The organism is Paenibacillus selenitireducens (assembly GCF_002021565.1).
Taxonomy (GTDB): Bacteria; Bacillota; Bacilli; order Paenibacillales; family Paenibacillaceae; genus Paenibacillus_K; species Paenibacillus_K selenitireducens.
The window spans coordinates 1-57671 of the sequence record NZ_MSZX01000011.1 but is presented as its reverse complement, the minus strand read 5'-3'; the positions used below and the strand labels follow the sequence as shown (position 1 = coordinate 57671).

The 57671-nt window shown below is 44.2% G+C and carries 53 protein-coding genes, 1 tRNA gene and 1 riboswitch (1 of these 55 running past the window's edge); of the genes, 6 read left to right on the top strand and 48 right to left on the bottom strand.

Features of this window, described 5'->3' with window-relative positions:
• From BVG16_RS24140 to BVG16_RS24030, 23 genes are all read right to left on the bottom strand, one after another.
• Window positions 1-1498: the 5' end (the start) of an S-layer homology domain-containing protein gene (locus BVG16_RS24140; protein ID WP_233147163.1), read on the bottom strand. The gene continues 2651 nt to the left of window position 1, outside the view; 1498 of the gene's 4149 nt are visible here — the first part of the coding sequence; its start codon is at window positions 1496-1498; its stop codon lies off the left edge, out of view.
• Window positions 1499-1655: 157 nt separating this feature from the next.
• Window positions 1656-1856, bottom strand: a riboswitch (cobalamin riboswitch).
• Between the two features lie 202 nt (window positions 1857-2058).
• Window positions 2059-4680, bottom strand: coding sequence for a DUF4855 domain-containing protein (locus BVG16_RS24135; RefSeq protein ID WP_078501764.1), 2622 nt, complete (start codon window positions 4678-4680; stop codon window positions 2059-2061).
• 273 nt (window positions 4681-4953) lie between these two features.
• Window positions 4954-5595, bottom strand: coding sequence for a hypothetical protein (locus tag BVG16_RS24130; RefSeq protein WP_078501763.1), 642 nt, complete (start codon window positions 5593-5595; stop codon window positions 4954-4956).
• Entirely contained in the window at window positions 5592-6191 is a 600-nt protein-coding gene (locus BVG16_RS24125; RefSeq protein ID WP_078501762.1) for a DUF2087 domain-containing protein, read from the bottom strand. Before BVG16_RS24125 ends, BVG16_RS24130 begins: the two co-directional genes overlap by 4 nt.
• Window positions 6192-6940: 749 nt before the next feature.
• Complete coding sequence (locus tag BVG16_RS24120; protein WP_078501761.1) at window positions 6941-9352, bottom strand: ABC transporter permease; 2412 nt, start codon at window positions 9350-9352, stop codon at window positions 6941-6943.
• A gap of 6 nt (window positions 9353-9358) precedes the next feature.
• Window positions 9359-10126: an ABC transporter ATP-binding protein gene (locus tag BVG16_RS24115; protein WP_078501760.1), complete on the bottom strand. Its 768-nt coding sequence runs from the start codon at window positions 10124-10126 to the stop codon at window positions 9359-9361.
• Window positions 10127-10224: 98 nt separating this feature from the next.
• Window positions 10225-11658 carry a sensor histidine kinase gene (locus BVG16_RS24110; protein ID WP_158081774.1) on the bottom strand — a complete coding sequence of 478 codons (1434 nt, stop codon included), beginning with the start codon at window positions 11656-11658 and terminating at the stop codon, window positions 10225-10227.
• Between the two features lie 20 nt (window positions 11659-11678).
• Window positions 11679-12374: a response regulator transcription factor gene (locus BVG16_RS24105; protein ID WP_078501758.1), complete on the bottom strand. Its 696-nt coding sequence runs from the start codon at window positions 12372-12374 to the stop codon at window positions 11679-11681.
• 222 nt (window positions 12375-12596) lie between these two features.
• The gene (locus BVG16_RS24100; RefSeq protein WP_078501757.1) at window positions 12597-12887 is read right to left on the bottom strand and encodes a hypothetical protein; all 291 of its coding nucleotides are present in this window, start codon (window positions 12885-12887) and stop codon (window positions 12597-12599) included.
• Between the two features lie 67 nt (window positions 12888-12954).
• Window positions 12955-13431 carry a GNAT family protein gene (locus tag BVG16_RS24095; RefSeq protein WP_078501756.1) on the bottom strand — a complete coding sequence of 159 codons (477 nt, stop codon included), beginning with the start codon at window positions 13429-13431 and terminating at the stop codon, window positions 12955-12957.
• A gap of 225 nt (window positions 13432-13656) precedes the next feature.
• Complete coding sequence (locus tag BVG16_RS24090) at window positions 13657-15009, bottom strand: HAMP domain-containing sensor histidine kinase (protein ID WP_078501755.1); 1353 nt, start codon at window positions 15007-15009, stop codon at window positions 13657-13659.
• Window positions 15006-15680, bottom strand: coding sequence for a response regulator transcription factor (locus BVG16_RS24085; RefSeq protein WP_078501908.1), 675 nt, complete (start codon window positions 15678-15680; stop codon window positions 15006-15008). The genes BVG16_RS24090 and BVG16_RS24085 overlap by 4 nt, the downstream gene beginning before the upstream one ends.
• A 56-nt stretch (window positions 15681-15736) precedes the next feature.
• Window positions 15737-17707 carry a serine hydrolase domain-containing protein gene (locus BVG16_RS24080; protein WP_198957528.1) on the bottom strand — a complete coding sequence of 657 codons (1971 nt, stop codon included), beginning with the start codon at window positions 17705-17707 and terminating at the stop codon, window positions 15737-15739.
• A 188-nt stretch (window positions 17708-17895) separates the two neighbouring features.
• Window positions 17896-18603 (bottom strand): DUF7832 domain-containing protein, encoded by a 708-nt coding sequence (locus tag BVG16_RS24075; RefSeq protein WP_078501754.1) that lies wholly within the window; start codon window positions 18601-18603, stop codon window positions 17896-17898.
• A gap of 36 nt (window positions 18604-18639) precedes the next feature.
• On the bottom strand, window positions 18640-19395 hold the full coding sequence (locus BVG16_RS24070) for a hypothetical protein (RefSeq protein WP_078501753.1): 756 nt from the start codon (window positions 19393-19395) through the stop codon (window positions 18640-18642).
• 91 nt (window positions 19396-19486) lie between these two features.
• Window positions 19487-24445: a DUF4132 domain-containing protein gene (locus BVG16_RS24065; protein WP_078501752.1), complete on the bottom strand. Its 4959-nt coding sequence runs from the start codon at window positions 24443-24445 to the stop codon at window positions 19487-19489.
• Window positions 24446-24461: 16 nt separating this feature from the next.
• Window positions 24462-24881 carry a hypothetical protein gene (locus BVG16_RS24060; RefSeq protein WP_078501751.1) on the bottom strand — a complete coding sequence of 140 codons (420 nt, stop codon included), beginning with the start codon at window positions 24879-24881 and terminating at the stop codon, window positions 24462-24464.
• A gap of 281 nt (window positions 24882-25162) precedes the next feature.
• Entirely contained in the window at window positions 25163-25999 is an 837-nt protein-coding gene (locus BVG16_RS24055; RefSeq protein ID WP_078501750.1) for a Gfo/Idh/MocA family oxidoreductase, read from the bottom strand.
• Window positions 25996-27075: a Gfo/Idh/MocA family protein gene (locus BVG16_RS24050; RefSeq protein WP_078501749.1), complete on the bottom strand. Its 1080-nt coding sequence runs from the start codon at window positions 27073-27075 to the stop codon at window positions 25996-25998. Before BVG16_RS24050 ends, BVG16_RS24055 begins: the two co-directional genes overlap by 4 nt.
• Before the next feature lie 15 nt (window positions 27076-27090).
• Window positions 27091-27921: a carbohydrate ABC transporter permease gene (locus BVG16_RS24045; RefSeq protein ID WP_078501748.1), complete on the bottom strand. Its 831-nt coding sequence runs from the start codon at window positions 27919-27921 to the stop codon at window positions 27091-27093.
• A gap of 3 nt (window positions 27922-27924) precedes the next feature.
• Window positions 27925-28875 (bottom strand): carbohydrate ABC transporter permease, encoded by a 951-nt coding sequence (locus BVG16_RS24040; protein ID WP_408635378.1) that lies wholly within the window; start codon window positions 28873-28875, stop codon window positions 27925-27927.
• Between the two features lie 98 nt (window positions 28876-28973).
• Window positions 28974-30284 (bottom strand): ABC transporter substrate-binding protein, encoded by a 1311-nt coding sequence (locus BVG16_RS24035; RefSeq protein WP_078501747.1) that lies wholly within the window; start codon window positions 30282-30284, stop codon window positions 28974-28976.
• Between the two features lie 185 nt (window positions 30285-30469).
• Window positions 30470-31393 (bottom strand): AraC family transcriptional regulator, encoded by a 924-nt coding sequence (locus BVG16_RS24030; protein ID WP_078501746.1) that lies wholly within the window; start codon window positions 31391-31393, stop codon window positions 30470-30472.
• Window positions 31394-31569: 176 nt separating this feature from the next.
• Between BVG16_RS24030 and BVG16_RS24025 the strand changes: the two genes are divergently transcribed.
• Window positions 31570-32784: an acyltransferase family protein gene (locus BVG16_RS24025; protein ID WP_078501745.1), complete on the top strand. Its 1215-nt coding sequence runs from the start codon at window positions 31570-31572 to the stop codon at window positions 32782-32784.
• Between the two features lie 149 nt (window positions 32785-32933).
• On the opposite strand, the gene BVG16_RS24020 is transcribed toward BVG16_RS24025, so the two are convergent.
• From BVG16_RS24020 to BVG16_RS24005, 4 genes are all read right to left on the bottom strand, one after another.
• Window positions 32934-33326: a GNAT family N-acetyltransferase gene (locus BVG16_RS24020; protein ID WP_078501744.1), complete on the bottom strand. Its 393-nt coding sequence runs from the start codon at window positions 33324-33326 to the stop codon at window positions 32934-32936.
• Between the two features lie 144 nt (window positions 33327-33470).
• Entirely contained in the window at window positions 33471-34040 is a 570-nt protein-coding gene (locus BVG16_RS24015) for a GNAT family N-acetyltransferase (protein WP_078501743.1), read from the bottom strand.
• 70 nt (window positions 34041-34110) lie between these two features.
• The gene (locus BVG16_RS24010; protein ID WP_269845615.1) at window positions 34111-34278 is read right to left on the bottom strand and encodes a GyrI-like domain-containing protein; all 168 of its coding nucleotides are present in this window, start codon (window positions 34276-34278) and stop codon (window positions 34111-34113) included.
• Between the two features lie 497 nt (window positions 34279-34775).
• Entirely contained in the window at window positions 34776-35426 is a 651-nt protein-coding gene (locus BVG16_RS24005) for a Vat family streptogramin A O-acetyltransferase (protein WP_078501742.1), read from the bottom strand.
• Window positions 35427-35590: 164 nt separating this feature from the next.
• Here BVG16_RS24005 and BVG16_RS24000 point away from each other — a divergent pair, with 164 nt between their 5' ends.
• The gene (locus tag BVG16_RS24000; protein WP_078501741.1) at window positions 35591-36019 is read left to right on the top strand and encodes an exosporium protein C; all 429 of its coding nucleotides are present in this window, start codon (window positions 35591-35593) and stop codon (window positions 36017-36019) included.
• A gap of 121 nt (window positions 36020-36140) precedes the next feature.
• Here the strand turns inward: BVG16_RS24000 and BVG16_RS23995 are convergent, their stop codons facing one another.
• The 9 genes from BVG16_RS23995 to pdxR form a co-directional block, all read right to left on the bottom strand.
• Window positions 36141-36581, bottom strand: a complete 441-nt coding sequence (locus BVG16_RS23995) for a hypothetical protein (RefSeq protein ID WP_078501740.1) — start codon at window positions 36579-36581, stop codon at window positions 36141-36143.
• A 359-nt stretch (window positions 36582-36940) separates the two neighbouring features.
• A tRNA-Ala gene (locus tag BVG16_RS23990) sits at window positions 36941-37019 on the bottom strand.
• Between the two features lie 64 nt (window positions 37020-37083).
• Entirely contained in the window at window positions 37084-37686 is a 603-nt protein-coding gene (locus tag BVG16_RS23985; protein WP_078501739.1) for an acyl-CoA-like ligand-binding transcription factor, read from the bottom strand.
• Window positions 37687-37782: 96 nt separating this feature from the next.
• Window positions 37783-38001, bottom strand: a complete 219-nt coding sequence (locus BVG16_RS23980) for a hypothetical protein (protein WP_078501738.1) — start codon at window positions 37999-38001, stop codon at window positions 37783-37785.
• 7 nt (window positions 38002-38008) lie between these two features.
• Complete coding sequence (locus BVG16_RS23975) at window positions 38009-39529, bottom strand: MFS transporter (RefSeq protein ID WP_078501737.1); 1521 nt, start codon at window positions 39527-39529, stop codon at window positions 38009-38011.
• 538 nt (window positions 39530-40067) lie between these two features.
• Window positions 40068-40592 carry a VOC family protein gene (locus BVG16_RS23970; RefSeq protein WP_078501736.1) on the bottom strand — a complete coding sequence of 175 codons (525 nt, stop codon included), beginning with the start codon at window positions 40590-40592 and terminating at the stop codon, window positions 40068-40070.
• 51 nt (window positions 40593-40643) lie between these two features.
• Window positions 40644-41270 carry a type 1 glutamine amidotransferase family protein gene (locus BVG16_RS23965; RefSeq protein ID WP_078501735.1) on the bottom strand — a complete coding sequence of 209 codons (627 nt, stop codon included), beginning with the start codon at window positions 41268-41270 and terminating at the stop codon, window positions 40644-40646.
• Between the two features lie 112 nt (window positions 41271-41382).
• On the bottom strand, window positions 41383-42345 hold the full coding sequence (locus BVG16_RS23960) for a helix-turn-helix transcriptional regulator (protein WP_078501734.1): 963 nt from the start codon (window positions 42343-42345) through the stop codon (window positions 41383-41385).
• Between the two features lie 36 nt (window positions 42346-42381).
• Window positions 42382-43812: a MocR-like pyridoxine biosynthesis transcription factor PdxR gene (pdxR, locus tag BVG16_RS23955; RefSeq protein WP_078501733.1), complete on the bottom strand. Its 1431-nt coding sequence runs from the start codon at window positions 43810-43812 to the stop codon at window positions 42382-42384.
• Window positions 43813-44028: 216 nt separating this feature from the next.
• Between pdxR and BVG16_RS23950 the strand changes: the two genes are divergently transcribed.
• Window positions 44029-44571 carry a pyridoxamine 5'-phosphate oxidase family protein gene (locus BVG16_RS23950; protein ID WP_078501732.1) on the top strand — a complete coding sequence of 181 codons (543 nt, stop codon included), beginning with the start codon at window positions 44029-44031 and terminating at the stop codon, window positions 44569-44571.
• Window positions 44572-44829: 258 nt separating this feature from the next.
• Here the strand turns inward: BVG16_RS23950 and nudK are convergent, their stop codons facing one another.
• The 4 genes from nudK to BVG16_RS23930 form a co-directional block, all read right to left on the bottom strand.
• Complete coding sequence (nudK, locus tag BVG16_RS23945) at window positions 44830-45780, bottom strand: GDP-mannose pyrophosphatase NudK (RefSeq protein ID WP_078501731.1); 951 nt, start codon at window positions 45778-45780, stop codon at window positions 44830-44832.
• Entirely contained in the window at window positions 45777-47000 is a 1224-nt protein-coding gene (locus BVG16_RS23940) for a MerR family transcriptional regulator (protein WP_233147158.1), read from the bottom strand. The genes nudK and BVG16_RS23940 overlap by 4 nt, the downstream gene beginning before the upstream one ends.
• A gap of 183 nt (window positions 47001-47183) precedes the next feature.
• Window positions 47184-47573 (bottom strand): iron chaperone, encoded by a 390-nt coding sequence (locus tag BVG16_RS23935; RefSeq protein ID WP_078501904.1) that lies wholly within the window; start codon window positions 47571-47573, stop codon window positions 47184-47186.
• Between the two features lie 31 nt (window positions 47574-47604).
• A complete protein-coding gene (locus BVG16_RS23930) occupies window positions 47605-48258 on the bottom strand; it encodes a M48 family metallopeptidase (protein ID WP_078501903.1) in 654 nt (217 codons plus the stop codon).
• A 152-nt stretch (window positions 48259-48410) separates the two neighbouring features.
• Here BVG16_RS23930 and BVG16_RS23925 point away from each other — a divergent pair, with 152 nt between their 5' ends.
• Window positions 48411-48923 (top strand): MepB family protein, encoded by a 513-nt coding sequence (locus BVG16_RS23925; RefSeq protein ID WP_078501730.1) that lies wholly within the window; start codon window positions 48411-48413, stop codon window positions 48921-48923.
• A gap of 33 nt (window positions 48924-48956) precedes the next feature.
• On the opposite strand, the gene BVG16_RS23920 is transcribed toward BVG16_RS23925, so the two are convergent.
• Together BVG16_RS23920 and BVG16_RS23915 are read right to left on the bottom strand one after the other, a co-directional pair.
• A complete protein-coding gene (locus tag BVG16_RS23920; RefSeq protein ID WP_078501729.1) occupies window positions 48957-50120 on the bottom strand; it encodes an SMP-30/gluconolactonase/LRE family protein in 1164 nt (387 codons plus the stop codon).
• Between the two features lie 109 nt (window positions 50121-50229).
• Window positions 50230-51072: an SDR family NAD(P)-dependent oxidoreductase gene (locus BVG16_RS23915; RefSeq protein ID WP_078501728.1), complete on the bottom strand. Its 843-nt coding sequence runs from the start codon at window positions 51070-51072 to the stop codon at window positions 50230-50232.
• 272 nt (window positions 51073-51344) lie between these two features.
• Between BVG16_RS23915 and BVG16_RS23910 the strand changes: the two genes are divergently transcribed.
• Window positions 51345-52025 carry a TetR/AcrR family transcriptional regulator gene (locus tag BVG16_RS23910; protein WP_078501727.1) on the top strand — a complete coding sequence of 227 codons (681 nt, stop codon included), beginning with the start codon at window positions 51345-51347 and terminating at the stop codon, window positions 52023-52025.
• 64 nt (window positions 52026-52089) lie between these two features.
• On the opposite strand, the gene BVG16_RS23905 is transcribed toward BVG16_RS23910, so the two are convergent.
• The 5 genes from BVG16_RS23905 to BVG16_RS23885 all read right to left on the bottom strand — a co-directional run bounded on the left by BVG16_RS23905 (window position 52090) and on the right by BVG16_RS23885 (window position 55513).
• On the bottom strand, window positions 52090-52560 hold the full coding sequence (locus BVG16_RS23905) for a GNAT family N-acetyltransferase (RefSeq protein ID WP_078501726.1): 471 nt from the start codon (window positions 52558-52560) through the stop codon (window positions 52090-52092).
• 165 nt (window positions 52561-52725) lie between these two features.
• The gene (locus BVG16_RS23900) at window positions 52726-53742 is read right to left on the bottom strand and encodes a type II TA system antitoxin MqsA family protein (RefSeq protein ID WP_078501725.1); all 1017 of its coding nucleotides are present in this window, start codon (window positions 53740-53742) and stop codon (window positions 52726-52728) included.
• Window positions 53743-53827: 85 nt separating this feature from the next.
• Window positions 53828-54151, bottom strand: a complete 324-nt coding sequence (locus BVG16_RS23895) for a type II toxin-antitoxin system MqsR family toxin (protein ID WP_078501724.1) — start codon at window positions 54149-54151, stop codon at window positions 53828-53830.
• Between the two features lie 243 nt (window positions 54152-54394).
• Entirely contained in the window at window positions 54395-54907 is a 513-nt protein-coding gene (locus tag BVG16_RS23890; protein ID WP_078501723.1) for a ferritin, read from the bottom strand.
• 336 nt (window positions 54908-55243) lie between these two features.
• A complete protein-coding gene (locus BVG16_RS23885) occupies window positions 55244-55513 on the bottom strand; it encodes a hypothetical protein (RefSeq protein ID WP_078501722.1) in 270 nt (89 codons plus the stop codon).
• Window positions 55514-55626: 113 nt separating this feature from the next.
• On the opposite strand from BVG16_RS23885, the gene BVG16_RS23880 reads away from it, so the two are divergent.
• Window positions 55627-55854, top strand: coding sequence for a helix-turn-helix domain-containing protein (locus tag BVG16_RS23880; protein WP_078501721.1), 228 nt, complete (start codon window positions 55627-55629; stop codon window positions 55852-55854).
• A gap of 45 nt (window positions 55855-55899) precedes the next feature.
• On the opposite strand, the gene BVG16_RS23875 is transcribed toward BVG16_RS23880, so the two are convergent.
• Window positions 55900-57423, bottom strand: a complete 1524-nt coding sequence (locus tag BVG16_RS23875; protein WP_233147157.1) for an extracellular solute-binding protein — start codon at window positions 57421-57423, stop codon at window positions 55900-55902.
• Window positions 57424-57671 lie beyond the last annotated feature (248 nt).

Below are 57671 nucleotides of genomic sequence, written 5' to 3'. Positions count from 1 at the left end.
TAAGCAGCGAGACCGACTTTAATTTCAACCCTGCAGTTTCTGACGTTACAGACCAACTGTCAACCTGTTCTGCCTCGGCTGAGAATGTATCACCTACAAGCTGCACTTTAATCGAAGGATCTACCGTGCCTTGCTCAATGGAAGATGCGGACGATATCACAGGCTGACGATCATAATAGAAATATAGATCATCACCGTTCTTGATCTCATAGGCTCCTACACTTACAGGAGGAGCGCTGTCATTCACTTTATAAGCCCAACCGTCGCTGCCACCCAGCGTTCCTTCATCTTGTCCCGCAATGGAAGTAACACGCGCCTGGCTACCATCACCTGTAATGTTATAGTCAATCGGTGGATTAGCTTGATCCAGCGCTTGTTTCAACGCATCCAGCGCCATCCAAGGTTGGCCATTCGCAGCCAGCGTGATTAGACTCGAATTATAAATGGGATTGTCTATACCTTGTACACTAACCTGCACATTCACCTTCGAGTTTTGATTCGCCTCGGCGATTCGATGCCACACCGACTCTCCGTGCTGAATATCAACTAATCCGAGAAGCGCCTGTTCGGTGGACATCCCGTTTTCATAAATATCCGTTACTTTCCATTTAAACGAGCCATTATCCAATTGGAATCCCGCATACGCATCAACGACGGTATTCCCGTTCATCTGCCAAGCGGGCGACATCATGTCTTCGCCTACGGCAACCAGACCGGATACCGATGTAGATAAGCTGTTTGAATTGTCGCCGGCGCCATAACTTCCATTAAAACCGCCATTATCCAACTGGCGATCCTTTAAGACTTTCTTAGCCCGTTCAATGGCAGCATCAACCTCACTCTGCCCCTTGTATTGACCCAACGCAAGCAGTGCCATGCCTGTCATGTCTGTATCGCTGTTTGTTCCTCCTGAAGCAGACAGGCCAAAACCGCCGTCTACATACTGAGCTTTGAGCAGGAATTGCAACGCTTTTTGCTTAGACGCTGCATTCCACGTGCCTACATCCTGTCCGAGCTTCTCCCCGGCATCCATAGCAAGCATTGCCCAAATATGCTTATTTACACTGCCAATGCCACCCGTCTCCTGATTTTGATGGGTAGCAAGTTCCGCCCACAGGTTTCGATCGGTCTCCCAAGCGTGAGCTGGGTCTTTCCCCATGGCGAGCAGTGAGAAAATATACCGAATATGATCAGTTTGACTTACGGCATCCGGTTTAAGCCTTGGCTCTTTCGTTTCCCAAGACGGCAGATTCCACGTTCCATCTTGTAAATTCTGACCTGCCCCCCATAGGGCAACCAGCTTCCACCAGGAATCAATGGTGGATGTAGGATCTTGCTCATAGTACTCTTTATAGTAATTAACTGTACTTTCAATCATGCTGTCTAATTGTGTATTACTTGGACCATTCGCCGCATTCATAACTTGTGGGCTCAGTAGTGAAAGCAATAATACAATACTTAATAGTGCAGATATACTCTTCTTCAACAATCTGTTCATAGGTGTCAACTCACAATCTCCTTATTGTCAAAATGGGCATAAAAAAACATCTTTCCGAAATGGAAAGATGTTCTGTGGCCACTTTTGCATAACCAAGCAAGAGCGCAGCAATAAGCAAGCTGCACAAACAAACATCTCCCTCCCATCCTCGTGAGAAATATAGAGCACTTGCATGGCAGGTCTCCTGGCTTCGCTTCATCGCTTGACAATCGTCCTTCCTGCTAAAAATCGTTAACAGTGGACTACTACTTTGATTGTCAGCTCTGCGTTACAGTGGCGGGACCGCGTCGAACTCTCATCGACCTTCCCTATTAAGCCGCATACTTTATGCATCGGCACCATATAAGTTGTTTCTATTTAATTTTCATAGGCTAATGGCCATTGTAGCAAAGATTGGTAGATTTCACAAAGATGTTTCTCATAGACAGTGCGACAAAAACAGCCTGAAGAAGCAACAAGACCCTCATGGATTAACATCAAATCCACACCAAAAACCTCTTTATGCTCGACTTGAGCCTCAGAGGTTTTTGGCTAACGTACGTTTTAAATCATTTTAACATTCAACGATTTTCAGCGTAGAAATCATAGCTTCCCTGCCATGCGAACTTCTCTCCTTGCTTCAGTTCCGGCGTCGTTCCTTTGATCTGTAAGAAATAGGTTTTGCCGTATTCCTGGGTAAAGATGACAGGCAAATTATCGGCGAGGTTCGATAGTTGCCCTAGACCGTATTGCCGATCCAGCTGTACGCGCAGCATATGCTGAAACCCGCCCTGATCACCGGAGCTGAGCACATAGCTGTCGACATTCGGGTTCACGGATTTCGTCCCTGAATCGCTGTACGTATTCGCTGGGCTTGAAGCGACTTCCTGATCGCCTGCGAAGTAGCGAACCGTATCGTTCCATGCGCCATTCACCGACTGAAGTCCGTAATACGTATCGAACGTGATGTCTTCCAGCGCCTCGATTTCATTATGGACCTGGACATGACCGCCTGAGATCTCATACGTGACCGTTTCTTTCAGTACAGGTCTGCCCGAGCCATCCGCTACCTTCGTGTTATAAGCTTGGATCAGATTGACCACTTCCATCTTCGTGTAGACGCTCGCCGTCACACTGCCATCAGCTACTTCCACGCCGTCCGCCCACACGCGGAACGATTCCGTTGTTCCCGTATGCGAGCTGGTGCTGCCGCCATCGTAGTTGTGGTTGCCCCCCGTGAAATCCCACGGATTGCCGTTGCCGTTCGCATTCGCTCTCACCACGTAAGGCCCGATCCAGTCCGATACATCCGCCTGGAGAAGCGTCGATGGTCGAGACATATCCGGATTCACAGTCGTTCCCGTGTTCTCGGCCAGGCGCCATTCCTTGAGGCCCTCCAGCTTATTCGCGCCAAAACGATCGAATACGATCCACATATCACTTTGATCATTGTATTTGTGAGCAATCGTAATTTCGGTGCCGCATTTCACGACGTACTGCGCCGCATCAGGAGCCACGGGACCTTCCGGCTGCTTCGTGCAAGGTTTTGGCTTCGCATAAGTCCCCGCCAAGAACTGATACATGAGGTCATAATTCTGCCGTGCCATCGGGTCCGAGCTCTTGGCACTGCTAAGTAATGTCGTCTTGCCTTGATCATAGGCCTTAAAAGCGTTACGCATATAGCCGTAGTCGATACCGCCATTCAGTGTATTGATATACCGCTCACGTTTATCGGTGTCCGTATTGATCTGCTCATCGAACGCCAGCTCAATCCCCATCTGATACTGCTTCGCTAGACCGGTGGCATCCTCTATACGTTGTGTAACCGATGAAGCGTTGTAAGCACTCGGCTCTAGCAGCGCAGCATCGAAGCCAAGCGCCTCCCAATCGTAATTCCGATTGCCTTGGAAGTCCGGAATCCAGTAGAAGTTCATATCCTTCTTATGCGCTTGCTTACTCGTCGCTTGGATCAGATTCGGTTCGAGCGGGTCGGTCATGCTAATGCTTTTGCCGGTCCAATAGATGCCGTTCAGCTTTAATTTCGAATACTTCTCCTCTTTCCATCTTTGCTTGATCTGCTGGATCCACCATGTGACTGCTTTTTGCTTGTTGGCATAAGCCGCCTCCGCGCCGACCACTGCGGAGTTGAAGTTTTCCGTTACGCCATCGCCGTCTACATCGCCGAAATCCGTCACGGTATTGCCCGGATTCGGAATCATCAGCACAACATTCACCTTATGGCCTTTATCACCCAGCCTTCTGCCCGCTTCCACGACGGCTTCGTTCAGCTGCAGCAGATCGCCTTGATCCGCGAATATCTTGTCTAGATACCCTTTCCAATCGCTAAGGGTAGCGGTTCCGTTCGTGAAATCTTGCCCACTCGGCGACTGCACGCCGTGGAACAGAACCCCGTCGAACAACCAATCCTGCGGTTCTCCTTGTTCATTCACGTAGCTGATATACGGCATCAGGTTATCTTTCGTCCAGCTGGCGGGGCTACCCGGACCATTCCCGTTGTTCAGCAGCACGAGATTACGCATGCCGCCTGTTGCTTTTCCTGGTTCTTGAAATTCAAGCCGATCCGCAGAAACCTGCTTGGCTTTGTTCATTTTGCCGTCGGTTCCCCATATTTCGATCTCATCCACAAAAACAAACACGTCGGTGGTGAACGTTACTTTGACATATTGGGCATAGGCCATCGTCGCATTCGGATGATGCTGACCTAATCCATCCTTGCTGCCATCCCAGATATAATCTTGGGTGCTCGCCGGAACATCTGCCCATCTCACTTCACGGCTTGGGATATGCGCGAGGTTGCCCCACTGTAAGCCATCATTCGACGCGTACATGGACACCGTATTCGGGTAGGCGATGCCGACGGATGAATCTTGGAGAAAATGCGCCCCAATGCGCGCGATCGATTTCTTCTCCCCTAGATCGAATACGACGCTGCGCGTTGACTTACGCAAATGCCCTACCCAGGCCGGATCCGAGAAGACCGTCGTTCCGTACTTCCCGTCCGTTAGTTTATTGCCGACATCGCTATAGCTTGGCTCCGGCTGCTCTGACCAGGTGTAACTGATTCCTGCTGCAAGATTACGCAATTCAGGCGTTTCCTTGGCCGCTTCGGCTGTCGGTAACCATAACAGCACCATCAATAGTGCAACTGCTGCGGCAACCCCTTGTCTCCTGTTTCGCTTCATTCATTTCCCTCCCGATTTGGATGAAATACGACATTCATGAATCCGTTTACATGAATGTGGCTTGGTATTACTTTGCCACACAAGGCGGTATCCTCACATCGGCTCATGGACCCAGCTCAGACAAGCTGCGATGAATATTTTTGCCGTCGAACCTTGTAACATGATGCGGAGATTTGGCATATCAAAAAGGACACCTTCTCGGGTGCCCTACGTTAGTCCTAATTGAGAATTATGATGCATGGTCATGAACTTCGATGCAGTTGTTAGCTCTATCTATTGTCTCAGAGGATATACTAGTTCGATATTCTTGTCTGTCATAAGTCCTTCGTACAACACATGATTATGGTCTGCGCCAACAATGCACAAAATTCGTTTACCTGCATGCTTTTTCATGGCATTTTTGATCCGCTGAATCATGATCAGGTGTCTGCATATCCATCTAAAGACATGGGCTTCCGGGTTAACTTGCTCTAGCCATTCGTACTTCTGTTTCGTAACCGTATCGTATGCTAATGAATTAAACGGGATAACGCTAGAATCGCATGTTGAGAACTGTCTCTGAGTCCATCGTTCCAACTCGACATTCAGCGCTTGCTTCTGATGCTCGTCATATCCATGAAAGGGGTCGAAATCCGTCCATACATCCAGTTCAACCCAATCAATGGGTACAAATTCAAATTTCTTTTCTTCATATAGCGGAAAGATCAACTCCCAATATTCACTCGCAGGCTCTCCCCAATAACCTCGATGAGCGCTGTCCTTCCTATATTGTTCCCAACTATGAGGCAGCACCTCGCCACAAACCACATCTGGATTGAATTCTACAATTAACTCCTTTATTAGCTCCAAGGGTAAATGGTATTTCTCCCGGAGTTCAGGATCATGCGTCACGCCAAGGATTCCGACCGTAGTCATGCAAGAGCCTCCCAACTTGCCCACATTTCCGGCGGGTTTAATTCGTAGATTTCATTCTCCCTGAACATGTATTGGTGCATAATGAATTCCCTACGGATCGTTGCGAAATCATCGTGATAACTTTTTATAAATTCATTGATTTCCTTCTCGCTATACTTCCGTCCCTTATCTAACTTCGAGATCAATTGTTCGAATACAATGAGCTTCTTCTTCAGCTGAACAGGGATACTTCTCAATCTCCCTTCGGCTGTAAAGAAATTTTTGAGGACGGACTCCTTCAATCGCTTATGGTTATCACCTAAGTCACTCATTCCTGCATCGGCCGATCTGTAGATTAGATTTGCTGTAGCGTTGGCATTATTTTTGATAAAGTAGTCATTTAATGAAAAATAAATCGTATTCTTATCTCTTCGCTCATTGATTAGACTAGCTTCGCGCAGTTTTGTAGCATGGTGAGTTATCGTTGCAGGTGTTACATACAGCTTTTCTGCCAATACTTGACCATTCAGCTCTCCGTCAGCAAGCAGTATTAACATCTTGATTCTCGTAGGGTCTGCAAGTGCCTTATGATAGTTGACCACCTTATCCAATTGCAAATTCATACGCCCCCTTCAAACCACAAATTTAACAACATTTAAATTAGATATTTATTAAATTAGATACTACAGCAATAGGGATAAATTGTAAACCATTATTCTATGCTTAGTTCGAACGGGTAGCAGCCCTAAAATTGTCATAAAAAAAGGCCAACCAGATGAAGGAGTTCTTGAATGAGAAAACCCGGCTAAAACAATTTTGAGAATCTATCAGCTAAAAGTCTTTCTTCAAGTATGGGACAAGCTGGAAATCATGCCCATGTGAGGATAGACTGGATATGGGGTGATAGACGGTTATTTAACATTATTAAATATTCAATAAATGATGAAACGCCTATGCTATCAAACGTCGTTGTCCAATACAATGATCAGTCTGGCAATATAAATCGTATTCAATTGTTCAATCGCATAGATCCAGACACTTACGGTTATGAGATTTATAAAAAAATACAATATTACACAAATGATAGATAAATTCTTTCAGGAGATTCAATACTTCGATAAAGACAAAATCCCTCTTATTGTTCTATGTCACGCATTTCGTCTCAAAAAAAAGAAGCAGGGTGTCCATTCGTTCCCTACTTCTCCAATTGATTGTATATGGATTATTGACTCGATTTCCCCCATACGTGAAGCACCCATCAATACAGCTTCAGGATCAAATCGTGACGACATGCTTCCATAAAGCTCTACGAATGCTCTATGGAAATTCTCCTCTGCTAAGCTCTACAACATGTTGAATAGCCGCTTTACTCAATCACCAATATACGGGGGGATGTTTTGGCGATGACTCTGGATGATAGCCAAGAACCTATTCCAGTCGATACGATGCTTGCGAAGGCAGCTGCCATAATACCGCCCCAATGCATAATAAGAGGCACTTCCAAGATCCCATAATAGGATAGTATATTCTCCAGCAGCATAGGCAGGACGTATACTCCGACGCCTATGCCTAGTAACGCGCCGATAACGGATAAGGCAACGATCCCTTGGGTTAAGGAGGCTCTAATCCTATTCGATGTCAAGCCGAGCGATTTGTAAATGCCATAGGTTTTGCTTTCTTTTCTTATCGTAATGCGACAAGTGATGTAAATAATGATGCAGGTGACCACAATAAATAATAATCCCATGATGCTCATTGGCATGATAAGCAGGTCGACGGCCTCCTTATATACGGAATCCAATAGGGCTTTCTGTGTTACTGCAGAGAGTGCCTCTTTATATTTCCTATTGATATCCTTTGCCACTTGATCAGATAGACCACTATCATGCAGGTTGATAAGACATATTGCTGCATTACTGTAATCCAGATGATCCTCCTTGAACACATCGGCCGTTATTCTTGCGGAATAGGACATGTTGGCGATGGCTTGATAAATGCCCGTAACGAGGAGCGAATGCTTTTTTCCATTGATGTATACCGTGATCATATCACCAACATCTTTGTTAAGCTTCTTGGATACGTTGACACCAATAGCGATTTCGTTCGCAAGACGGGGGTTGTTCCCTTTTAATGTGGTATACCCCAAATCATCATAGCTCCCATCAGCAACACCGAGATGTACATTCATGGATGGCGTATCCGAAATGCCGGGACGCTCGGATGGTTCTGACGGAATCACGCCCGTCGCCTCCCCAATCCATCCAAAATTTTTGATTCTTGGATCGGACAGCATATCTTCTTCAAAATGAGTGTGTGATAAAGCTGCTTTATTAAAGACATCTACCGCAATATGTGAATTGTCATATCCCCATGATGGCGCCGTTTGTTGAATCGAATGAATGCTAAATAAAAACACAAATCCGAATACAAGCACGGCAGATGTTATCACGGTAAGAAGCAACGTGAGAATAGAACCTTTCACATTTTTCAGCAGGTTACGCAGACCAATGACGAACGTAACGGGAAGACGATCGAATCCAACCGGGTGATGCCCATTCCAACGTAAACGCCTTGTCGATTTGTTGCTGTCCAATTCAGACATGCCATATCGGATCGCTTGCACGGGCTGTACGGAACGGGCTTTATTGGCATAGAACAACACACATAGAATGACTAGGGCGAGTACAGAAACTCCCACTATGATAGCCGTAAAATCCCCTTGCACCGATAGCTCTGAACGGTTTGTTTTCAACGATGACAACGAGCTCTCCACAATTACTTTAGATAAAAATTGGCTGGAAATTAACCCGGGGATGATCCCGATGATCGAAAGAAATGCATATTGCGCTATGTAGGTTCCAATGATTCCGAAGGAAGATAACCCACAAGATTTCAGCACCCCAATCGTTCGGTAATTAGCTAGTATGGCGTCGGAAATCGTGAACCCAATCGTGAATAGAGCCACAAGCAGCATAACAGCTCCGAGGAAAATCATAACGAATCCGATCACTTTATTCATGATCAAATAGAATGAGGATATCGATTCGAACTCCATTTTAGATTCAAGGTATGGGGTTCTGAGCTGCTGCTCGAAGCGCTCCCAATATTGTGTGTTTGTATCGTAATTATCAAACCGAAGCCCCATCATGTACTTGTCTTTACCCTGTAATGGTTGAAGCAGCTCCTTATAATCCTGCGTATTCATCCAGATGCGAGCGTTTCTTGTAAAAGGAGCTCCAAAAGGCATATCTACGACAACAGCCGCTACCTTCAACTCAAATGTGCTCTTGCCTGTTTTAAAGCCTACTGTATCGCCTACTGCAATTCCATTGGAATACGAAAGCGAAGTTGGTATCCAGATGGTTCCGGCCTCGGGCGCGCTTCCGACATTCCCCTGCGCCCCGATCAGCTTATCAACCGTAATGGGAAGCTGGGGCGTGTCCATCATGAACATATAAATATTATTCATTTCCTTGCCGTGATGGGTGATTCCGGATAAATTACGATACGGTATCATCTCGGATGCCGTAACCCCCTGCTGCACATCCCACCACTGCTTAACTGATTTCGGATCATGCAAGCCATTTTCTAACATCAACATTTGATGAGAACCGTTGGTTTGGCTATGCATGTCTGAGAACAAATTTTGCGTATTTGAGATGACAATCATGGCGGTTGCCAGCAGTAACGTAGATAACAGAATGAGCACCGTTGTAAGTACGTTTTGTACCTTCTTTGTTCTTAGGTTCGATCGAAAAAGAGTCCACACCGCATTCATCGCGTGTTACTCCTTTCCTGAAACATACGAAAATATAATATTTTCTCTGTTCTGAATATCGTCATTGTCTGATTGGTATTTATCAAATTCTAGAATGCCGCCAATTTTGCCGTCTCGAATAAAAATGAGCCGATCGGCTCGGCAAGCCGCTTTGATATCATGCGTAACCATAACGACGGATTGCCCCTGCCGATTCATGGTCGTCAAAATATCCAATATCGCGACGCCTTGGTCATAATTCAAACTGCCTGTCGGCTCATCGGCAAAAATGATCTCCGGCGCATTAATCAGCGCTCTTGCAATGGCTGCCCGCTGCTGCTGTCCCCCTGAAGCTTGCGCTGGCAAGCGATTGTATAGGTTCTCGATTTTCACAGCTTCCATCAGCGAAAGTGCCTTTTCCTTTACTTCATTTTTCTTATTGCCGGCGATATAGCCTGGCAATGCGATATTTTCCAAAAAAGTGAGATCAGGCACCAAATTGATACCTTGATAAATAAATCCAATTCGCCGTGCCCTGAAGTCTGCCATTTCCTTTTCGCTATACGTATCAATGCGTTGTTCTTGATAATACACCTCTCCTGCCGTCACGCTGTCCAGTCCGCTAAGAAGATAGAGCAATGTAGATTTTCCGGAACCGGAATTCCCCATGATGACCGTAAAGTCCCCTTGGTAAATTTCGATATCCAGATTTCGAATGGCATGGTATTGTTCGCTACTGGTAGAATAGGTTTTACAGAGGTTTGTTGCATGGATCTCCGTTTTTTTGGCTGTCATTCACTAATGCCCTCCTGCAATTTCAGTATATTCGTCATTGTAAAGGGCATTTCTTGCAGGCTGCTTATCAATTTATTAATAAAGTATTACAGCGTGGATTAGCATAGTGGAATGGAAAAATAAAAAGTGGTTCCCCGCCCTGGTATACTTTTGAATGAAATCGAGCCCTCGTGCGCTTCAATGATATATTTGCATATGGACAAGCCCAATCCTGAGCCCCCATTTTGTTGTTTACCGGAATGGTTGTTCACCTGTCCTTTAAAATAACGTTCAAAAATAAACGGCATATCCTGCGGAAGAATCCCTTTCCCTGTATCTGCGATCGTGACGGTTAACTGATCCAGCTCCTGTTCCATGCCAATTCGGATGGAATCTCCTGGGGACGTATGCTTCAAGGCATTCGCAATCAAATTGGAGATGACCTGTTCCAGTCTGTTGGCGTCCACGTTGATTAGCACATTCGGGATCACTGCAGGCGCGATAAATGTAATCCCAGCCGTACGAACGGAATGACCTATCGGCATAATCATCTGTGACAGGATATCTTTACTATACTGCTCTGTTAGGCAGACTGAAATTTGCTCCAATTCTCTTAATGCATGCAGGAGCAGATCATCCACTAGCACGGTCATTTTGTGTGTGTTGGTCTGCATCACTTGAACATATTCCATCACCGAATTCATATCCGGACAAATGCCTGCACGTATGGCTTCTAGATAGGCTTGTACCGTTGTAAGAGGCGTCTTGAGTTCATGGGATAGATTCGAAATCAGCTCTTTCTGCGCTTTATCCTGCTCATCTCTTCGTTTGCTCAGATGCATAATTTCCAGCCTCATTTGGTCGAACATGGCGTAGACTTCTCCGATTTCATCCATGCGCCCATACTCCGCTTTATGCTCATAATCCCCTTTCAAGATGGCTTCCGAATAGTCTTTTAATTTATGTATAGGCCGGATGGTATCCTTGTTGATTTTATTTCTAAGAAGCCATAGCAGGAGAAGGAACATCAGTACACATAATATCATCAGGACAAAAGGAAAGAAGGGGATATCATGCGATTGTTCATGAATGACCCGTGCTGCCGGCACTGTAAAAATAGCATTTCCGATTTGTGCTTGCGTTTCTTGGCTGATGACAGGAAAGGCCATTTTGAAAAAATCGTGATCTAAGCTAGATCGATATACATCATAATGAAGCGAAGTCTTCACATCGATGGTCTGAATTGACTTCTTAGGGGAAGAATGAAAAATAACCTTGCCGTCTAACTCTGAAAACAAAAGGCTTACACCCTTATTTTCGCTCATTTTCCGCAAGGTCTCCCGCATCGACGCATCGCTAGCCATCGCTCTATGATTTTCTTCAAGAAATAACAACATATCGTTAACCTGGATACGCACTTGATTCATGACATCATTCGTGTAGACCTGTGCCTCTTTCCCGCTCCACAGCATGTACGCACCACACCCGATCACGATGACTAGACATATTCCTATTGCGCTAATCCACTTTTTTAACCAACTGCTTACATACATGGAATTCTCCATCCCCAGACTTAATCTAAGCTGAATTTATAGCCAACGCCCCATACCGTTTTGATATACGTTGGATTGGAGGGGTCGGACTCCAGCTTCTCTCGTAATCTTCGAATATAGACGGTTATAGTACTTTCATCTCCATACGTGTCGTATCCCCATATCGCATCTAATAGTTGGCTTTTCGAGAACACTTGATTTTTATGCTTGGATAAGTAATACAACAGTTCAAATTCTTTCGCCGATAACGATATTTCTTCACCTTCTATAGTTACCTTGTAGGCTTTCTTATCAATGATCAGGCTCCCAAACTGCAGCAATTCATCGTGCTTGGGTCTACTATCCATGCTCTCTCTCCGCAAATGGGCGTTGATTCTAGCAACGAGCTCACTGAGAGAAAACGGCTTCGTCATATAGTCATCAGCCCCAAATCCGAGTCCAAGCACCTTATCCGTATCGCTGCCTCTAGCGCTTAATATAAGAATCGGCGTGTTGTATGCCTCGCGAGTTTGGCGACAAAGCTCAATCCCGTCCATATCCGGAAGCATGATATCCAGAATAATAAAATCGGGAGACAAGGTATCTATTAGTTTCAAGCCTTCCTGGCCGTTCTCTGCCACAAAAACCTCATATCCGTTATTTGTTAAGTAATCTTTTAAAACACGCGAAATATCTTTTTCATCCTCAATCACGAGTATTTTCCTTGGTCGATTCATTGGTTATTCTCCACTATGTTTCTATATTTTTACTTAATTATCATCATAGCATGGTACAACGGAGATAAAAAGATCATAGGAGTAGCGTAGAAATCGGTATTTTTCTAAACTTATCATACAAAAAGGCCAACCAGAATGATCTGGCTGACCTCATCTACGAAAGCACGGAGTGTTGTTAACCCCAGGCCCTCTTCATATTCTTACACTGCATTCAAATTCGCCTTACGCTCTGCCGTTATGTGCCGAAGTCGCTGTATTCAGCATGGATGTCCAATTCGGGAAATCCGTCTCTCTTGCAACATGGCGATCGAACAGCTCTTCAGGCAGGTTATCGATATCTTCCCGCGTGCTTACTTGAAAGTTCCCCTTCGCAAGAAACTCCTCAAAACTTTGACAACGAGAATGTTCGCGCATGAACGATTCTTTGAACAATGCTTCAAGCGACGCCTCTCTTTGCTCTTCTTCTACCGACTTTTGTCCTTGTAATTCTTTCAACAGATCGTCAAATGACATGGGCTTTTGCTTTCTCAGATGATCACTCCTAGATTTAATTTATTTGTTTGTGATTCCTATCTTTACTCTAATTATAGGTCATCCACGGTGTACTTCCCAAAACCTCAAAATTTTGCTTAAACCAAAAATTCCGCGATTTATCCAGGGTATAGACATACATTTTTTTGCTTGGATACTTCGCTTTGAGCCAGTTCACGAAGGAAGCTGCGTACCCTTTGTTTTCAAATTCTTTGAGCACATCCAGGGCTTCGATAAAGACAAAGTCCTTCTTATTTTTGATATCAATATAGAAGTCCTTCTCTAAATACTTCTCATCGGCGCTAAAATAATCTTGCTCCGCCTTCTGGATGAGCTGCTTCCCATTATCGTATTCCCACACGACGCCGTATCCAACCATCGTATCCTCAGCCTCAATGATATAGATCTCCGCCGGTAATTCCGATGGTTCCTTCGTACTCAATTCCCCTGCATGATAAGCAGATGTGATTTCACTTAAACATCTCTGCATTTCATGATCGAACGGCTTTGCAATAATCGTTGGCATTCCTGATCTCCTTATGGTTATATCTTGCACCTAACAACTCCAAATTAAAAAGAAGCAGGGCTTTCATACGTTCCCTACTTCTCCAATTGTTTGTGTATGGGTTATTGTCCTTCGCTATTTTACCACAGATCCGGCAGATAGTAACCGTATTTTCATGATTGAATTCAAAAATCTATATTTAACGGATCTCATATTTCAACAAAGGTAACGTCAACCGCCTTACCGCTATCGAATAGGCAAACGAACAACCACAGTCGTACCTTGGCCCACCTGACTTTTCATCTCGATACTTCCCTGATGAAGCGTCACGATTTTCTTCGCGATGGCAAGCCCTAGGCCATTTCCTCCGATGCTGCGGTTCCGCGATCGGTCCGTTTTGTAAAACCGCTCGAACACATATTCGAGCTGCTCCGGTGCAATTCCAACCCCCGAATCGGTTATGGAGACGATGATTTCATGCTCCGAACGGGTCATGCGTATTTCGATATGCCCGCCCTCGGGGGTAAACTTGATGCTGTTGCCGAGTAAATTCATCCATACTTGGTTAAGCTGGTCCTGATCTGCCGTTATGTTGACAGCGTCCGTAAGTTCTAACTCGACGCGAATGCCCTTGGCCGACCATTGGGGCTCGCAAGTCACGACGATTTGCCTGATCTGTTCATCGATGTTATACGTCATCGCTTCGAATGGATGATGTTCCGAATCAAGGGACGCGAGCTTCAGCAAATTATCACTAAGTCTGGATAATCGCCCGCTCTCCGCGATAATAATATCGAGGTAATAACTCCGATCGCCTTCTGCGACCAAATGGCTATGCTTCATCGCCATAGCAAAACCTGAAATCGACGTAAGCGGGGTTTGAATTTCATGAGAGACATTCGAGACGAAATCCTGCCTCATCTGCTCCAATTGTTTCAGCTCGCACGCCATCTCATTAAAGCTTTGCGTCAAAGCTCCCATCTCGTCCGCTCGTTTCGTTATAATTTCCACGTTGAAATCGCCCTTCGCAAGTCTTTTGGTCGCTTGTGTCAAGGCTTGGATCGGTTTCACCAAATACCTGGCCGCAATGAGAATGCATAGGCTGCCAATTAACAGGCCGAGCAGCAATACAAGCAGCATCATCCGGTTCACGAGGTTTTCGTTCTGTGGGGAAAACTGCATAAACATCGCATGCGTCTCCCCTTCGAATGGAAAGGGAAGGCCGATGAACGTTTGATCTACCTCACCGGGAGAACGATAATATTGTCCCTGAAGCACCTGCCGAACCGCTTCCGGTGGGATTTCGAGTTTATCCGTATCGTCTAAACCATAGAAAGTTACGTTGCCGGATGCGTCATACATATGAATCGGATAGGCGGATATCTTCACCATGTGCTGGATGAACGCATCCCGATCATCGGGTCTTGTTTGTTCATAGAGACGTATCATTTCCTCTCCGACGGCAATCATATCGTTCTGTCCTGTATGGTCTATTTCTTTCTGGAATAGAAAGAGCCCTATAAAGATAGAAGACAGCAGGCTGAAGATAATGACGGCCAGAAATGTGCAAATGATACGAACGTATAGGGTTTTGATCATGTAATCACTAACCGGTATCCCAGACTGCGGGCCGTTTCAATTTGGAAATGCTGCGTATCGCCGACAAACCTCTCCCTTAGACGCTTAATGTGAACATCAACGGTTCGGTCAACGCCATCATAATTTTTGCCCCAGATATGCAAGATCAGCTGGTCCCGGGTAAAGATCTGCCCTGGATGGCTAGCCAGCTTGAACAGAAGCTCGAACTCTTTTAACGGCAGATTGAGTGTCTCATCTCCCCGAATCACTTGATAGTTACGGCGATTCAGCACAATGCCGCCAAGCTGTATAGTCTGTGAAGCGACAATCATATAACGTTTCAGCAATGCTTTGACTCGCATCACAAGCTCCACCGGATTGAACGGCTTGGTTAAGTAATCGTCCGTTCCGAGTTGAAACCCTTTCACCTTATGCCCCGCTTCTCCCTTGGCCGTGACCATCAAGATCGGAATATTCGAATCGATACGCCTGATCTCCGAGCACAATTCCCAACCGTCGATGTGGGGCATCATAATGTCCAGGATCACTAGATCGATTTGCGCATTTTCCACGATCGCCAACGCTTCCGCACCGTCCTTTGCTTCCAATAGCTCGAATCCTTCATTCCGTAAAAATAACGTGATCAGCTCGCGAATATGCGTATCGTCATCCGCGATAAGGATTTTAGCCATGCGCATGTACGCCTCCAATCTCTATCGTATTCCACCCGAATGGGCGGATTGTTGCTTCAACCGAACTGCCATCCCAATAGATTCCAGTGATAGAAGAACAGACTCATGACCACCGCCGATAACGCCACAAGCGTGTAATGCACGCGCTTCAGCACCGTCCAGTACTTGTTTTTCCATACCATTACGCTATAAGCAACTAGGGCAGCAGTCAATCCTACAAGTATAATCGGCATGAAAAGATATAAATTTAGCGATTGCGGAATGCGGCTAAGTCGATCCAGCAAATCCATGTTCAACACCACGACGAACGTTGCGAAACAGGTCGCTAGCGCCCATGCGGCAGTAACCGCCGACAGCCGGACAGCCCACTTCTGCGCTTTCGGCATCGCTTTAATTGCACGCCGGCGATACGCGAACCCCGTCAATGCCGTAATGAACAGAACAGCCGAGATGCCGAGCAAGGGAAACCAAAACGTGGATTGATCGGTCAGCGGCGTGGGTTCTAGCGGCATATCTGGGAGAATATCCAGCAGCAGATGGGTGACCTTTCCCGACGCATCGGTGCGGAATCCGATCTGGTGCATGCCTCCGACTTCTTGGAACAAATCCGGTCCGATCGGAGCGAATACTTGCTGTTCTGCCCCGCTCCCAATGGAAAGTTTATTATCCGAAGCCGTAATGCTGATCTGGGACAGGAAACTGAAAAACTTATCGATATCCGTGTGGTTACGGCGTGTGAATTGATAGGAACCGGCGTATTTCTGCACGGCATGCTCAAGTTCGGCGGACACCGGAGGTCGCTCCACTGCTTGCGCCGGAAAGTAACGATCGAAAAAGGCTTGCAATAACCCTGCCGCTGCGGCTCCTCCGTCTCCTCCGCTATGGGATACGAAAATGCCGATTTGTTTATCGGGTACAAGATAAAGCTCCGTCGTGAACAGCGTGTCGGCGCCTCCATGGGAAATCACGCGCAGTCCATTCATCCTTTTCTCAATAAAGCCAAGGTCCATGGCGGGTAAACGCTTGTCAAACTGGAACGCTGGCGAATGCATCCATCTGGTCGTCTCTGCCTTGAGAATGTGTTGGTCACCATAACGTCCATCCTGAAGATGGGCGATCATGAAATGAGCCATATCGTTCGCTGATACGGCCCCTGATCCAGCAGGGCGGAAACCGCCCTCGAACGTAGGTGGTTTGGCTACGAATGTACCGTTCTCCCTGGCATAGCCTAGCATTGCATAGGGCTCTAGAGAGGCCGGAATCGGCTCCTGAACCGTAGCATATTTCATTCCGAGCGGATTGAAGATGTTCTTCTGTATATAGTCATTGTAAGAGACGCCGCTAACTTCCTCGACGATGAGTCCCGCGAGCGCGGTGCCATAGTTGGAATAAGACATCATCTCGCCCGGGGGCCGAACAATCGCCGGCATATGCTTGGCAAGCGTCTCTGAAATCGACACCGGCAGCTTCTTCGGATCCGTGGTGATTTGATACCCGACGCCCCCCTCTTCAAACCCAGCGGTATGGGTCATCAGGTGGCGCATCGTAACCGGTTGCGGATAGGTTTTTGGTATTTTCACGGTTTTTAAATAGGTATTAACATCTGCGTCGAGATCGATCTTGCCCTGCTCAACCAATTGTATGACGGCCGTCCAAGTGAACAGCTTTGTAGTCGAAGCAATCCGAAACAGGCTGGTCTCAGGATCGACTAGCGTGCCCTTTTCGATGTTGGAATGGCCGTACCCTTTACCGAATAGGATTTTTCCATCCTTGACGATCGAGATGATCGCGCCTGGAATTTTGAAATTGTCCATTTGCACTTTCATGATACCATCCATGAATGCGGTTAGCCCAGCTGCATCGTTCAAGTCCGCCGCCGCTCCCTCGGTATGCGCAGATTGCAATGTAGAAGTGGGAGCCGATGCCGATGCGGGCGTCTGAGCCCCTAACCAATTCGCCCCAACCGAAACGACCACTAACGCCAGTAAAATCATTTTGCAAGATATCTTCCTTATAGACGATGACATGATAAGCCTCCACCATTCAGCATATTTGTGAGAACTAACTCTCGACTTTCATGGGAGAGCGTATCACAAGCATGTGAACGGAGAATGAACCTGGCAGGCATGAACAAAAGTGGAGAGCCTGACGTTCGAAAAACATATCGACTCATATTCCTCATCCTTCTACAAAAGAGCTTTTCTATTGAATCATCCTATATCTTTAATGTTCTCTCCCAAAATTCTTGAAAACGTTGTTCAATCACAGGTTCAATCAAGTCATAATTTTCCCACGTATTAGCAACATGATAAAATAGTCCAACGCCTTGAAAGGTACGGACATAGTCTTCGGCTGTATAAATATCCTTTTGAATATTCAAATATTCATTCACGAATGGTTTAATCTCATCCGCAAGTTCTTGGGTTGAAAACACGCCATCCAGACATTTCCGATAGAATTCAGCACCAGTAAGCTGCTTCTTCTTTACTTTCTCTATTTCAGTAGCGAAATGTTGCTCTATTTCCTCTGTAAACCCATTATTTTTAATTAACCAAGTGATGAACATACCCGTAGCTGTGTACGCAGCATCTTTTGTTACATCCTTCGGGAAATCCCCTTCATAATGCCACTTCGCTTTATCTAACACATTATCCTCAGGAATAATAATCGTATCTAGAATCGATTCAGGCTCTTCGATATATCCTTTCGCTTGGTATTCCAACGACAACTGCTCAAGCTGATGAACCGCTTCTTCCATTGGATATTGTTTATACACCGCATTCGTGGTTTTCTTACGTAATGTTAACCGGCCTTTCACGATATTTAAAATATGTAGATCTGACGAAGTCTCTGTGATCATCAAATGAATATAATTTTTATAATTTTTGCTCGGTTTTGTAAGCAATATTCTTTTCGGATTCAATTCTCTTTCCTCCTTATAATAAACGGGATCGGCAAATTACAAGTTCCCTTCAATCGCAATTTCGTCCACTTGCTCTAGCGTTGCAATCACCCACCGACTTACATAATCTATAAATTCAGCGCTCGATGGGTTATGGATTGCAAGTTGCGTCCAATGCTTCAGGATCATTTGCCATTCCGGCTTACGAATAAAATTCATGCCCGTGTCATCAAAATCCTCAAAGTCTGCCCCCTTACGCGGATATACCGCCTTGATTCCTTCATATAAAAGATGAAAATCCTCACGATAAATCCATAAGCCAACACCCAAATTTTCACGCCAACGTCCCTGCTCATCTTCTGCATAAGGAAGCAAAGCATAGCCAATTTTCCCATCAGCACGATGATGAAATTGCCGTACATCGATGTATTTTTCTCTTTGATCGATATGAAGTGTTAAGGTGGGATGCCCCATATGTTCTTTCATTTGCAAAACTATTTTCTCGAATTGCTTCCGCCTGCTATTATCTTCCAAACGATTGAAAAAGCTGCATTTCAATAGGAAATGCCCACTCCCTCTCTCTTGCTCCGCCCATTCAAAAAGAAACAATTCTTTCGTCGTTCGATCCGGTCTGCCTGTATTCATCCACTCCAAAAAAGCAGTTTCCTCTTGTACGGCTGTTATAGAAAAGCCCGTTTCAACAAGAAAGAAGTGAGCTGTGCCAAAATAATCTATTAAAAACGACTTGATCCGTAGCTTTTGTTCGTGAAGTGTCAAATAAGATGCGCACGCAATTTCAATGTCATAACGCAATAATAGAACTCCCTTCTGAATGTCAACTCATGAAAAAGGATAACCCATAAACAGGCTATCCCCTTAAAATGAACAACTAGCTTTCTCTCCCTCACGCTTGTAATTGCATTAGAATTTGCGGATCTTTAATCTTCTTATCCTCGGCCAACATCACGATCTTCGACAGAATTTCTGCTGTCTTCGGATCTTCATCAATAAAGGGTAAGAATATACGACCCCTATGCTGTGAATGTACAGGAATGATATGCATAGCTCCTGTAGCTTGTCTGTAAACCATGCCACTGCCTAAATGTACTCCATACTCGCCAAGGGCACCTTCAATTCGAGCATAATTACCCTCTAAGCGAACATTATCAATCTTCAATAGACGCAGTGACTCTTGGACAATCACGCTCCGCATCTCAATCGTTGTCAGACTGGCTTCTGGATCGACGCCGCCAACATGAGCGACACTCACGACTAAATCGATGTCGCGCATCACTTCTGAGAATAAAATGGGAGGAACCTTATCCAAGGTGACGCTCTTATACGTGTTCCGATCCAAGAATTGAACGGTTTCCAGCGTAGGTGCTTCCATCTCCGAAGGAGAGAACCAATCCGCCATCGCATAGAGGTTCGCAATCAAATTCTCAGCGTAGTACACCTTCTGCAGACCCTCTTCATAACTAACTGTCCACTGCCTGCCTTTAAGCAAGGAGACCGTTTTTCTTGGCTGCACTTGGTGCCCAGCATATCTGCGAGAAACCGTACCCTGAGCCTGCTCATCTGCATTCGGAACATACAACTCACGGAACACCTGCTTAAATGGTTGCCGAAGTTGACGATCGAACAAGTCCTTCTGATACTGACTCCAATGACCGCTTTCGTATAAATGTAGGGGGTGCGCAATAAGGAGTTCTTCTGCATCCCCTATAAGCATGAAGTTACCCGCTGGATCGATTAGCCCACCTGCAGCTGCATCGAAGTATCCCAATACCTCTCCCGACTTAAATACCAACGTCCGCAATAGAGGTGTGATTACTGGATTCCCTGATAACCCCTTCAATTCCTGTAAAGTGAATATATTCCCTGCTTCCATGGAGCGTTCTAGCTCCTTGCGGGCTCTCCGGTACTGATCTGTTAGTTCTGACTTCATTTCTTTCAATGCGGAAATATATTCATCCTTCTTATACTTAGCCGGGATGGCTTTCAGCTCTTTACCTTTTCGGGTAATGCCAATCTCTGATTGTCCTTCTTCATCAATAAGAAGCTGTACCGACGTCTCCTCATCTAGCTTATATGGCTGGAAATATGATTGCATATCGTCCAGCTTTCGTGCTTCCATATCCCACATCAGCCGAATTACATCTCCATATCCGGCATTTCTCGCCAAGTTGCCTAGTGCAATTTGCGAAGTCATTCCTTCACTCGCCCGACGCTGAGCGCCAAATTTCTTACTCTGCGCTAGAAAACGCTGGATGAAATCATAGCGTTCACGAATATCTTGCTCACGATGGTTAGCTAGTGGAATAAGGCTATAGCTGAGCAAGTGATCCTTATTTCGTTTCTCTTCTACAGACTTCTGTATTTCGATGATATCAAGCTTCCCCAATGTCGCATCTGCGAACAGCTGTGATCTTCGGTGATTAGCTCCAGCCGATATATATTTAGCACAATCGTACAATAAGTCGAATCGCTTCTCTCCGAGCGTATCATAAGCTTCTTTAAACCACCTTATATCAAAGGCACCATCATTAAAGTCCTGTGCTGAAATCGGTGAATAATGCGCGACAACCGTTTCTTTCTCGGCGGAGAAGCCTTCGTTAATATGCGCATGGAAATACCAAGCTGCACTGCGCAGCCCATCCCAATTCAAATACTTTGATACTATATCTAACCACTGAGGGGCATACATAGCTGCCTCTAGCAGCCTTTTCTCCGAAATATCAAAACCTTCTAACATTTGTTTCAAGCGTGTCTCGTCTTCACCTTTACGTGGATAACTGATCTTAAGCAGATGACTGAAAGATTCCTTCTTCGTAATACTATCCCCATATCCATAGATATAGCCACGGATGAAGGTTTCCTGCTGCAGCCCGGATAATATATGAATAAAATGCTCCATACCCTCGATCCGCTCCAGCCCCATGGCCAGAGGTGTTACTTCAGTTGCTAGGTCACCACGTTCGAGCTCCACATCTAGAATTCGCTCTACAACCGTCTCCCGAATCGCAACTAACTCAGGCTTATGATCGATCCAATCATATCGTTTAGATGTAATATTGCGCATATGATTGCGACTGTCTTGACTGCCTACTAATTCCCGATATACTTCCCCTGTACCGATCATCCCCGCTTCAAAAGCACGTAAGTAATCCTTAAGGTCAAGTACCGAAGCTTTCTCATTCGGATTCATGATATTAAATGTGTAGAAAGTATGGAACATTCGCTTAAAGCTGTCATCATCATACATTCGACTACGCGCCATGGAGAACCATGGATTCACTAAGAGCTTCAATATTCCCCACTCTTTGGATACTTTCTCTTTAGGCATCGCTTGCATCACAGCAATTAAGGCATTTATCGATAAATCAAATGTTGAGCTTTTATCACTATCCATAAAATAAGCAAAAAGCAGGTTACGGATCTGACTACTATACTTAAATCCTTTGAGCGCATCTTTAATCTCTTGAATTTGAGTAATAGGATACACCTGCTCCGCAAACTCCTTACGCGAACCTTCTAGCAGCGTATGCTTCTCGAGCTCATAGTAATCCCTCTCATCAGAGAAATATCGATAATAATGGTTCAACGTCTGATCAAGCGGGTCTAGTATCGAATAGAAATAGATCTGAAGTAATTCAGATGCTCTTAGATTGCTGCGCTCTAAGTAATCTCTCCAAACCTCATGCAGCGGATATTTCGTAAGCTCAGCTGAACCGTCCTCATCCTCTTGAAATGGAAGAATCCTTCTTAAATCTATACCCAACAGCAGCGTATCCTTGTAACCAGAGTAATACTCTACCTCATACTCATAATCACGATGATTATGAATTTCTTGCTCCAGCCCAGAGAGAAAACGGATCACATCTTCCGTCGACATACTGAAAATATGCCTCCATTCGAACTCTCCTATTATCGGAGTTTCTGTAAGCCAAGGCTCGATCACCTTCGGATCGAATAGACCGAAGCCATTTGCTGCTGTATATTCACTTTTTTGACTAAGCCTCCCTATCAACTGCTGTTCCTTATGTGTGGGATTCTCAATTAATTTAGGCAGCGAACTCAAGACTTCATACTGCTCCGCACGTTCATTATCCTCAAAAATCTCAACAATCGTCTCCAGCGCCGCCAGTCTCTGCAATTCACTCTTACCTTGCAATAGCCTAGTTAGTGAGACTGTCAGACTGTCCTTGGGCTGACGCAACAGCAGCTCGATAGCACTTTGGCGTAAGGAGCCTGTCTTCAACTTCAACAAACCTTCCACCAGCATCAACTCTTCGTCCGATAACGTCAATTTTTTCGCCTTCTCGAGTGCCTTCTCGCGGTTACTCATGCTCTTGTCTGATAAAGAGGCAAATATGAATTCACGCTGTATGGAATGATCCATATCCTGCATGAAATGAGATAACAGCTCTCCACGCATATCCGCACTTAACCGATCCTTCAAGGCAATGATTTGGGCGACCCATTCGCTATCCATGTCATACGCTGTAAGGTAAAGCATTTTGCGAATAGGGAGGTCTGGCGTGTAATGAACATGTGCAAAATCCAACACTTTGGAAGGAGCAGATATCTCTTTGTGCGTACCGGCAAAGAACATCGCCTTGAGCTGTTCAAATTCACGTTGACGCTCCTCCTTCTTCTCTAGAAGAGGGATACGTTCAAACGTAATACTTGGCGCATTATCATTCTCTCTTTGCCATACACGTGTGTAATCATAACTATAGTTGGATAAAATCCAATACTGTAATTCTGAGTCCGCAGCATCTAAGTATTGTCGTGCAATTCCATAACGAACATCTTTATTCTCACTGTTCGCGAGTACATACTGTGCAATAATCTTCTGATACAGCTCTCCGTGCTCCATCAAATACTCAATTCTACTAAATAAATCACGTTCTTCAATTACCGATGTGGCCCATAAGCTTAAATAGACATGATTCGCATGATTACTAGACAACCAGGACTCACGTACGGATTCATCATTCAGAGATTGATAAGCTCCTTCAATAAGCTGCCCGGCTACACGCTGATTTGCTGATTCTAGTCCCATACCTGTCCATACGCCAAGCGCTCTCACGACAGAACTATAGCGAATAAATCCTTGGTCAACGATAACCTTCAGCATGTACAGGTTCGCTGTCAACGTCCCCTCGTCCATTCGTTCCACAATGGATTGTCGAAGCCCCTCTTGCAACCGTGAAGCAGCCAATAGCTCGCCCATCATGACGTACAATTCCTCATGATGACTCATAAATATCCCTTTGATCATACCGTGAGTAAGTAACGCCGTTTGGTTATCTCCATATACAATTTCCTTGAGTGCCGCAAGTACTTCTGTATTGTTACGATCTAACTCATAAGCAATAACGTCACTGATCGTCTGTGCCAACTCATAATCCTGCTTCAACGGATAGTCCGATAACGTCAAATAATCGATAATAGCAAATTCATAACAATCCATAGAAATGAGCGAACTCATCTTGTTAATCACTTGGCCCATGTGGGCACTCCATTCCGATGTACGAAAAGGTCTGCGTGCGTATCCTGTACTATATGGATATTCCGTTGCATGAGCAGCAATATATGCCAAGACTTCTCCCGTGTACTCATTCGTAAGTTGCTTCACAACGTTCACCAGTGGCTCGAATAATTGATCGTTATTCCCCGCAGCGAGTGAATGCAATATCTCTTCGCATTTCAAAAAAATATGATGATCCTGATCCACACGTATCATTTGACCCAACTCAACCACTAACTTCGCTAATGGAGAAAGCTGAGGATCTATCCTCTCAGCTCTCTCTTGTAATGATGCATAATAACGCTTCTTTCGTTCCTGCTTGTCCATCATTCCTTGTCTCCCTTCACCATTGGCTTCCAGCTAACATTGTGAATCTTATAAATACAATCTCATCCTCTTCCGTAAGCTTAAGCGGCGATTCCAAATGACTATTCTCTTCTTCACGAATAAATACTTTATATAGCCCATCTTCAAAAGCTAATAATGCGGTCTCGATTGCTTGGGTAAGATCAGGACTTTGTTCGTTATACACCGAGCCGAATCCTACCTTTCCACTCTCTACGCGCTCCTCAATCTCCGTTCCCGTTAAGAATGGAATCAGCGCAGTACTCTGCTGCTTCTCGGTTAGCTTTTGCACATTCAAGATAACAACTTCGGTAATGAGCTCTCTCAGCGTTCTCGGAATGACCGGAAGCTCTATTCCAAGCCTTGTCAGTACATTTTTACGTTTACCCAAGCTTTTAACCGTTATGTACAATTTCATAGACGATTCCTCCATCTCTAATTTCAGGAGCATCTAACCCATCAGTCTTCCAAATATTTCATTTATACCACTCATAATAACAGAAACACACGTTCTTATCTTGAGACTTAACACCCAAAACGGCGATTCTACTATATATCATACCGCTGTTTTCAGTGGATAACACTGTTGCTTCATAACGAAAAAAAGGAAGATTGAAAGCCTCTCCAGACTTTCAATCTCCCTTTTTTATTTTCGATATTTCGAATATCCCCCTGCAGATACCTCTCAACTCCAAGGAATCACGGTAAATCAATCCACTGATAAGGGCGTTGTGCTGCGATGCGGCCATATTCAATGATTGTAATAATAGAAATTGTCTCTGCCGTAGGGACAGTCACGCGTCCCGTCTCGAAGAAAGCGACCAGATCACGTATGAACAATTGAAAAAAATCCGATTCCGGCCGTAGTACGCTGCAATCCCCCGAATCGTAATTTACAGCCATCGTAAATGGACATCCTGGACCTGGATGCTGTATGGTTGCCTGTCTGCCATCTGAGAATTCGATCATCAAGGCTGGAGCAACCTCAGTTCCGATGAACATCACTCGCTTCGCTTCCGTTCCCATCAGAGACACGATGGGCTCAAGCTGGTGGATCGAATAGTTGTCGAAGGACCCTGGTCCCCAGCTGGAGACAACACGGACTCCCTTGCGTTCTGCCTCGACATACTCCGTCGCAAAGCGAAGCGCTGATGAAGAATATAGCGGCGTGTCATGCTGCGCAGCCCGCTCGAACAATCGTAACGCCGTTGCCCGATCCGGGGCAAAGGTCTTATCGATATACGTCGGTTTCCCAGAAGCTAACGGAAGCTCAGCTAGTGCTTCATGCTGCTCCGGGTGATCGGGAGATAACACAATCAAGTAATCGCTCTGCTCCACAACGGCTTCAACCGTAGGTAACAACGTGACGCCATGGCGCTCACACCATGCTGCGTTACTCATTCCTTGCTCGGCATCCTTCATGCCGTATGCGTAAGCAACCTCCATGCTTCCGCCGGACGCGCTCCGAATCCAGTCCGGATACTGATTCGCATGCCATTCATCTAGATAATAATCGATAAAGCCAATCTTCTTCATTGGACGGCTCCTTGCTTCATGAATGATATTTCCTCCCCATGGTCGGAAGATTGATAGATGGCCTCAATGATCTTGGAGGATAAAATGACGTAGTCAATGTGTGACGGCATTTTTTCACCTGACTTGATACAAGCGAGAAAACTGTCGATTTCGTTCTGGAACATATCGCTCTTCGTGAACTTCGGCGTACTCTCCAGCAACGCGCCATGCTTCGCGCTATAGACCGTAAAATCTGAACCGTACTGCAGCCGGATGCCTGCTTTGTCGCCCAGAAAATCAATATACATCTCATCGACGCCGATATTTTGCGCCCATGCGCCGTTCATCGTAATCGAAGGTCCTTCCGTTCGAATCATCGCGGTGACGAAATCATCGACATCGTACGTACCCTCATAATTCGGAGGACCTGCCCACATATTGAGATAGGCGTAATTCTGCATATCCTGGCCCAGCTTGGAATACGTCTGTCCCGTAACCGTCTTCGGTTCTGGATCACCTGCACAATACATGACGATATCGAGAAAATGCACACCCCAATCAATCAGCGCTCCGCCGCCTGCGACAGCTTTGGTCGTGAAATCTCCGCCAAGCCCCGGAATCGAACGATGCGAACGGAAGCTAACGTACACATGATACAGTTCTCCCAATTCACCATCGTCGATCATCTTCTTTATGATATTGACCCCTTTATTGAAGCGATTCACGACGCCGATATTTAGCGTCTTCCCGCTCTCATGCTGTACCTTCTGCATCTCTAGCGCTTCCGCATACGTTCTCGCAGCCGGCTTCTCGCACAGCACATGCTTTCCTGCGCGTAAGCAATCGATTGTGATGGAAGCATGGACATGGTTCGGCGTACAGATCGAGACCGCTTCAACTTCCGGGTCTTCCAGAATGACATGATAATCTTCGATTGCTTCCCCGCAGCCATACTGGTCGACCGCCTTCTCTGCCTTTTCTTTGCGGATATCGCAGAAATACTTGATCTCGGCATCTGGATTAGCAATGTATGCCGGGATGTGCGCGTTATTCGCAATGGTTCCACAGCCGATGATAGCTACAATTGTCTTACTCATGAGTCGTCCCTCCAATTATTTGAACCCAGTAAACGCAGAACCGGATTGCATGAAATATTTCTGTCCGAAAAAATACAATAGAATCATCGGTATCGCCATAATCGTCGACGCTGCCATCAGCTGCTCCCACTGTGCCCCGTGATCCTGTTGAAAGCCCTGTAGGCCGACCGTTATCGTCCATTTTGCAGCATCATTCAGGTAGATGAGCGGTCCCATGAAATCGGTATACGATCCGACGAACGTAAACAGTGCTACCGTGGCCAATGCAGGCTTTAATGTTGGGAGGATGATCTGCGTGTAGATGCGGAATTCCGATGCCCCGTCAATTTTGGCCGCCTCAGACAGCTCTTTAGGAACGCCTAACAGAAATTGGCGCAGCAGAAAAATATAGAACGGCGCCCCGAAAAAAGCCCCGATCGTCAGCGGCAGGATCGTATTAACCCAGCCCAGCTTCGTAAAAATAATGTACTGCGGAATCATTTGCACTTGAGATGGCAGGATCATCGTCGCGAGAACGATGGCAAAAATAATCTTGCTCCCTACCCAAGGAATCCGTGAGATGGAATAGGCCACAAGCGGTGCAGCGAACAACTGTCCTATAATGCATATCACACAGATAACCAGCGTATTCCACATATAGCGCGGAAACGGAACCGTCTCCAAGGCCGCTTTATAATTCTCCCAATGAAACGCTTCAGGTAGAATACGCGGAGGCAGCGCAAAGATCTCATTCGACGTCTTGAGCGAAGTAAATAGGAGCCATACGAATGGAAACAGAAAGAACACCGAAAATACGATAAGCACCGTATGCGGCAGGATCTTGGTTCGCAGAATCTTAAGCGTCATCCGCTATTCACCTCCATAGTAGACCCATCGCCTGGACGTTTTCAGAAGCACGAGGGTAATGGCCATCACGATAATAAATAGAATCCAAGCCAGTGCTGAAGCGTAGCCCATCTTCAGATTCATGAACGCTTCCTGATACAGATTGACGGCATAGAACAGCAGCGATTGATCCGGTCCACCGATGGACCCGCTCACTGACTTGCCTCCGGCAAGAATATAGGACTCCGTAAAAATCTGAAACGCACCGATGAGACCCATGATGAGCTGGAATAAGATGATCGGCGATAGCGCCGGGATCGTAATCTTCCAGAAGCGGTGCCACCCGTTCGCGCCATCTACCTGAGCGGCTTCGTAATACTGCTGCGGCACCCCCTGAAGGGCTGCGAGAAAAATCAACGCACCCGCTCCAGAACCCCATAAGCCCATGAGAATGAGCGATGGCTTGGTGTATCGCGGATCCATTAACCACGCAGGATCCGGAAGACCGACCGCGCGAAGGAACATGTTGATCAGACCAAAGTCTGGATTCAGCATCCACGTCCAGAGCAGCGCACTCGCAACGATGGGAATAACGGCGGGAAGGTAGAAAATCGTGCGGTAATAATTGATGCCTTTTACCTTGAAGTTCAGCATGATCGCAATGATTAAAGAGCTGGCAAGCGAAATCGGCACCGAAATAAAGGCCATAAATAAAGTGTTGTTGATCGATTTATAGAACCTTTCGTCGGTCATAATTTGCTTGTAATTATCCAGCCCCACCCACTGTGGCGGATTGAACAAATCATACGCGGTCAAGCTGAAGTACAAGGAGCTGAAGAAGGGATACACCGTAAAGACCAGAAATCCGATAATCCATGGGGAAGCAAAAAGGAGTCCCAGCCAGAAATAGTGCCATTCCCTTCTCGTCCAACCCTTTCGCTTAACGGATAGCTTCATGGATGCAGAGTCTTTCATCGACTCGTACTCCTTTCATGGGTCTGGATCTAATTCTGCTCCCCCTAGCCAACATGGATAGGATCGCGCTGAATTAGACCCACCTTTTTCACAAGAACCTATTTGACGAGAGGCTGTATCTTATCCTTCACCTTCTTGAGCCCTTCATCGATACCGATCTTCCCTCTGAGGATTGCGTTATATTGGTCCGTGAACTCTGTCATATATTCATTCGCAAATGATGTTGCAGGGAATGAATGCAGGTTTGGACTTTGCGAATAGGCCAGGAACTCTTTGAACCCAGGTACATCGGCGTAGATCGCGTTGTTCAATAGCGATGTTCTCGTCGGCAGGTTCCCAAGTGCTGCGGTGAATTCTCCCATTTGCTCCGGTTCGGTAATCCACTTGAGGAATTTCCAAGACGCATCGGGGTTCTTCACGCCTTTCGGAATGTAGAATACGCTTGTCGTGACGTTGCCCGGATTTTTGAGACTTGGGTTATTATCATCATATGGAATCGGAGCGATGCCATAATTCAAGTTCGGTGCGAACTGCTTGATGAAGGTTGGCAGCCATTCCCCGTCGATCGTCATCGCATACTTGCCTGTGAAGAACGGATTCTGGGCGGACATATACTGACCAAGCCCAGATGAGAAGCGATCCAGCTCTTCCGATCCGAATTGATCCCATATGCCTTTGGCCAGCTGGATTGCGGATTTCACACCTGCATTGTCAGGCGTAATCTGCTTGGCATTGGCATCATAATAAGATCCGCCGAAGGCATTGGTGAAGGTATACGCATCCACCCCTGGCCACAAGCCTAACTGCTGCAGACGCCCTCCATTCTCCTTGATGCTTAGCTTCGTAATATATTCCTTCAGCTGGCTGATCGTTTCCGGAGGACCGTTGAATCCTGCTTTTGCTAAGACATCTTTGTTATAGAACAGCATGGTTGTATGCATGGCAATCGGGATCGCATACGTCTTACCGTTCGCTTGGGAAGTACTTAGAGCTGCCTTGATATAATCCTTAAGATCCACACCGTCTTTCTTGATGTAATCATCCAGCGGCATCATGGCGCCACGTTCCCCCCATGGCACGACATCCTGCCCGAAATTCGAAGCGATGTCCGGCGGATTGCCTCCCGTTATCGCGGTGAGCTGCTTCTGATAATCACTCTGCGACAGGCCTTTCACCTTGATGTCCGGATTCGCTGCATTCCACTTCGCAATGATTTTCTCAAGTGCTGCTGCTTCAGGCCCCGTCCAGCCATACCAGAAGTTGAGCTCTACAGACCCCTTGGTTGATTCACTGCCCTTTGAACCGTCTGTCTGATTGTTCGCATTTTGAGTTTCTTTTCCGGTACAGCCTGCTACGATCGAAATCATAAGAATAAGAACAAGACCCCATATCCATGGTTTTCTTTGCATGCCCGCTCCTCCTTTGATTCTTGCTAATTTCGTGCAAAACCGTAGAACCCTTACTCCCTCTTCCGCTGATAGCGACCCTCTGACTCGTATCCGCTAATGGCTATCAATTAAACACATGTTATCATGTAAGCGTTTTACTTCATTTCACTATCGTATTAGAAAATAGGATTATCGTATGATTTCCACTATTTTTGAATCGCTTGTTTGCGAAAGTGATTGGGGGATATCCCCGTGTACTTTTTGAATATTCTGCAAAAATAAGATAACTCATTAAATCCCGTCGCATAACACACATCCGTTACCGATAATACCGGACGCTGCAACAGCGTCATGGCATTGAGAATGCGCAGATCAATCAGATAGCGGTTGAAGGTCTTGCCTGTCCACTCTTTGAACAAGCTGCAGAAGGTCGACTTCGACATATTTGACATGGCACATACATGCTCCAACTTGATAGCCTCATGAACGTTTTTATGAATATGATCCACGACTCGGGTCATGATGTCCCGATACTTCTCTGATTTCTCAAAGCCGGCTCTGACTACGTCTCCATTCACTTGACGAATGATGATTGATAACATGACCATCAGATTAGCTTTCAATACCATTTGAAAGAACGGCGTACGTCGCTCATACTCACTTAGCATTTCTAGCATCAGATTTCGAATTCTTCCTTCCGTTACACCATCTAAAGCAATCTGCGATTGCGCGGTACAGTCGGTGTGCAAGAAGTGTTCTAAATAGCCGACATCGAAAAACGTTGGATCCATCGACTTATCGTCAAATCGCTCGTTAATGAAAGCAGGCATAAATTCGCAACCCATGATCTCTAGCTCTTGATCACTCAGGACATTTATGCTGTGTAATGTAAAAGGGGCTACAACGAACAGACTGCCTTTCGTGATGGTATATTGTCTGCTGTTCACCGTATGCTTGAATTCACCTTTGGACACATACCATATCTGAAAGTAATCATGAAAATGGGTCCACAAGCTATGAAGGCTGTTCAATTTGTACATCTTGCAATGCAAATCCTCCAGCATCTCGAGCTTCGAGTTAAAATAAATGACCCCTGAACGCGTTAATTTCTCTATATCTAACGGTCTCATATTGGATGCGAACCCCCTTATCGTCATTTCAAGCTAAAAAGATCCCCTCTCAAATCACATCAGAGCAGTACTTCTTTTCAGTCTCTCTCCATAATTATCCTATACAACACTTGCAATTTGAACTATCATATTTGAAACCCTATCATTCCTTATTAAATAAAGGAGTTGAGCTTGCTATGACATCCAAAATCGGTTATTTAGACGGTTTACGCGGATTGGCGGCATGTGTCGTGGTTGTATCTCACTTTTTTCAAGTGTTTGCCCCGTCTGTCTTTGAAGGCAGGCCGGAGATTGAACACTTCGCCTTCGAGAGCTTCGCTGCGCGCACACCGGTCAACTTGTTGTTTAACGGTAATTTTTCGGTCTGCTTGTTTTTTGTCTTGAGCGGGTACGTGCTAAGCTATCGCTATTTTCGAACAAAAGATCCTCTCCCTGTGTACTCCTCAGCCCTGCGAAGATATTTTCGATTGGCCATGCCTGCCGTGCTGTCCGTTTTAATTGCCTACCTCATCATGATCTTCGGGTTCGGGTACTACGATGATATTCGCAGCACAACCTTATCTTCGATGCCTGATCCTTTTATAGCAAGTACCAGCTTCCTCCTCATGGCCAAAGAGGCCTTGTTCCATACCTTCTTCACTTATGGCTCCGCTTATAACCCCGTGCTATGGACCATGACGTATGAGTTGTTCGGTTCCTTCCTGATCTTCGGATTTCTGCTGCTTGTGGGGAGACTTAAGCTTCGGTTCTTCATCTATGCGATTCTCGTCTGGGTGTTCATTGATTCGTACTATCTGGGGTTTGTGCTCGGCATGCTGCTCAGTGACTTGATGTATAGCGGCCGGAATTGGCTCGCCTCCATCCAGCGCCCGTGGGTAAACCTCTTGCTACTCACCGTAGGGCTTTACTTGGGTTCCTATCCCTATGTGGGTATTGAGGGGACGATCTATTCCGTTCTCGTGTGGAAGTCATCGGCAGGGTTTTCGTTCTTTGTGTTTTATCATATATTAGGTTCCTTCCTAATTCTAATCGCCTTGCTGAATTCATCCCGTATGAAGGCGCTATTCAGCCGCAGGCTGTTCTCGTACCTAGGAAGAGTATCCTTCTCGCTCTATCTCGTACATTTTACGATCATCTGCTCCTTAGGCAGCTTTATTTTTTACCAGCTTGATACACTGCTCCCGTATTCTATTAGCGTAGCCCTTACGGTGCTGATCACGACACCCATCATATTCGCGATAGCCCATCTGTTCTATCGATTTGTGGATGCCACTACACTCGCTGTACTCGCGCGATGGAGCAAGCGAATGTTCGAACCTATATCGAACCGAAGAAAGGGACGCGCTTTACAGGAAGAAGAAGTTAAGAAACATATACAAGTGAAAGGATAATTAGTTTCAAGAGGAACGAACCCCTTCCTTCGCAAAAGAAAAAAATTTCCAAAGAGCTTTAACAGAGCATTTTAAAAAAATAAAAGCCCAAGCGTTATGTCCGCTTGGGTACGAATAGATATTTCAGTATTGACGAAAAGATAATGGATTTAAGCCATTTTCATTCCAACTGCAAAAACTTTAAAGTTCATATTTTCATAGTACGACACTAACTCTTCTTCACAAAAAAATTGTAGATGCAAGTTGTCTCTTTTACAATGCTCCACCAGTAACCGGGTAATTTCAGTTCCAATCCCTTTACTTCTATAATCAGAGTGAATCCCTAGGCCGCATAAGTAAGCATTGATGATCCCATCCGATACTATTCTTCCAGTACCGATTAGGCGGTTTCCATGATATGCATAAATAACGTACCAGCTTTGTTTCATGGCGGTCAGCAGCTGATCTTTATCTAGTCCTAAATATTTATTCCAATCAAGATTCTCGTACAGCTCATATATGCTATCATTTGTCGGTAGTTCTGTAACATATTGTATTTCCATAAGAATCCCCTTAATCCAATGATATGGTTTATTCGAGCTTAAATGAGTAGTGGATATGACTCCACAGCGGGAATACGATGTTATTAAAATTGGTTGTTCATTTTCTCTTCCAATGTCATTTTTGCTCCATGATCTCTTTCTCGATTATTTTATATAATCTTCTCTTAATATACTGTACATTTCTAAATCGACAATTCCTTTACCTGCCCATAGTGCTGCTTGTCTTAACATTCCTTCTTTGATGAAGCCATTCTTCAGCAATACCTTCTTTGAATTCTCATTCAAAGGCATCACTGCTGCCTGAATTCTGTTTATATTGACATCCATAAGCAAAAATTCGAGCAATATTTTCACCGCTTCAGTAGCAACACCTTTTCCCCAATGGGATTCCGCCAAAAAGTAGCCTATGGTCACCATATTCACTTTTTGATTGAAATCGAAGGCTTCAATAATTCCAAGTAACTGATCGACATCATTATTGGCGAATATCCCCCACTTAACCCTTGACCTTTTATTATAATCTCTCTCGAAATGCCCTATCATGTTTTTCACAGTATCTTTATTATGTTTGGGTATAATGCCGCAGTATTCAAACACGTTGTCATTGTTATAGATTTCAAAAATGCCGTCAAGATGATGATCTTCAATCTTTTTCAATACGAAATCATCTGACTTTAAGTTAGGAAACCGCTCAAAAGCTGCTTCTAAGTTCATTCCACATCGCTCCATATTTTCTTTTTTATTGGAATATCTTTAAGCTAAATGATTTTCCTTCGTCATTTTTTTATATTCTCTTCTTGATCGGTATGTATAAATCGACTTTGCATTTCCCTTCCTTATCAGTAAATGGATCATTCATGCAGAATTCGAGGCATGGTCTATCATCGGCATCATACTCACTATTAGGCAGCCATAAGCCGAATAAAGTCCAGAGGACTTTTCGGCACTTTATTTTTTTGGGTGATCTCGTTTCGTAGAAGAAAAATCAATTTAAAACGATCTATTTCAATGATGAAGATGAATGCAGTTTACTATGTTATTAAAATCCAGTACAGGTGGGGAAAAAGTACTTGTGGTGGTGCTATATTGGATAAATCCACTAACTTCGCCGTCTTCAGTGCGATTTCGCACGCTATACTGGATAAATCCAATAGAATGTGCTGAAAATGCCTCTAAAATGCTGATTTCCCCCCTCTATATTGGAAACGTCCAGTATAGGTGCGCGTTTTAGTGTTGGTAGTGAAGCTATGTTGGATAAATCCATTTTAGGTACGTGAATTCCCATGATAGATGAATAACAAGACTCATCTGTGATGAAAAAAATCGAGGAAAACTTGCTTGTTTAGAATGAAGGCACTTTTTTACGTGCTCTCCAAAAAAACGGGGATTTCTCGACAGCCTGAGAGTTCGAGAATCTTTTATAGATTCTCGAACCCTTTTGCTTATTCTTTACTCTTCATTCAATAGCTTCTTGAGTGTGGCCATATCGTTAACCGATACTAATTGCTCAAGATTTTCAAATATCTTTTTCTCATCCCAGTTCCACCATTGAAGCTCCAACAATAACGTAATCATCTCATCACTGAAACGCTTCTTAATCACATTTGCAGGATTACCGCCAACAATCGTATAGGGTTCAACGTTTTTTACAACCGTTGAGTTCGAAGCAACAATTGCACCGTCACCAATTTGTACTCCCGGCATAATCGTGACATTTTGGCCCAGCCATACATCATTGCCAATCAAAGTATCACCTTTGAAAGGCAACTCCTCTTTCGTTGGCGTGACCTTTTCCCAACCTCCAGCGAAAATATTGAAAGGATATGTGGTAAAACCATCCATCCGATGATTAGCACCATTCATAATAAAAGTAACCCCTTCAGCTATAGCACAGAACTTTCCGATAATCAGCTTATCACCTAAAAATTCATAATGATGCTGAATATGGTCATAGAAATTCTCTGGTGAGTTTGTATTATCGCTGTAATATGTATAATCGCCAATCTCAACATTTGGCCTGCTTGGTAGATTTTTAATGTAACAAACGGTTCTTATGTTTTCATTTGGATATAGCTTATTTTTATCCGGAGCTATCGTCATGCTTACACTTCCTCTCTAAACCATTATGGACCTTACCCAATTATACCAATTTTGAAAAATTTACTCGAGAATTAATTGACACATCTCATTTATTGATCAATCGTCCAATCACTCTCCTTTTGCCCAACATACTTTGAGAATATCAAACAAGAGGAGATGATTTTTTGGTACGTATTCTCGATAAAGCTGCCGTTCAGCCACGTCGTAAATTCAACTTAGCGACGTCATTCATTATCAGACGTTCACCGGCTAGGTCTCGCCTAGCAACCATTCGAATAAGAATACCCGCTGTGAATGCTCAACCTAATCGGGTTGAACTAGTAGCAACTATTGGTGTCCAGGGAGTTACCGCTATTGCTCAAATCCTCTTCAGAATCTTCCGTGACGGAATAGAGATTTTCAATACACAACAAGGTATTGAATCAGCTGCTTCTGAACAAAACTACGCTATCACATTTCAAGCGATCGATAGTAATGTAAAATCAGGTAATCATGTCTACACCGTAACCGCAGAAAACCTAACCGCAAATGCCAGAGCTGATGTTGTTGGTCCGATTTCTTTTAGTGGGCTAGCCGTTCAAACGAGAACCTAAATTAGAATTTTCCCCACCTGAATAAGGTACTTTTTTAACCTGATAGTCATCAATACAAAAAACCCCCACAAATAGGATGTGGGGGTATTACTAATTCATTATAAATTAAAGCACAACCAAATCAATCTGAGGCTCTATTCAGTGACCTGTTTACCCACCAATAATTAAACTCGAATATGGCAAATACACCAACTACGAGTGCCACAAGACTAACAGCCCATATTCCCATCAACGTCATCATAAACAAGGTTCCATCCGTCACAATCAGATAAACGCTCCCAATTACCCAGAGAAAGTCCACCACAGAAAAGATAAGCACAAACCTAGGTGGAATGAATTTCAGTTTTACCGTCCAAAAAACAAAGACTACAAAAACTACAAGAAAAATCCCCACTTCGACTAGCGCAGATGAATGATCCAGGCCCGTTAAGGTTGCCACGAAATGTGAGAAGAAGATCAAAATGAGCCCCAATGCCCCCGTAGAGAAACCATTCGCTAACAAAACATAGCGTATAATTCTCTCATTCTTCACGCTTTCTTCTGCGTGTAACTTTTGATTCATGGATTGACACCTCAATTTTCGTAAGGATAAATGTCTGAAGCCGATCATTACGCTGAAAAAGAAAATCGCTCTCTAACCCAAGTCGACCTCCCGCAATAAGGGCGACGGCAAAAGCCAATGTGTAGCCTGTGATGATCAACTGAGCGGGCTGGATTGCTTGCTATTGCTGATGGACGCTGGAAAAGCCAGATTTGATTACAGGGGACATCGAATCACACTCCATTTCTTGACACCGTAGCTGATTGACAACAACCAAGATGTTTCTTTAAAATGTGAGAGACAGATCTGTCTCTTTGTTTATTATGATACAGACAGATCTGTCTCATGTCAAAGAATATTTTCCATATTTTGAATACCTGGGGGGCCAAGGGGGTTTGAACCCCTGACCTCATTGCTGCCAGCGATGCGCTCTCCCACACTTGTCGATTACGCTGCCCCATTCGATCGAGAAGTACACATCACACATTAAGAGAGCAAGACGAAGAATTGAGCTTCACGGGTTTTATCCTATGAGCAGGCCTTTCTCCACTACTTCTAAAGCTTCATCCAATAATTTAGAAAACTCTGATTTGGTAACCTCAGCACTATATTCCATTAACGATATATTTACCCCAACGATCACCCCGGCAAAGGTTCGTACTGCCAGATCCTCAGAATGGCTACCTACTCGTTTGGCGACAATCTGTGTTAACAGTTGCATAAACTTAGTGTAATTATTCAGCGCTGCCGCGCGCAGCTCCGGGACCGTCATGATCAGTTGATTTCGCTGACGTGTTGTTTCCCACTCATCGTCAGTCATCTCGATAATTTCCGATATCATTGCATTCCGAACGGCCTGTAGTGGACTCAACTCCGCCGGTTGGTTTTCAAGTGCAGCGACAAGAAGAGGATCATAATTGTCGGTTAATACCACGTCCTCTTTTGTTGCAAAATAACGAAAAAATGTACTCGGAGAGATTTCTGCAGCTTCAGCAATTTGATCAACCGTTGTTGCATGATAACCTTTTTCTCTAAAAAGGCTTAATGCATGCATCTGAACATTGGCCATCGTTTTCGCTTTTTTTCTCTCACGCAATCCGACTTTTTGTTTCGTACCTTCAGACATTCTATCACACTCCTAACCAAGTCCAATCAAACTCGAAACTGTGACTTCAAGGTTATTTTCATCTAAATTAGAGTCAATGTCAACTTACACTCAAGTTCATAAACCATCAACTCTCACTGATCTCAGATCAAAAATGAGAAACAAAATTCCGATTCCTTGCGATATCGCACCGCGTTCGGAAGTAAGCCAAGACGTTAGCGCGTAACCTATTCCCATAAATCCGAGAATAATCAACAGACCAGCTGCCATAACGCTGCTTACAGCTACAACGTTATTCATCATGTATAAACTTTTGGTCCGCAATTGATATGACACAACTAAACTATTCCTTAGCTTCAAGACTCGTCCTGGAGTTTTCACTATCTACTGGACGTACTTTTAAAAAACTTAAGGTAAAAACAATACCAACAACCACAGCTCCTACACATCCCCATAACATATTGTCCATGCCGCCGACAAAAGATGTTTTAACGGAATGAACAAGAGAATCTGAACCGATTTGACGCGCAGCCATCATACCAGCAGACACATTTCGCTGCGCAATTTCAGTTGCTTCTACAGGCCAGTCTTCCATGTTTAGATGATTGCGATAACCAGCGTTCAAAATAGCCCCTAGAAGTGCAACCCCCAACGTTCCTCCAACCTGTCTCATAGCCATAAGAAGTGCCGATCCTACACCGCTTCTTTCGGGTGTAAGTGCCGAAATCGCTTCATCCATCGCAGCCGGAAGTGCTAATCCAATGCCAAGTCCAACTGCAGAAATCCAAATGGAAGCAAAGCCATATCCGGTCGATATATCTGTGGCACTCCCAATTGCCAACCCAATTCCAAGCAGTACGGATCCGAAGATAATCGCCGTCCTGGTCCCGAAGCGCGACTGCAGAGCATCGGATATTGGCGTTCCAATCAATAGCCCGATCACTAGCGGCAAAAGTCTCAAACCGGCGCTCAACGCGTCTACTTCTAACACGACCTGAAGATATTGAGGCAAAGCGAACAATACGCCGAATAGTGCAAAAGAGATGATAGAACCAATTAGTGTTCCGCCTGTAAAACTTCGAGATCGAAATAACGATGGATCAACCAAAGGATGAGTGGTTCGGGTCTGATAGACAACAAAGCACATTAAAAGAAGCAAGCCCGCAAGTACTCCAATTATTGAAAATGCATTGGCCCAACCTCTTTCACCCGCTTCAATAACACCATACGTTAAAACTATCAACCCCGTGCTAGAAATCAACACCCCCCGTAAATCGATAGGGCGATGTTCCTCGCTCCGTGTTTCAGGCAAAAGGAAGGATACTGCCAATATTGCTGCAATAACTAGTGGAAGATTGATGATAAACACAGAACCCCACCAATAGTGGTTAAGGAGCCAACCCCCAAGTATAGGACCAAGCGGTATTCCGACCGCATTGGCCATCATCCAAACTGCAATTGCTTTTGGCCTTTCCTTTTCCGAAAACATCACTGGAATAATAGCCATGGACAAAGGCACGATCAAGGAGGCACCTAAGCCAAGAAAGACACGCGCTGTTATGAGTTCCCATGGCGATGCGGCATACGCGCACGCAAGAGAGGCTGCACCAAAAAGGAGCAATCCGACAAGAAGCATCTTCTTGCGCCCTATTCTATCCCCCAGCATCCCCATCGGTAGCAGCATTGCAGCAAAAACAAGATTATAACCGTTGGCAAACCATTGAAGCTCGGCATTTGTTGCTTGAATATCTTTGGCTAAAATCGGCAAAGCCAAATTTAAAATCGTCATGTCCAGTCCGACAGCAAGAATCCCAAACGCAAGCGAAGCCAGTACCCACCATCTTTGTCGAAATTGCGATTTCATTAATAAAGCACCCTTTCCCATTTTGGTATTAACTTTCATTTAGTAGTATATGCATTTTGAATGTAACTGTCAATATTTTAGTTTCAAGTATTCAATGATGCAGATGACTTTGAAAATGTGATGATTGACGCGACGTAGGTGCAACGTTCTTGTGATTGGTGGCTTTATAATATAATGCTTTTTTATCTTTAGTCTCCATCATGCTATGAGTGACTTAGGTTTGAACTATGGAGAGCGCAAGAAAACTCGCGAGATTGCCAAGAACATGCTCTCAATGGGGTTTAAACTGACCGCTTTATAAAGAGGAGTTGGACCGAAGCATAATAATCGCCTTGCCCTTTTGTTTAAGGACAAGGCGATTACTTTTTTTATCGTGTAACGCGATGCTCTGGAGTTCTATCAAGACACTAGAAATTATAGATTTTTCTCCAAAAAAAAATCGCCAAACACTCGAAATTCTGAATGGAGTCATGCATATCCGTTGGCATACCATTTCCATTAGAATGGCTCCAGCCTTCGTTCTGAACAGTTATTGCATTTATTCCCCACTAAAACTTTTGGCCCATTCAGCAACCCTCCGACTACTCTCTTCTTCTGACAAATCCTCAATCCTAGTCATAATAGACCATCTTACTCCAAAAGGATCCAATATACTTCCGAATCGATCACCTGAAACAAAACTTATAACCGGTTCCCTTACTTTTGCTCCTCTTGCTACCGCATTTTCAATTACCTGATCAACATGAATTACATAAATTCCTAAAGAATAACACGCATTGTCTTCATCTGGCGGCAAGACCAAGTTATATGCCGGATTCGCTGCTCCCAGCTGCAAAAAACCATTTCCAAAATCTAATTCCGCATGAGCAATTATTTTATCCCCATTTCCATCAGGATACTCAGTAATATCCTTAACCCTTGCATTGAAAACAGTTTTATAGAACTCTATTGCCTCAGAAGGATTCTTCACTGTTATAAATGGGGTAATAGATGTACAGCCGTTGGGTGTTCCATTCTTTGTATATTTACCTGACACTCCCATATATTCTCTGCTTTCATTCATTGTTACTCCTCCTTTAAATGATCATAACCTATCAATTTTATGCTTATACCTTCATTGGATTGAATTCATCAACTCATAGAAATACTTGGATTCATGCGTCTTATGAAGACCATACCAGGCATCTAATGTTTTTGAAGAAAACACACCCAGAGCTTTCAAGACGTGTACAGAAAATTCCAACGGAGCTATTCCAGATGCAGTGATCAGTTTTCCATCAGTTACAGCAGACTCCATTTTGTAATACTTTTCGCCCGTGTACGTGGGACAGGTCATTTTAAGGTATTCCAGATCATTGCTTGTATGCCAACGTGAATCCAGCAATCCTGTCTGGGCAAGTGCCATTGTAGCACCACAAATCGCTGCAACCAATATCCCTTCCTTTACACACCTCTGGGCGATTTTTAAGATGGGTTGGTGAATTGTTTCTGTCCATGTATCTCCACCGGGTAAAATCAATGTATCTGTGCTTGCAATGCTGCACTCATCCAGTTTGATGTCAGGCAATATTTTCAATCCGCCCATTGTAGTTACAGGAGTCTTTTCAATTCCCACGGTCACTATTTTTGATGGGGCCAGCCCCTTTTTATAATATCTTCCCGAGTTCAGTTCGGCCGTTAAGCAACCTATTTCCCAGTCTGCCATCGTGTCAAACACATAAAGATATACCGTATTACTCATTTGCAAGTTCTCCTTATTTTCAATTCATCAAGTGATACCAACCATCCATCGGTAATCCATGATTATCATCATTATAAAATAGCTTCACTGACATCTACTGTCAGTGAAGCTATTAAAGTTGATAATATTCCATTAACTCCGACGCAACAGCAACAAGTTTTTCCTTCAAACTCTGTGGTTCGATGACTTGAATGGATTTCCCGTAGGATAGGAGAAAATAAGGGACATATATATGAATTGATTTTTCCTCAAGTAAAAAGATGGCTTGATTGGATGTCCGCTCTTTCAGATGATGCCCCAAAAACCAATGCAGGCATAAGTCATCCAATGCCTCTGACCTGCCTCCGATAATTAAAGAAATTAACCCGTCCTTGCCCACTAAATTAGGTAACAGATTTTGCATAAAAAATTCACGGGCCGAAAAAGCTTCGGGACGCTTAAATAGAATTTGAGTACGCTTGATTTGTAGAATCCGATCTGTCCGAAAGCTGCGGATCTCATTCCTTAGGTGGCAAAATGCAACAACATACCATTTATTGTTCCAATAAACGATTCCATAGGGGTCTATCACCCTATTCTTAGGTTGTTCTTCACGGCTTGTGCGATAATCAATTTCTACAGAGAATTCGTGTGCTACAGCCTGCTCCAATTCCGCCAATTCCGGCTGAACAGAAGGGTCGCCCATGCGGTTTATAACTTCAAATCCGGCTAATTGACGGCTAAGTATACTTTCCTGCTCTTGATTCGAATACATTTTCAATTTTGAAGTCGCATTGTCTAATGCCTCACTCAAAGGGTATCCGGCTTCTTTTGCAAAAACAGCAGCATGAAGGAGTGCCTTTTTTTCTTCCATATCAAATAGCAGAGGTGCTCTGATAAAATTATTCAGCAAGCTATATCCGCCATGATGACCTGTGTCGGATATTATAGGCACTCCACTGGCACATAGTGCATCAATATACCGATAAACTGTCCTTATATTTATTTCTAACTTTTCGGATATTTGTTTTGCAGTCATTTTCCCGCCCGAATTCAGCATCCATAGAATGGCCAGCATATTATCGTTTTTTGGCATAACACGCCCCCTCATCTTTTATTAAACCTCAATATTTTATAAGATCAACTCCGCGAGACGATGAATCCCCTGCTCAATCGATGCTTCATCTACTTTTGCAAACCCCAGCACCCATCCCTTTCTTTTGCTTTCCAAACAATAAGGTCCTAGAGGATACACACGTATTCCCTTTTGAAGGGCTAACTCTGTCACCGTTTCTTCGTCGTATGACTCTTCAGCTTCAAGTAACATATGCAATCCCGTTTCTACTCCACTTAGCGTGAATCGCTCCCCTAAGCCACTAGCCATAATAGCCTTTGTCATGGCTTCGTGTCTTCGTCGGTACACATTTCTGACTCTTCTCATATGGCGCATAAAATGCCCATTCTTGATGAAGTGAGTTAGTGTTAGCTGATCCATAATCGGAAGATGACGGTAAGTCAGCTCCTGTACCCTAGCTAATTGAGCAATTGCCTCGACAGATCCAACGATAGCCGAAATACGAATGCCTGGAGCTATCATTTTCGAAAAACTCATGAGGTACAAGGTATTATTAGGTTCCTGGCTAATCAGCGTTGGAAGCGGCTCCCCACGATATCGAAATTCACTATCATAATCGTCCTCAATGATCCAAGATTGTTCTTGAACGGCCTTATGCAGCAATTGTTGCCTACGCGGCTCCGACATAACGACCCCGACCGCGCACTGGTGCGAAGGGGTCACAAAGGTCAGTTTGGATTGTGGGTGAATACACTCAACCACAAGACCATACTCGTCGACGGGAACGGGCACCACGTTCATACGCCGATATTTCATCGCCATCCAGGCAGCTGGAAAACCGGGATCTTCTACAGAGACAGTGTCCCCATCAGATAAAAGCGATTGTGCGATTAAGTCAATGCTGTGCTGCGCTCCCGAGGTCAACAGAATCTGATTTGTTTGGATATGAATACCTCGTTCAAGTGATAAGTAACGCTGAATTTGCTCCCGTAATGGTGTGAAACCATAGGGATTCCCGTAAGCCCAGCTTGATAAATCCATTTCAGCGGATGCGCGAAGAAGCGATTGTCGCCAGTTCTTTTGAAATTGTCCATCCAAATAGGGTTCATGGGGACTAAAATCAATTTCCACTTTTCGCTGTTCTTTGCCTCTGAACCAGTCATGTAATTGATCGACTGCCGAGTTCAACAAGGGAAGTGACGGGGGGATGGGGCCATCTGTTATGATTTCCTTCGTTGACTCAGTGACTTGCTTCCATTTACTAACTCGCGTTCCTCCTCGGCGAGATGTAACCGTATAACCTCGACTTAGCAATTCCTCATAGACGATCTGTATTGTTGACCGAGAGACGCCTACCATGTGAGCAAGTTCGCGGGAAGGAATCAGCAATTCTCCTGGCGCCCAGATTCCGCTAGTAATATTATGAATCGCCTGATCAAGCAATTGCTGCCAGATCGGTCTCTTATCATTACGATTTACTTTCATCATCGTGCACACCTCCAAATAGAAGCTTCAACCAAATATGAATTATGGATTGCCCGAAACCGTGATGTTTGGATATTTATGCACAATCCATTCACTGCTATACTACCTTAATAATGCTGGCATTTGCAACAAGGTCGTTGCCGCATTCTAGAAGAGTATTGGGATTAAGAGCATGTGGAATGGATGAATATCTTATGTGTGAAAAGGAGAGATTTTGAAATGGATTCAGTTCGTTACAAGATCAGGGAATGCCAGGATCAAGAGAAAATCGAAAGTTTCCTGCACCAAGCCAGAATTGGGTATCTTGGGTTGGTTGATGGGAACCTGCCTTATGTTGTACCGCTTAATTATGTATGGACTGAGGGGAAGCTCTATTTTCACGGGGCTGGAGATGGTAGACGTAATCAGGTCATGAGTAATAATCCAGAGGTATGTTTTACGGTATGTGAGGAATACGGAACCATTACGGATCCGGTTCCTGCCAGAACGGATACGGCTTATATGAGCGTCATGATATTTGGAAAAGCAGAGCCGATCACAGATTTGGATGAAGCCACCCATGTACTTCAGGAAATGATCAATAAATATGTACCTGGCTATTATAACCGGCCCTTGCCCAAGCAGCATGTGGAAAAGTATAGGTCGGCTGTATTCGGTGGGCCGGTTCAAGTTTGCCGGGTAATTCCGCACCATGTGACGGCAAAAGAAAGTCCTATTGAAGCAGAAAAAATGTATAGAACGGGCATGAATAAAGTTGATTGATGTTGCCTTGGGTGAGGGAGGATTTCCGGAACCTCTATTGGAAAAATTGTAATAGAGGGTTTCTGATCATTAAGCGGTAGATTCAAAGCAGAAAAGCAGCCCCAAACTGTATTGTTCTAGTTTGGGGCTACTTTTGTTGATGTTTCCACCAAGAATACATAGAAACAAGTGAACAATGTAGAGGGCCTTTATTTTCAAGAGGTTTTCACATTTTCACAAGCCGTTCAGATCATCGCGTTTTGTTGGCGCGACGACTGCCTAAGCTAGAACTGGAATTTCATCGAAATCGCGGTATACCCTTTTCCCCTTAGCCTCCGCAGTACTTACCATTTCATCGGCACCCTTGGACGGTCCTCCTACTCTAAGAACCGCGTCGCAATGGGATAACAGCCGAACGGCCGATGGGTGAAACATACGCTCGAATATCTCATCTCCGATCCGGCGCGATCCGGCCGTTTCCATGAGCGGCAGGGCGTACCATTCGCCGAGAACCGGCAGATGCCCCATCTCATACACGCGTAGGGCCGCTTCATTCATCAGCCGCATATTGGCCTCGATTCGCACCGGATCATCTCCCGTATTGGAACGATAAGGCCCCGCTATGAGGATATGCTGAGGCTTGCTCACAGGATGAAGCAACCCGTTCAGCTGGGCATATTGCAGCAGCATAATCGTTTTCGCATCCCGGATTTCACCGTTCTCCACCATGTTCAGCGCTTGCCCGAAGGGCAGCTCCAGCACTTCGATCTCTTCCTGTTCTTTGTCTACACCTCCGCCCTCGCCCGTATGCATATGTGGCGTATATTCTGCTACGAAGAAATATAATATTTCCGTAACCGATCCCGGGGACATATAAGCCTCCCCAACCTTGTGAACGTTGGTTACTCGGTATCCGGTTTCCTCTTCCGTCTCACGGCGAATGCAATCCTCCGGCGAGTCCTGGTCCAGCAGCCCTGCGCAAGCCTCGATAAGCAGCCCGGTTTCATTTCCGTTCATATAAGTCGGCATTCGAAATTGCCGGGTCAGAATTACGGTTTGCTTTTCCCGGTTATACAATAGAATCACAGCGCCGTTGCCGCGGTCATACGCTTCTCTAGCTTGCGTTTCCCAGCTGCCGTCGCGCTTTTGATACTTGAAGGTCATTTTTTTTAACACGTACCAATTGTTCGATAAAATCTCTTCATTCACGATTTCAATGTTCGGTCTCATAAGTATTTCTCCTTATCCTCTTGCATTTTTCTAGCCAAAAAGAATCCCGAATCCTTCGTGATGTAGAGACTCCCTTGTTCCGCTATCTTGCCCCGCAAATACGTTGTGAATTGGTCGAGCTTCTCGCCAACAAGAATCTTCCTCGCGTTCATCGGCGTTGACGTCATGTATTGGATGAGCGGCTGCACCTCGTCAATCAGCATGTAATCCTCATACCGGATCTGTTCGATCTCCGTGAACGAAGCCTGCAGTATTTCTCTCCCGTTATCGAGTTGGAAGCGTTCCATCACAGGGTCAAGCACCTGAATATGCGGATCGAAAGCTTGGGTCAGCTGCTCGATTTCTTGCAAATGACTTGTGCTCATCGTTGAAGCGTACACGCAGCCGTCCGGCTTCAGCACACGGTGCATCTCTGATACAGCCCGGTTAATATCGAGCACATGATACAGCATGTGATTAGCTATCACGATATCGAACTCGTTGTCGTGGAAAGGAATCGCCTGCGCGTCTGCAACGAGGAATTTGAACCGCTCGCTGTTCGCACCCAAACTCATCCGCGCCTGCTCAAGCATCCCTGCCGACAGATCCGTAAGCGTAATGCTCCAGGTTTCTGGAATGAGATTCGCATTCCTCCTCCATAAGGCCGCATCACCGCAGCCGAGCTCCAGTACCTTTAGATGGGGAAGCGAGCCCAGATGCTCAAAGAACCACGGGTGCCATCCGATCTTATTCCAACTAAACTGATCGTACAGCCGTATTCTCGCCTGCAGCCGAACCGCATTATGGTACTGCTCACTCCAGTCCTTTTCCTTATGTATCGTTTGCATCATGTCCACTAAACCTTCCCAATCTACTTCCTGTCCCTGTTCATCCACCATCCCCAGCGCTTCTTCAATGGCTTTGGATACGTACTGCATTTGAGCGATTTTGTATTGGATGATTTCTTTTTGCATCTTCAATGAACTTCCCAGGTCTTGTTCGGGAGTGCTGTCGTCTTGGATGAATTGTCTGATCTCATCCAGGGATAACCCGATGAACTTAAGCATTTGGATCTTTTGCAGCCGTGCCACATCTTCTTTACTGTAGAGGCGGACGGAATGGTCGTATTGTGACGGCTTTAGCAAACCGATCTTGTCATAGTAGCGAAGCGTTCTCAGCGTCATCCCCGTTCGCTGCGCGAGTTGGCCCGTTGTTACGTAGTGGTGTTCCTCCGGCTTCAAGCACTCGTCCTCCTCTCGTGATTTCTATTATATTCGGTGACGTTACGTCACCTGCAAGCTTTATTTAAGAGCTCAAACGCAACCCTCTGCCCATGCTGGTACAACGTATCCAAATAAAAAAGACGATGATGTAAATTTTATTTACAAGTTCACCGTCTACGTTTGAAGGCAATCACATGCTAATCACTTCTTCTTTTTCAATTTCCGTTCTGCTTTTTCGATATTCTCTGCCACTCGATATTTCACGATCCTGATTATTAATTCATAAGGCATTGGCTTGTCTATAGGAAATTGAACGGCCCCTTTTGAGCTTTTATATCCCGATATTTCATGTTCAAATGCTTGGATTCCACTTGACGTTGGGTAAAAGCCAATATGATGCTTAAAAGCTGCAAAATGCACCAAATTTCCATGCAGCGCAAAAGTCGGCATTTGATAGCTTATCTTTTCCGTCGCTTCGGGTGCCGCCTCTCGGATGACAGCTCTAATCGATTCAAGGATTTCCTGGATTTCCGGTGGAAAGGTTGAAATATAATGATCTATGGATTCATACGTGATTTTGTTTCCGTCCATAATTGCTCCTTTCATAACCGCCTTCTAAGTATTATAATGTCATCGCCTGCCCATACCTAGCCAAGAATTCTTCCTTTGCTTTATAATCCGGCATCACGCTGCCTACCCGTCTCCAGAAGGAACGATCATGATTCATATGCGTAAGATGACACAATTCATGGATGATCACATAATCAATCACTTCGATTGGGGCCATCGCTAGACGATAGTTAAAGGTTAGATGTTTATCCGAGCTGCAGCTTCCCCACTTCGTTCTAGACTCCACGATTTCAATGGTTTTGGGTTTTACTTTTAATTGCTTCTGATAGATTTGGATTCGTTCCCCAACAACCTTCTTACAGCTGGAGAAATAAAACTTTTTCAGATCACGCTTCAGTTCTTCTTCCGTCAACTCTTTCGTCTCGATTAACTCCTGAAGAAAATGATATTTTCCCAGATGAAGGAACTTGCCTTGATCTTCATATTCTCTTACCTTTGGGGTTTCACGAGATTTCGCAATCGCATGTAATTGGTTTAAGATCTTTTCCCCCTGCTGCTTCACAGCGCTTATCACGACTTCGTCAATCGTATTATTCGGAGCTTTCACCGTAATCAGACCCGTCGGATCGATATGAATCGAAATCTTTTTTCGAGGTCCGTATTCAACATGAAATTCGATACTCTCTTGTCCAAATTCAATTTTCATCATCAACATCGTTTCTATATGGTTTATTTCTTATTGTATCAAAAGTCTGGAGCCTGATTCATATTTTTCAATGTTTTGACGACATTTTAAGATTAGCCTATTCTATTTAAGAAGGTATTGTATTTCGTAGTATAAAAATGAGGGGTACAACAATGAATAATTTTAATAAGGCGTTAACCTATGTAAATGAAATTTTTTATGAACCTAATCACTTAACCATAAAAACCATTCGAGAGGAACCTCAAAATTCAGATTATGGAGCCGGGATATTTCAGCTAAATTCGAAATCGGTTAGATTTAGAGTTGCAAAAATAACACCTACCAAGATGGGACAGTTTGTTGCCTTTTGGGAAAAAGATTTAGATCATAAAAATCAAGCATTTTCATATGAAAATGCTACTGATTTATTGGTTATTCATACCTTTACGAATAATACTCATGATTTTGGACAATTCGTTTTCCCAAAAGAAGTTCTTGTACAACAAAATATCCTTAAAACAGCTACTGCAAAAGGAAAAATGGCAATCCGAGTTTACCCTAGTTGGGATACCCCGACTAGTAAACAAGCTATAGCAACACAAAAATGGCAATTACCCTACTTTGTTCATGTGAACAATAAAAATAGCTTACAAATGCAAGAACTATTAAAACTATATTCCAATTAAATGTTCCATTACGTAGCCTCCTTGATTCCAACATTATTTTGTTAAAGCCACGCGATGCACGCCTTGGCTGCCGCCCGGCGCCGTTCCAATATATAAATATTCATTATGGCTTACAGCCGTGGTTATGCCATACAATGAACCGTCGGGATCATGCCAGCTGTCCATCAGTTCCCCCTGCGGGCTGTATTCCGCCACAAGCCCGTGCTTCACCGGTGCGCTCGCCCCGTTTAGCAACGCCTGCGGTATTTTGGCCATGTTGCCGGCTAGCCAAGGATTACTATGCATCTGATCTACAAAAGCAAGACGAGTCGTGAAGATCCCAACCCAGAAATGGCCTTGCTCGTCACGTGTAATATTGTCCGGAAAGCCTGCAATGTTGTCCGCAAAAATATCAGATGTCCCCTTCTTTGGACCCTTGAGCCAGTATCTTGTCAACTGGTAATGATACGATTCCGCCACAAGTACAAAATCTTCATCCGCAGACAAGGCTACCCCGTTGGCAAAATAAAGATGATCTAACAGTACTGTCGTCTGTTTGGTCTTTGGATCATACTTCAGCAGTCGTCCATGCGGCTTGTTCTCCGCCATTTCTTTGAACATCACGCGACCATAGTTAGAGGTGTCGGAGAAATAAATCGAGCCGTCCTGAGCAATATCATGCTCGTTGGCCAAGTAAATCGGTCCGCCGTTAACATGATCGGCCAGGACCTCTATGTTCCCGGATGGATCTATAGACAGCAGCCCTCTCTGAATATCCGTAACGATCAAATTTCCACTTGCGTCAAATTTAAGCCCATTAGGCGTTCCTTTGGTGTCTGCAAATATTTGGGCCTGTTGCGGATTGCCTGCTGCATCAAAAGGAACCTTGTAGATCTTCCCATCGGAATCTCCTGCATATAGCTGGCCTTCCTTATCAAAGGTAATAAATTCCGGGAAATGGGCGGCATCCGTAACAAGCTCAGCCGAGCTGAGTTTGTTGTTCTGTTTCCACGGACCAGCTTCTTGGAACGAGGGTGCTGCTGGTGCGATCCATTTAGCCGGTGCGACGGGAGAAGGCACAAGCAAGAACACAAGCACGCCAAGGAGGAGTACTGCAAGCAGCGACAAACCCAATCTGCGTACTATTTTACGTACTGAGCGTTTCGGGTGATTCAGACCTTTAGAAGCTTTATCGGGATTTACAGTTGTATTGGGCATTAGAGCGCCTCCTTTGTAATGTAAGCGAGAATTTTAGATTTGTACGACGATTTTACCGAAATGACGGGATGTAAATGATGATGGGCAATCGCTCGATTCATTTTAGCTTTCATCGTATTGTTCTCCCCGCAAGATCAGATTGATTACCCGGATTATTATTTTTACTGGACCCGTTGCGCGGACGAAGCATGCCTCCAACAAGCTTAAGACCTTGCTTTCGTGTAATGAACCGCGCTAACTGCGCCCCCATATAGTTCTGCATACCGGGAACAACATACAGTTTCCCTTCCTTCAATGCACGAAGTGCAACTTCTACGACTCTTTCCGGTGTGTCTTTCTTTCCGACGGAGGCTTCTTCCGTTCCTACGACATCAAAGAAACTGGTATCCGTCGCACCGGGACAAAGTGCAAAGAATTGTATGCCGCGGTCGCGGTTTTCCCACCATAATGCTTGAGTAAACGACAAGACGAAAGCTTTTGTCGCCCCATATACGGCCATATAGGGAAGCGGTTGAAATCCGGCGGTTGAAGCAACATTGATAACTGCACCTGAGCTATTGCGCAACATGCCCGGCAAGAATAAGTGGGTCATATCTACAACAGCGGCGACATTGAGCATCACTTCTTCATGTTGACGTTCACCTGACACTTGTTCAAACAAACCATGTGTAGCAAAGCCCGCATTGTTGACCAGCAGTTCGATATCCACTTTCAAAAGTTGACATTGCTGATATAACTCGCTGGGAGCACCCTCTTTCGAAAGATCCATAGAGATAACCTCGGCTTGGATTCCATACATCTTTCTAAGTTCTGATGCCAGGCTCTCAAGCTTGCCCTTCGATCGGGCCACGAGTACCAGATGGCTGCCTTGTTTAGCCAATTGTCTCGCGAATTGCTCTCCAATACCGGAAGAAGCTCCCGTGATAAGCGCCCATTTTCCTTGAATATTCATAATGATACTCTCCTTTTAGGTACTGTGTTTTGTTATAGAAACACTGTTGCCATGTGCTTAGAAGAATCCGAAATCCTCAAGAAATTAAGAATCATCGTATTGTTTGGTAACAGTGTTTCTGATAAATTTCATTGTAACCACGCTTTTCTAGAAAGTCAATATGAACTTTGAACATCCAACGTCACATTTGACAACTGCCGGACAACTGAATAAAATTCCTATAAGAGAGTCAGAAACTTTGTTTCCTGACGAAAACAACGAAGGTGATGACGATGAGCGGCCAAGATATTTCCTCCAATGTGAACTCACGAAATTTGAAAACCTACCAAGAAGTTCGCTTGCAAAATACTGAAAATCTCCGGAAGCTCGTTGTTGATGCTGCGGCAACACTCTTGCAAGATGAGGGCCCGGAAGCCGTTACGGTGCGTAAAGTAGCGCAGAAAATGGATTGCTCGACAAAAATTATTTATAGCTTGTTTGTCAATAAAGAGGGTTTGGCTCAGCAGTTGTATCTGGAGGGTTGTAAGCTTCTCGCTAACGAATTTGAGGAGACGCCGCAAGCTTCTGATCCGGCACAGTGCTTGCTGAATTTAGGCGAAACCTTTTGGCAATTCAGTCAACGTTACTCTAGTTATTTTAAACTGATGTTCGGAGGCGCTTTCGCAGATTTCAAACCGGATGAGGAAAGCCTAAATGGTACCGAAACTGCCATGCTGCAATTAACGACGGTGATCAGCAATGCTCAGAAGCAAGGTCTCATTCCCGGCCAGTATGACACTGTTTCAGTTATCCGCATATTCTGGGCCTCGCTCCATGGCGTCATTCATCTTTACATGGGAGGACACTTAGGAGACGTACAATCAGCGCATGCAACATACAGGCAAACGTTGTCTTTGATTGTCGGCTCGTTGTTGCCGGATCATAGTCAACCCTGTACAGAAAATAAAGCATAATAAAATACAAAAAAGAGGGGTTCGCCCCTCTTTACTATTTTCCGCCAATACATCTCTAATTTCATTATAACGTTTTAATGTACCATACATCACAAGCAAAATGTTCTGTTGCATTTAATGGCTTGTCTAATGGAATGAACCCATTCTTAAGGTAAAACTTATTGGCTGCGACCATATTGCTAAGCGTTTCAAGATAACATTTTTCATAATGCTTTTTTGCAAAATCTAGGGCAATTCGCAGCAACTCGCTTGAAAATCCTGTGCCTCGTATTTCTTTTAAGGCATACATCTTTTGCAATTCACAAATATGCGGCCAGCCTTGAATCGGTCCAACACCACAACCAGCTACTATTTTTTTATTATCCTCAACAACCCAATATTTAGAACCTTCATTTCTATACAAATTATAAAAATCTCCTAATGTCGGATCAGCCCAAGCCGTCCCTGGCTTATTCGCCCCAAATTCCACCAAACAAGTTCGAATAAGGAACTCTACTTGTTCATTATCTTTTTCCTCGATCTCTCTTATTAACATGCGGTAAACCTCCCTCATGATGTTGTCATTGTATGGCCGCGAGTTCACCGTTACGTGGTGAATTGGCTCTTACCTCTACCGGACTTTCACCGTCTAGTTGTGCCTTGCTAGGCGTGCTATTATGAAAAAACAGACCACTTATCGTGATCTGCTCTCCATAAATTTTTAATTGAGCTCTCGCAATTCTTCGGCATATTTATAACTAATGGGTTGTTTTTCTTCTGTTTTTAACCATCCCAATTCATTATGTGCATATTCACTAATTTTTCGGGAACCATAATGTTTAAAATGTTCTTCAATTTCCCGCATTGTCTCTAATTCATCTTCAGTAAAATTGGTTGAATCAAAGGGCTCAGAAGCTTTAATCATCATCATAGTCCAGCCATCGTCATTCGTACGTTCATCAACTTCTATCACATTCATATGTTGTAAATGAGCTAAAGCTATATCATGATCCTTTAGTACCGGACCATAAGGATACTTAATATAAGCTGCACCCGTTATCGATATTGTTTGTCGTTTGAAATACAAAAAATCACTATACCACAATAATTTCATAAGCTTTGTCTTCAAAACACCATTTGTCGTAAAATATAAAATCATATTAATGAACTTTTCTAAGGAAAAATCATTATAGCCCGCCAAATCTGTTGCTTCATAAGGTTTATATATGGATTCAATAATTTGTTCATCTGTTTGAATTGAGTTTTCAGCTATTGTCCCTGCATCAAGTGCTGTTTCGACCATTTTTAATTCTCTACTAGATAGTGAACCTTTATTTCTGTTGAAGAATTCTAATATAACATGTGGATGTTGCTGCAGTCGCCTATAAATCTCTAAATGGCTCGCTTGCGGTAGACTTCCGGATTCATATCTAGTTACACTCGCAGGCCCAATATTCAACAACTTAGCAAAGGGCCTTACACCTATTTTAAATTGTTGCCTAACGTTCTGGATCTCAAGTGATGTCATACCATACTTTTCGGAATAAATTCGTGCTACATTAGCCATTGTTTCGTTTTCCAATTCTTCAACATCAATTAGTGAACCACAATTGTTACAAAAAGCTATTCTTCGTTCAAACTCAATATCCTGTCCCCTAAATCTCAATACCTGAAGTTCCTTTTTTATGGTATACGTATGCTCTGCACGACAAGATTCACAATAGTTCATTATATTCATAACTATTTCCTCCTACTAAGGATCGGAATTTATTTATATAAAGTGGGGGACGAGACTTCCGAGAAATCCCGTCTTCCTTATGTATTTAATTTTGTGTATATCCTTCTGGATGAAACGAGATACACATACACATATTTTGATCTATGGTTAATTTTATGTATGCGATCTTTCCGTTAAGTTCTTTCCTAAAGAACCAGACCAATTCCCCGGACCCTCTACGATCAAGTTCAGGCGGTTTGTATAGGTCAGTTGGCTTTAACTTCATGATCTCCCTCCAAGCTCCTTTCCTGTCTTCAATACCTAAATCAAAAAGAGCTTGAACAGTATCATAATCGTTACGCTTGGAAAAATAAGTACGTCCACCAGAAACGAGTGCTTTCGCTTGCCGTAGAAATTCCGCCGTCGTCATCTATATCATTCACCCCCACAAATAAATTATACTATCCGCATTAAAAAAGTGCAATCAACTGATTACACTTTCACGTCCGTATTCGCCCCAAATTCCACCAAACAAGTTCGAATAAGGAACTCTACTTGTTCATTATCTTTTTCCTCGATCTCTCTTATTAACATGAAGTAACCTCCCCTGTGATGCCATTCGCAAAAAAAAAGCTGCCTTCCCTCGGGAAAACAGCTTCTTGATCGTGTACGCTTAAGCTTCGCTTGATGGTGGCGTGAACGTGCGCTTACCCAACTCGGAATCGAGCATATAGAACGCATTGCTGTCATTATCGATGCGGCGCAGCTTCTGAATAATGCTATCGAAGGTTGCTTCCTCTTCCACTTGCTCATCAATAAACCACTTGAGGAAATTAATTGTTGCATGCTCCCGCTCATCCCACGCGATATCCGACAATTCATAGATTCGTTTGGTCACCGTTTTCTCATGCTCGAAGGAATGCTCAAATGCGTCCAACAAGGAACTGTATTCATTCTGAGGATGCTCCATGCCGCTAACAATAGCGCGTTTGCCTAATGCATTTATAAAATGGAATATTTTCATTCCATGGAACTTCTCTTCTTCCGACTGCATGATGAAAAAATTCGCAAATCCATCAAAGCTCTCTGACGAACAATACGCCGCCATGGCCAAATACACCTGAGAAGAATAAAATTCATAATTCATTTGATCGTTCAACTTCGCGAGCAGCTTCTCACTTAACATTCGGATCACTCTCCCTTATTCGCTAGTCTATATACATGGTAAGCTTGTTTAATTGTACCATTTTTGCTTCAAGCTCTACAACAACATCACAGCATCATGCGACACGATTCAACAGTATTGTTGTTATCCTGCACTGTCCCGCTTCTTTCTATTCTTAGCGGCAAGCATTTTTATGTATTTTCAACAATAAACGCTTGGATCGAATCTTTATACTTCTGATAGTCTACTATATAGAGTTCCAACAAGGTTTAAACAAAATAAGCCCATCCTCTATTGGGGTGGGCTTCAACCTTGACGGATTCCAGTCTCTTATTTAGAACTCCTTGGAAATCCCCTCTAGAGGCACTCCTGTGCCCTTACACTTTTAATCTCACATTCGAGGAATCCCATCTCTAACTGCAAATGAAGTAATTCGGTATCTAGATCTTGCCCTATCCTATGGATGGCAGTAACAATATCCTCTGCCGTATGCATGTGAATAGAAACTGCATTTTTGGAGATATACTCTAGAATAAAGTCAATAATTTCTTTGCAGAGTCCGATTCTTTGAATGAGAATGTTCTCTTCTTGGACAGCTTCTTCGTATTTGGTAAAGATATCTTCCATATCTACCACCCCACTCTTGGTACGTATATGCGTACCATATATAAAAATATTATATGGTACGTTATTGCGTATAGTCAATAACTTAGCATAATTGCTCGAAAGGTAAACTGAAGATGTCCAAAAAAGTAGTCGTTAAAATATCTGAGCTCACGAAACAACATCAAATTTCCTTGCGGGAGTTATCCAGATTATCCGATGTAAGGCATGCTGCATTAAGTGAATTATCCAACGGCAAGCGGGAGAATATTAATTTCAGTCATATTGTGAGAATTGCAGAGGCTCTAAATATCCAAGATATTCGGGATATTATTGATCTTGTTGACGATGATCCTAAACCCTAGAAGCACTTCGCTTTTAGGGTTTTGGGATATATAAATACATATGATTTATTTATTTTGATTCTTATACCATTCGTTTACTTCTTTTGTCAGTTCGGCCCCGCCTTTGGCTTTCCATTCTTCAACGAACTTATCAAATGCTTCAATCGGCTCTGTGCCGATTATGAGTTTAACCGCTATTTCTCTTTGAATTTTATCAAGTTCACCCAATTTCTCTGAGACGGCGTCGGAAGGAATATAGGTAACCGCAGGGCTTACCACATCCAGTTCTTTAAGACCCGTCATATTTTGCCGCTGCGCTTCTACAATCTCAGCCGGTGAGTTCAATGAAATTTCACCCATCGGTTCGTTAGGAATTTGCCATATCAGATTGGTGATACCTTCTTCACTATACTTATCGCCAATCATGGTAATTGTACCGTCAGCATTTTTAGTATGATGAACGCCTTCGATACCCATCTTCTTGAGATCATTGCCTTCTGGGCTCATTTCCCAATCCAGCAATTCAATTGCTTTTTTCGCCTTATCCTTATCGATCTGACTCGGAAGGACGAACTGTCCGAAGAATCCAGTACCGCCCGGATAACCGGTTGCGCCGGTTGGTCCAACAGGGGGTCTAATCATAATTAATTCGGCTTTCGGATCCACTTTTTTTAAGCTGGCGACAAAACGATTATAATCATTCGTATGCCCAGCAAAAAACAGTCCCGCTTTACCGCTTTCAAGCTTTTCCCACGTTTGATTACCTTTCATAATCGTGAAATTTTGATCGATACCGCCAGCCTTATACAATTTATTCAACCATGTAAGCGCCTCTTTCCGCTGAGGGGTAATCACTGCGTTCATCAAGGTATTATCTTCCATTTTTCTCCAACCATTTCCGGTATCGAAAGCCATATAGATCGGATCAAGATTCCAGCCAATGGTTTGATCTAAGAGCATGCCCACCGTATCGTCTTTTCCATTTTGATCGGGATCTTCTTTGGCAAACTTCACGGCTACATCGTAAAATTCGTCCAACGTTTTAGGGATGGACAAGCCTAGGTTGTCCAACCAGTCCTTACGCACAAGAACGGCTCGGGCTGGGTATCCTGGACGCGGAATGCCATATATCTTCCCATTAATTTTGATATAGTCCCACATTTCTTGCGGTATATCTTTGATATATTTCGTATCTTTAATGAGTTCGTCTAATTGCAGAAAAGCTCCTTGCTTGGCATACATCGTGAACTTAGGGTCGGGAAATCCCGTGTAATGGGTAATGTCAGCCAAATCGTTGGCCGCAATCGATGCTAGCAGTTTATCATTGTATTGAGCTGAAGGTATGGCCATCGGTTCATATTCAATATTCAGTTTTTCCTCCATCGCTTTCCATACTTCCGTTTTCTTCGGAGGATTATTGTACAGCGGGTACATCATGCTGATTTTTTGCTTTTTCTCCGGTGTAGTTGTCGTTGTTGTTCCTTCTTTTGATGCCGTTTCTTCCTTTTTACCTGTACACCCCATCACCGAACCTGCGAGTAACACAACGGCAAGGATACCCGCCATCGTCTTGAATCGTTTCTTACTCATGTTCAACTTCCCCTTTGTCTATGTAGATTTTTTGAAATATAGACAAGAACGATATCATGGCGAACACCGTTCCATATCCTGAATCTGGATTGAACACGTCTGCTTAGCCTTTAACAGAACCAAGCATAACGCCTTGGGCGAAATGTTTTTGCAAGAACGGATAGACAATCAGAATCGGTACGGTAGATACGACGATGGCTGCCATTTGAATGGTTGTTGGTAHGCTNDGRYANAGTATHNATSSGYAS

Excerpts from the sequence above, each read along its gene's own strand:
- BVG16_RS23880 (WP_078501721.1), top strand. The coding sequence starts at position 55,627 with ATGTCCAAAAAAGTAGTCGTTAAAATATCTGAGCTCACGAAACAACAT.
- BVG16_RS24135 (WP_078501764.1), bottom strand. The coding sequence starts at position 4,680 with ATGAAGCGAAACAGGAGACAAGGGGTTGCCGCAGCAGTTGCACTATTG.
- BVG16_RS24110 (WP_158081774.1), bottom strand. The coding sequence starts at position 11,658 with ATGTATGTAAGCAGTTGGTTAAAAAAGTGGATTAGCGCAATAGGAATA.
- BVG16_RS24060 (WP_078501751.1), bottom strand. The coding sequence starts at position 24,881 with ATGAAATTGTACATAACGGTTAAAAGCTTGGGTAAACGTAAAAATGTA.
- BVG16_RS23920 (WP_078501729.1), bottom strand. The coding sequence starts at position 50,120 with ATGCCCAATACAACTGTAAATCCCGATAAAGCTTCTAAAGGTCTGAAT.
- BVG16_RS24030 (WP_078501746.1), bottom strand. The coding sequence starts at position 31,393 with ATGAGACCGTTAGATATAGAGAAATTAACGCGTTCAGGGGTCATTTAT.
- nudK (WP_078501731.1), bottom strand. The coding sequence starts at position 45,780 with ATGAGACCGAACATTGAAATCGTGAATGAAGAGATTTTATCGAACAAT.
- BVG16_RS23935 (WP_078501904.1), bottom strand. The coding sequence starts at position 47,573 with ATGGACGGAAACAAAATCACGTATGAATCCATAGATCATTATATTTCA.
- BVG16_RS23970 (WP_078501736.1), bottom strand. The coding sequence starts at position 40,592 with ATGAATGAAAGCAGAGAATATATGGGAGTGTCAGGTAAATATACAAAG.
- BVG16_RS24100 (WP_078501757.1), bottom strand. The coding sequence starts at position 12,887 with ATGTCATTTGACGATCTGTTGAAAGAATTACAAGGACAAAAGTCGGTA.
- BVG16_RS23900 (WP_078501725.1), bottom strand. The coding sequence starts at position 53,742 with ATGAATATAATGAACTATTGTGAATCTTGTCGTGCAGAGCATACGTAT.
- BVG16_RS24055 (WP_078501750.1), bottom strand. The coding sequence starts at position 25,999 with ATGAAGAAGATTGGCTTTATCGATTATTATCTAGATGAATGGCATGCG.
- BVG16_RS23985 (WP_078501739.1), bottom strand. The coding sequence starts at position 37,686 with ATGTCTGAAGGTACGAAACAAAAAGTCGGATTGCGTGAGAGAAAAAAA.
- BVG16_RS24090 (WP_078501755.1), bottom strand. The coding sequence starts at position 15,009 with ATGATCAAAACCCTATACGTTCGTATCATTTGCACATTTCTGGCCGTC.
- BVG16_RS23965 (WP_078501735.1), bottom strand. The coding sequence starts at position 41,270 with ATGAGTAATACGGTATATCTTTATGTGTTTGACACGATGGCAGACTGG.
- BVG16_RS23885 (WP_078501722.1), bottom strand. The coding sequence starts at position 55,513 with ATGGAAGATATCTTTACCAAATACGAAGAAGCTGTCCAAGAAGAGAAC.
- BVG16_RS23930 (WP_078501903.1), bottom strand. The coding sequence starts at position 48,258 with ATGAAAATTGAATTTGGACAAGAGAGTATCGAATTTCATGTTGAATAC.
- BVG16_RS24025 (WP_078501745.1), top strand. The coding sequence starts at position 31,570 with ATGACATCCAAAATCGGTTATTTAGACGGTTTACGCGGATTGGCGGCA.
- BVG16_RS23895 (WP_078501724.1), bottom strand. The coding sequence starts at position 54,151 with ATGACGACGGCGGAATTTCTACGGCAAGCGAAAGCACTCGTTTCTGGT.
- BVG16_RS23995 (WP_078501740.1), bottom strand. The coding sequence starts at position 36,581 with ATGAATCAAAAGTTACACGCAGAAGAAAGCGTGAAGAATGAGAGAATT.
- BVG16_RS24115 (WP_078501760.1), bottom strand. The coding sequence starts at position 10,126 with ATGACAGCCAAAAAAACGGAGATCCATGCAACAAACCTCTGTAAAACC.
- BVG16_RS24005 (WP_078501742.1), bottom strand. The coding sequence starts at position 35,426 with ATGACGATAGCTCCGGATAAAAATAAGCTATATCCAAATGAAAACATA.
- BVG16_RS23905 (WP_078501726.1), bottom strand. The coding sequence starts at position 52,560 with ATGTTAATAAGAGAGATCGAGGAAAAAGATAATGAACAAGTAGAGTTC.
- BVG16_RS23890 (WP_078501723.1), bottom strand. The coding sequence starts at position 54,907 with ATGTTAAGTGAGAAGCTGCTCGCGAAGTTGAACGATCAAATGAATTAT.
- BVG16_RS24120 (WP_078501761.1), bottom strand. The coding sequence starts at position 9,352 with ATGAATGCGGTGTGGACTCTTTTTCGATCGAACCTAAGAACAAAGAAG.
- BVG16_RS24085 (WP_078501908.1), bottom strand. The coding sequence starts at position 15,680 with ATGGCTAAAATCCTTATCGCGGATGACGATACGCATATTCGCGAGCTG.
- BVG16_RS24015 (WP_078501743.1), bottom strand. The coding sequence starts at position 34,040 with ATGAACTTAGAAGCAGCTTTTGAGCGGTTTCCTAACTTAAAGTCAGAT.
- BVG16_RS24045 (WP_078501748.1), bottom strand. The coding sequence starts at position 27,921 with ATGACGCTTAAGATTCTGCGAACCAAGATCCTGCCGCATACGGTGCTT.
- BVG16_RS24130 (WP_078501763.1), bottom strand. The coding sequence starts at position 5,595 with ATGACTACGGTCGGAATCCTTGGCGTGACGCATGATCCTGAACTCCGG.
- BVG16_RS23975 (WP_078501737.1), bottom strand. The coding sequence starts at position 39,529 with ATGAAATCGCAATTTCGACAAAGATGGTGGGTACTGGCTTCGCTTGCG.
- BVG16_RS23875 (WP_233147157.1), bottom strand. The coding sequence starts at position 57,423 with ATGAGTAAGAAACGATTCAAGACGATGGCGGGTATCCTTGCCGTTGTG.
- BVG16_RS24080 (WP_198957528.1), bottom strand. The coding sequence starts at position 17,707 with ATGTCATCGTCTATAAGGAAGATATCTTGCAAAATGATTTTACTGGCG.
- BVG16_RS23925 (WP_078501730.1), top strand. The coding sequence starts at position 48,411 with ATGAATAATTTTAATAAGGCGTTAACCTATGTAAATGAAATTTTTTAT.
- BVG16_RS24065 (WP_078501752.1), bottom strand. The coding sequence starts at position 24,445 with ATGGACAAGCAGGAACGAAAGAAGCGTTATTATGCATCATTACAAGAG.
- BVG16_RS23960 (WP_078501734.1), bottom strand. The coding sequence starts at position 42,345 with ATGCCAAAAAACGATAATATGCTGGCCATTCTATGGATGCTGAATTCG.
- BVG16_RS23915 (WP_078501728.1), bottom strand. The coding sequence starts at position 51,072 with ATGAATATTCAAGGAAAATGGGCGCTTATCACGGGAGCTTCTTCCGGT.
- BVG16_RS24095 (WP_078501756.1), bottom strand. The coding sequence starts at position 13,431 with ATGCCAACGATTATTGCAAAGCCGTTCGATCATGAAATGCAGAGATGT.
- BVG16_RS23910 (WP_078501727.1), top strand. The coding sequence starts at position 51,345 with ATGAGCGGCCAAGATATTTCCTCCAATGTGAACTCACGAAATTTGAAA.
- BVG16_RS24020 (WP_078501744.1), bottom strand. The coding sequence starts at position 33,326 with ATGGAAATACAATATGTTACAGAACTACCGACAAATGATAGCATATAT.
- pdxR (WP_078501733.1), bottom strand. The coding sequence starts at position 43,812 with ATGATGAAAGTAAATCGTAATGATAAGAGACCGATCTGGCAGCAATTG.
- BVG16_RS24035 (WP_078501747.1), bottom strand. The coding sequence starts at position 30,284 with ATGCAAAGAAAACCATGGATATGGGGTCTTGTTCTTATTCTTATGATT.
- BVG16_RS23950 (WP_078501732.1), top strand. The coding sequence starts at position 44,029 with ATGGATTCAGTTCGTTACAAGATCAGGGAATGCCAGGATCAAGAGAAA.
- BVG16_RS24040 (WP_408635378.1), bottom strand. The coding sequence starts at position 28,875 with ATGAAAGACTCTGCATCCATGAAGCTATCCGTTAAGCGAAAGGGTTGG.
- BVG16_RS24105 (WP_078501758.1), bottom strand. The coding sequence starts at position 12,374 with ATGAATCGACCAAGGAAAATACTCGTGATTGAGGATGAAAAAGATATT.
- BVG16_RS24050 (WP_078501749.1), bottom strand. The coding sequence starts at position 27,075 with ATGAGTAAGACAATTGTAGCTATCATCGGCTGTGGAACCATTGCGAAT.